Raw genomic sequence first — 52,609 nt, 5'->3', positions numbered from 1 at the left:
TTCGCGGAGTTCACCGTGAACTCCGCGACCGCCCGTACGGCGACGCTGGGGGTCCGGTTCGCCAATGGCGCCACCACCGGTGCGAGGCCCGCGAACCTTGTCGTCAACGGAGCCACGGCAGGGGCGCTCTCGTTCGAGTCCACCGGTGCGTGGACGACGTGGACGACCAAGACCGTGACGGTCCCGCTGAACGCCGGCAGCAACACCATCCGGCTGGATCCGACCACGGCAGCCGGACTGCCGAACGTCGACTACCTCGATGTCGGCTGACTGACATCCCGCGCTCTGCCGGTCTCTGCGACCGGCAGAGCGTAGGGAACAGCCCATGCCGCCCGTACGTGACATCGTCAGGAGAAGGACATGAGCAGAACGCGTCTGCCCCGCGCCATCGCGGTCACGGCGACGTTGGTCACCATGGTGTCCGCGAATCTACTCATGGTGCCCGAGCAGGCCCACGCGACCTTCGGAACCGCGGACATCAAGCCGATAGAGAGCAATATCGCTGCCAAGCCCTGGGCCTCGGCGATGGCCGCCTCCGGCTCGTCCAGCGCCCGTCTGGCGATCGACGGCGACCCGACGACGTCCTGGCAACCCGGTAGTGCCGGCGCCCGTCAGTGGCTCACCGTCGACCTCGGTGGAACCTACGACAACCTGCGCAAGGTCAAGGTGCTGTTCCCGGACCGTGGCGTGGCCCACCGGTACGTCGTCGAGGCCTCATCCGACGGTCGCCGGTGGAGGACCATCGCCGACAGGTCCCACAACCGAGCCGTGTCGCGAGGGGAAGTGCACCTGTTCACCCGGCCGGCAACGCGCTTCGTCCGGCTGACCTTCACAGGTGGGCCGGGCCGGGCCCGGGCAGGTGTCAGCGAGCTCCAGGTCTTCAACTACCTGCGGGACGACCTCACCCTCGGCGCCGATCTGTCCTGGATGGACGACGTCCAGGACCAGCAGTACTGGGTCGACCCCCTGGCCGAAGACCGCGGCGCCGGGCCACACCTGCTCGACGTGGCCAAGGACCGTGGCATCGAGTACAGCCGGCTGCGGGTATTCAACGAGCCGCGCAGCGAGAGCACCGGTCAACCGACGCCGATACCGCGCCAGGGCCCGGAGCGCTCACTGGTCTCAGCCAAGCAGATCAAGCAGCGGGGCATAGGCCTGGGGATCGACTTCCACTACGCGGACTCCTGGGCGGACCCGAGCAAGCAACCAAAGCCACGCGCCTGGGCCGAGCTGGAGTTCGCGGACCTGTCCAAGGCCGTGTACGGCTTCACCGCCGACTATCTGAAGCGGTTGATCCGGCAGGGCACCACGCCGGAGAAGGTTGCGGTCGGCAACGAGATCATCAATGGCTTCATGTACGGCAGTGAGGCGGCAGACATCGGCACGACGAATCCGCCGTATTTCGTCGACCAGGCCGACATCTACCAGTCCAAGCCCGGCGGGGGCCTGCTGTGGAAGTACTGGCGGTCGACCGACCCGGTGGAGCGGCAGCTCTACGACCAGTCGTGGGACCGGTTCACCACTCTGGCTGCGGCCGGGATCAAGGCCGTCCGCGACGCGTCACCGACGTCCAAGGTCGAGATACACGTGATCGTCGACAAGGACAAGCTCGCCAAAACCATGGAGTTCTGGCACCAGTTCCTCACCCGGGTGAAGGCAAAGGGCCAGAACCCCGATGTGCTGGCCATCTCGTACTACCCGGAATGGCACGGTACGCCCGAGGCGCTGGATCTCAACCTGAACACCATGGCCACCGCCTACCCCGGCTACGAAATCGACATCGCCGAAACCGCCTACCCCGCTTCGGGCGGCGACGGCTCGCCGTTGCCCAACTCGCCGTACCCGCGAACCGTTCAGGGGCAGGCGGACGCGATCCGGAGGGTGTTCGAGGCCGCCAACGACGTGGTCGACAACCGAGGTTCAGGGGCACTGGTGTGGGAGCCGGCCGGCTACCAGCCGATGTTCCGGGCCGTGCCCGGACTGGCGAACACGTGGGAGCCGCACGCGTCCATCAACGTCTTCAACGCCAGCCGCGCCAAGCACATCCTCCAGGACACCGTCTACACCAGCACCGTGGTGGGGGCCGCCCCGAAGCTGCCCTCCTCCATCCGCATGCTCACCACAGCCAACAACAAGATCACCACTGTCCCCGTCCGCTGGCAGCCGTTGCCACCTGGCGCTACCGACAGGCCGAGCGAGGTGACCGTCACCGGGACGACCGGCACAGGACCGGTCACGGCGGTCATCGACGTCATGCCCAGCCACGGCGAACACGACGTGACCACCTCATAGCCTGCCCGGGAGAACCAGGCCGTGTTCGACCGGGAACGGCCACCCTCACCCCGACATCCGGTGCGCCCGACCAACCGCACGCCGCTCCTGCCACCCCTCGCGGGTGGCAGCACCACCCACACCCGCTGTCGCGCCGTGCGCCCCGTCGACCCGTTGGCCTCTGTCGCCGACGGGACGCACCCGGCAACGGGACCAACCGAACACCAAACCCTCCCCCATCCCCGCACCCAAGGAGTCACCATGACCCTGCGACGACGGACCTTCCTCAGCATGAGCGCGGCCGGAGCGACGGGCGTGGGCCTGTCCCTGCTAGGAGTAGGACAGGCACCGGCCACCGCCGGGCCACTGGACACCGCACCGACCACGCCGTTCGCGGTCGGCGTGCGCCGGTACAACTGGACCCGCGGCAGCCGCCCGTGCACCACCTACGTCTACTACCCGGCCACCGGCAGCGCCGGCGGCAGCCCGGTGACGGACGCTCCGGTCGCAGGTGGGGTCTTCCCCGTCTACAACTTCACCCACGGCTACGGAAGCAGCCCGCAGAACTCCTTGTTCATCATCCGGGCCCTGGCCTCGGCGGGCTTCGTCGTCCCCGCCCCGCACTTCAATCACAACTTCACCGACGTCAACAACGGCAACACCTCCAAGGACGTCTCGCAGATCCTCACCAACACTCTCGCGCTCAACGCGAGCGGACCGCTGGCCGGGCACATCAACACCGGCATCGGCATCGGCGTCTCGGGGCACTCCCTGGGCGGCATGGTCACCCACGGTCTGCTGACCTCCTGGCCCGACAGCCGGATCATCTCCGCCAACCCGCAGTCCTGCGTGGACATGGGAAACCCCGCCGCCTCGGTCTCGGTCAAGGTCCTGTTCGTCCACGGTGACCGGGACTCGACCACGTCGTACTCCTCGGCCCGGCAGGCGTACTCGGAGATGACCTGGCCCAAGGCGTTCCTCACCTTCGTCGGCGGCAGCCACACCAGCTTCTGGAGCGACCAGCGCTTCCCGAGGACCGTCGTCGACTGGGCCCGCTGGACCATGTACGGCGACACCGCCGCACGGGACCGCCTCCCGGCTGACGCGTCCGGGTCGAACACCCGGTGGGAAGCGCAGCTGGGCGACTCCCCCGGCGGCCCGGGCCTCTACACCCTGCTGGCCCAGCACAGCGGCAAGGCCGCCGAGATCAACGGGGCCTCCACCGCCGCCGGCGCACTACTCGTCCAGCGGACCACCACCAGTCGCCCCACCCAGCAATTCGAGTTCGTGGACGCCGGCGACGGCCACGTCCGCGTCAAGGCACTGCACAGTCGCCTGTTCCTCCAACCCACGGGCACCGCGACCGGCGCGGACATCGTCCAGCAGGCCGGCACCAGCGCCACCAGCCAGCAGTGGCGCGTGGTCGATCACGGTGGTGGCGTGATCAGCCTCGTCAACCGGGAGTCCGGCCTGGCGATGGATGTCTGGGAGTACTCGACCGCCGACGGCGCCCGCATCGCCCAGTACACCTACAGCGGCAACCCCAACCAGCGCTTCACCCGCCGCCACGTCTGACCGGAACGTGTCGGGGCACCGCTCGGGCAACAGGGCGGGCGGTGTCCTGCTGTCGAGGCGCAGCTTGATCCCGGTGTCGCGGGGGCGAGCACCTCGGCGACGTTTCCGCTCGCGAGGGTGACGACGCGCGTCGCCGGGTCGAGGGACCCGGTGAGTGGCCAGACGACCGTCGTGCCGTCGCCGGCGTACACGATGAAGTCGAGTCCCGTGGTGTCCTGCTGCGCCGCGACAGTGGCGAGGATACGTCTCGTGGGCGTGTTCTGGGTGTCCCGGTCGACCTTCTGGCCCGTGGTGAGCAAGTCGATCCCGACGTCACGGACGATGCCGCCGAGAGCCGACTTCGAACCCCTCAATGACCTGCTGTGTCTGCTCTTCGAGGCGGATGACGGGTAGGCGCCCGAGGCTTCGGTGAAGGTCTCGATGAGTCCGGCGTGCCGCTCAGGCTCCGTACGCCACCGAATCTGCATCCGCGCGTCACATGAAGGGATCACGCGCACGACGGTCCTCGGGCCGACGGGAGCGCCGAAGGCCGCGTCTGCTGCGATCGCAGTAGGCCCAAGTGTCTGCGAACGGCCAATGACGAGAGGCCGGGGAGCTGCGAGCGTGAGGGTGGACCGTGATCACAGGCTCGGCCGCATGGCATTTTCTGGAAAGGCACGTCGATGTCCCCTCTCGCCCGCTGGTGTCATAGGCACCGGCTCGCCGTCGTCCTGGTCTGGGTGGGCCTGTTGCTCGCCCTGGGAGCCGGAGTCGGCGCCGCCGGCAGCGCCTTCGGCAACAGCCCGACCTCGCAGGACACCGACTCGGCCAAGGCCACGGCCCTGCTGCAGCAGGCCTCCGACAGTGCCGCGGGCAAGAGCGGCCGGGTGGTCTGGCAGCTGGACGGCGGCGAGGTCACCGAGCCGGCCGTCGAGAAGGCGATGACCGGCAGGCTCAACAGCATCGCCGACGCGCCGGGCGTCGCCGCGGTGACCAGCCCTTACACACCCGTCGGTAAGGGACAGATCAGCAAGGACGGCAGGACCGCCTACGCGACGGTTGCGTTCGACCAGGACGTCTCGGACGCCCAGATCGACCACGTGAAGGAACTCGCCACCGAACCGGACACGGGGAGCCTGCACATCGCCCTCAACGGGCAGGCGTTCACCGTCAACCCGGAGCCGAACGCGGCCGCCGACGCCATGGGCATCGTCCTCGCCTTCGTCGTGCTGCTGTTCGTCTTCCGGGCGGTCTGGGTGGCGGCGCTGCCCATCATCACGGCCGTCATCGGCGTCGGCACCTCCGCGGTCACGGTGATCCTGCTCAGCCACCTCATCACGCTCTCCGACACCACGCTGACCCTCGGCTCGCTGATCGGCCTGGGCGTGGGCATCGACTACGCCCTGTTCATCGTCAACCGCCACCGCGCCAACCTAATGGCCGGCATGAGCATCGCGGAGTCGGTCTCCAAGTCCCTCAACACCTCCGGCCGCGCCGTGGTCTTCGCCGGACTCACCGTCGTCGTCGCGCTGCTCGGCATGCTCACCCTGAACGTCGGCATCATCAACGGCATGGCCATCGGCGCCGCCGTCACCGTGGTGCTCACCGTCCTGGCCGCCATCACCCTGCTGCCGGCGCTGCTCGGCCTGATCGGTCCGCGCGTTCTCAGCCGCAAGGAGCGCCGTGAGACGGCCGACTGGACGCGGCCGCGTTCCTCGGGCCGCGCCGGGGTGTGGGGCCGGTGGGCCGAGCGGGTGCAGGCCAGGCCCAAGACCCTGGGTCTCGTCGCTCTGGCCGTGTTGACGGCGCTCGCGTTCCCGACGCTCTCCCTGCGCCTCGGCGCGTCCGACGACGGCAACCTGCCCACGTCCTCGACGAACCGTCAGGCATACGACATGATCGCCGACGGCTTCGGCCCCGGCTTCAACGGCCCGCTCGTCCTGGCCGTCCAGGCACCCACCGCCGCAGACAAGGCAGCCGAGGCGAAGTTGGTCACCGCTCTCGGAAAGGTCGACGGTGTCGCCAGTGCCAACCCCGCGCCCATGAAGGAGGGGCAGACCGTCGGAGTGGTCTCCGTCGTCCCGACGACCTCCCCGCAGTCCGAAGCCACCTCCGACCTGATCCACCACCTGCGTGACGACGTGATCCCGCAAGCCGAGCAGGGCACGTCGATGAAGGTGTACGTGGGCGGTGTCACCGCGAGCAACGACGACTTCGCGTCGGTCCTGATGGGCAAGCTGCCCGTCTTCGTGCTGGTGATCGCCGCGCTCGGCTTCCTCCTGCTGACCGTCGCCTTCCGCAGCCTGCTCATCCCCGCCGTCGGCGCCGTGCTCAACATCCTCAGCATCGGCGTGGCGTTCGGCGCGATCGTGGTCGTCTTCCAGTACGGCTTCGGCGCCGGACTGCTCGGACTCGGCGCCGGCGGACCGATCGAGTCGTTCGTGCCGATCCTGGTCGTCGGCATCATGTTCGGCCTGTCCATGGACTACCAGGTCTTCCTCGTCAGCCGGATGCGCGAGGAGTGGTCCCACACCGGTGACAGCCACCGCGCGGTCCGGGTCGGGCAGGCCGAGACCGGCAAGGTCATCGCCGTGGCCGCGACCATCATGGTCTGTGTCTTCGGCTCCTTCGTCTTCGGCGGCATGCGGGTGATCTCCGAGTTCGGCGTGAGCCTCGCGGTGGCGGTCGCCGCGGACGCCCTGTTGATCCGCATGGTCGTCGTTCCCGCCCTCATGCACCTGTGCGGGAAGGCGAACTGGTGGCTGCCCCGCAGTCTGGACAGGGCACTGCCCGACGTGTCCGTGGAAGGCCCTGCCGACCAGCCGGGGCAGCCGCACGCGGTGCCGGAACGGACGACCGCCGACCTGGCCAACTGACGGTCGGCACGACGGACCGGCTTCCCGCGCGCGGGCCGGCGGAAACGGGGTGACCCCGGGTTCCGCCGGCCCGCGCTCCTTACAGTGAGGGAATGGAACTGCCCATGGTGTGGCGACAGTGGCTGGCTCGTCATGACCGGATCAGAGACGCGCTGCCCGCCGTTCCGCTGATCGTGATCGCCGTGGCGGCGACCGCCGTCGGCCCGTCCCACTGGCACGAGCCGCGGTGGGACGAGGTGGTGTGGACGGCGCTGTCGTGCGTGCCCCTGGCCTTCCGGAGTCGCTGGCCCCTGGGCGTCGCCCTCTTCACCCTGGCCGGCGACCTCACACTGATGGCCCTCGCCTGGCACATCTCGCCGACACCGGGGGCGAGTCTCGTCGCCCTGTACACCCTCGCCCTCCTCGGCAGCCGGCGCACCGCGTGGATCGTCGGCTCCTTGGCGGCCGTGGCGATCACCGGTGTCTACGCCGCGACCCACGCGCAGTCCGTGGTGGGGGGTCCCGGCCTGCTGCGGTTCGACCTCGCGATCGCGGCCACCGCGCTCGGCCGCACCGTCCTCAACCGCCGCCAGAACCTCGCGGCGGCCAGGGAAAGCGTGGAACACGCCGAACGCACACGGGAGGAAGAAGCCCGGCGCCGGGTCACGGAGGAACGCGTGCGGATCGCGCGCGACCTGCACGACGTGGTCGCCCACCACATCACCCTGGTCAACGCCCAGGCGGGGGTGGCCCACCATCTCATGCGCGCCAACCCGGAACAGGCCTACGCGGCACTGGCCCACATCAAGGACAACAGCCGCGCCGCGCTCGACGAACTGCGAGCCACCGTCGGTCTGCTGCGTCAGCCCGACGACGCGCCCGGGTCGCGTGCCCCCATCGCGACCCTGGCCGATCTCGACGCCCTGGTCAGCGGGTTCCGGGCGAGCGGGATACCCGTGTCGGTGGCCCGCGCCGGCGATCCGTCGCCCGTGGCACCCGCGACCGAGCTGACCGCCTACCGGATCATCCAGGAAGCGCTCACCAACACGCACAAACACGCCCCCGCGGCCCGGGTCGCGGTGGTGCTGGACTACGGGGTGCACTCGCTCCGGATCACCGTCACCGACGACGGGCGGCCGGGCGCGCCCAAGGGCGCGGGAACCGGCCACGGGCTGATCGGGATGCGCGAACGGGCCACCGCGATCGGCGGTACCGTGACCGCTGGGCCGCGGCCCGAGGGGGGCTTCCAGGTCGTCGCCGACCTGCCGCTCTCGCTCGCCCCCGCCACTGTCTGACCCCACGTGAGAAAAGATCGCCCATGGCCATTCGCGTCCTGCTCGCCGACGACCAGGCCCTGCTCCGGGGCACGTTCCGGCTCCTCATCGACGCACAGCCGGACATGGAGGTCGTCGGGGAGGCCTCCAACGGGCGGGAGGCGGTACGGCTGGCCCGGTCCGAGCGTGCCGACGTCGTGGTCATGGACATCCGGATGCCCGAGCTGGACGGCATCGAGGCCACCCGGCTGATCGCCCAGGACGAGGACCTGGCCGGGGTCAAGGTCCTCGTCCTGACCACCTTCGAGGAGGACGACCTCGTCGTAGAGGCCCTCCGGGCCGGCGCGAGCGGCTTCCTGGGCAAGGGGGTCGAACCGGGGCAGCTTCTCGACGCCGTCCGGCTCGTGGCCGCCGGCGAGGCGTTGCTCTCTCCCGCAGCCACCAGGGGCCTCATCGCCCGCGTCCTGGCCCACCCTGCCCCCGGCGACCTCGTCGACCCCCGCAGGCTGGCTACTCTGACTCCCCGGGAACAGGAAGTGCTGACCCTGGTGGGCTCCGGTCTGGCCAACGACGAGATCGCCGAACGCCTCTTCGTCACCCCGGTCACCGTCAAGACCCACGCCAACCGGGCCATGGCCAAGCTCGGCGCCCGCGACCGGGCTCAGCTGGTCGTCATCGCGTACGAGACCGGCTTGGTGCGCGCGGGAGAACGCCGGGGCTGAGGTGCGGGCCGGGCACGGCCGACGGCCTGCCGGCACCGCGCGCACGCGGGCCGGTCCGCCGCCGACCACCCGCCCGCCGCTCGGCCTCGGCGTCGCGGAGGGGTCTGAGATAGGTGGCCTTGAGCAGTTCCCGGGCCGCGCCGTCGAGCGCAGGCCTCTTGCCGTCGAAACCGGTCCGCGTGGTGACCGACACTCGGCTCGGCCGCAGCGGATCCATCAACTGCGCCTTCAGGGTGACGTAGAGCGCCGTCTCCCCACTTTCCTCGGTGGTGACCAACTCCAGGAACGTTCCCTGCTCCTGCACAGTGAGACCCCGGAACGCGCACGTGATGGAGAACGTGTGTGCCCGTCCGTTGCCTCCCGCGTGGAAATCGTCCTTGGTGATGCGGTAGAAGTCAGCCGCCGTCGTCAGCAGGCACAGCCGGATCGCGTCGACGATCGCGGTCTTCCCGCTGTCGTTCTCCCCCACCAGCACGCTGATGCCCGGGCCGAAGTCGGTCCGCAGCGACTCGTCTTCGTCTCCCCGCCGCTGCGGCGCCGAGCCGAAGATCCGAAAATTCTCGGCCCGCACATGCGCCAGGTACACCGAAGCTTCCCCCGGACAAGCCCGCACCCCTGCACAGCACAGGCGACGACAGCCGCCTCAAGTGCCCCACCCATTGCGGCTCGTGGCGTAAGCATACGAGAGTCATGTACACCCCAAAAAAGAGGAAAACGCGCTCGCTGACGCGCGAGGGCGTTCTCGCGATCACGGGCGGGCGTCTCCGAGGGCCCAAGGGAGAGGTCCGGCAGGGTGGCCTGGTCAGATTCCGAGTCCCGCGTAGGCGTCACATGTTGCGGGAGTGCCGAGCGTGTTGAGGGTGGACTCGACGCGGATCTTGCCGGACGGGGGTACGAGGTCGGGGTATTCGGAGGATCCTCCGGTGACGTTGTGCTTCGCGTCGTAGCAGATGATCCCGACGCGTGCGTCTTTCAGCGGCGTCGTGGTCGGGTTGCTGACCTCGAAGGTGCCGGTCGTATCGCCGTACTCGCCCTTGCTGACGTGGACGGCGCTGGTCGGGATCTTGGGGAACGGCTTGGTGGAGAAGGTTCCCTCGTCATCGACGAGGAGCGTGGCCTTGACCTTCGCAGCCTTCTCATTCGGCTTGACGTCGACCTGGGTCCCGACGACGAGCAACTGGTCAGGCCGGCTGAAGTTTTCAACCTGGCTTTCACTACCGATGATCTTGTTGTTCGCGTCGAGGACGTTGAACTGTACGGTGACGGTCTGACCGACATGTGCGGAGGTGTTGCGGACGAGGGAAGTAACCCACACGTACTCGTCCTGCTGGCCGAAGCCGCTGGCGACGAGCTGACCGGACGGCTTGGCGGCAGGCGAGCTTGTCGTCTTTGCGGGGCCGCCCGTGGCCTGCTCAACCACGTCGGGGTCTTTACCGCTGGCACAGCCAGTCAGGGCCAGGGCGCTCGTCGCGGTGGCCAGGATCGCTGCGGTTGGGAAGTTCATGTGGCGCCTCGGTTGTCGGGAAGGCTGCTGTGCGCGGGCCGTTGGGGACGGGCGTTTCCATTGTCGGAGCCGCGCAGGCGGTGCCTTTGGGGACTCCCCCTCGCCTTGCGGCGGCAGAGTAAAGGTTGCCCGTCCTGTCAGGTCGTGCCATTCACTGCCAGCAGCGAATGGCACGGGACCCAGCTGTGAGCGCGCGGTCTGGGTGTACCTGTCACCCATCTGTGGAGCATGTCCTGCGACTTGTCGGTGATTTTCGGGGCGTCGGGATCGGCTCGGTCTCACTGCCGCTCGCGTCGTAGTCGACGGTGAGGGTGGTGCCGCCGGGCAGTGTCTCCTTAACGAGCTGCCCGTCGCCGTCGATATACCGGTGAAGCTCAGCCACGTCGGCCAGAAAGTGGACCTCTGGGTGAAGATCGTCGGCGTCAAGATCGCCTTCCCCGTCAAGGTGAAGAGCATCACCTCCAACGGCTGGAGATTCGAAACCCGTTGGGGCCACCCGGACTTGCAGGTGCCGATAAATCATCCGCCCAGGTGACGGTCTTGATCATCGATCTTGGAACGTGCAGACCGCTGGTCCCCCGGTCTTCACCCGGGCAGAGCACGGGCGGCATCATGACCTCTCGTGCTGCTGCGTCTGACCTACCTCGCAGTCACGAACACCTTCGCGCTCCTGCGCCTGCTGCCGATGAGCGATCGCGAGAAGGAAGTTGAGATTCTCGCGCTGCGGCACCAGTTGCCGGTCCTGCAACGCCAGGGCGGCAAGCCCGCGTTCACCGATACTGACCGCGTGATCCTTGCCGGCCTGCTCCACCATCTGCCGAGGCAGGGGTTGCGGCGGCTCCTGCTGCTGGTTCGTCCGGACACGATCTTGCGCCGAGTAGTGCGCTCATCGACACCCGCCAGATCCGCTTCAACTCCATCAGCTTTGGCAGGTCCACCCGGCCGGCGAAGGCGCCCCGGATGTCTGCGGCGGGCATCAGCAGCTCCGCGACAGTCCCGCTGCGGCGGCCAGAGACTCGAACCGGCCACGCGCCCAACGCTTGTGCTGCCAGACGATCAGGCGGGCCGCCTCGTGCTGCGGGCCCACGAGTCCGGGAGTGGCATTCAGGAACGCACGCCCTCTTCCTCACGGGATAGGAGACCGGTCGGCAGTACGACCCCGAGCCCTGGCAGTCGATGAATTCAGGCCTCGGACAACATAGTGAAGCGGTTCCTGGGACCTTGGTGACGGTCGCCCATGAAGTACCTGCAGCGGGCCTTGCGACCCTGCGGCACGGGGATTCATGCGGGCAATGCGTGACAACAGACAGGCGTGGCCGTTCGACACGGAAGCCCCCGAGGAACTGTTGGGACGCACCGGCTGGAAGTTCGTTGAGGTCCTCCGCGAGCTCTTCGACAAGCTGAAGGCCAAGCACGGCACCGTACTGGTGATCGTCGACCAGCCCGCCTCAATCGGCGCCCTGCCCTTGGCCGTCGCCCGCAACGTGGGCTGCCAGGTCGCCTACCTGCCCGGATTAACGATGCGGCGGAGCGCCGACCTCTACCCCGGCGAGGCCAAAACCGACGCCAGGGACGCCTTCATCATCGCGGACGCCGCCCGCACCATGCCCCACAACCTGCGCTCGCTGGAACTGACCGACGAGATCACCGCCGAGCTCACCGTCCTCGTCGGCTTCGACCAGGACCTGGCCGCCGAGGCCACCCGCACCAGCAACCGGATCCGCGGCCTGCTCACCCAGTTCCACCCGTCCCTGGAACGGGTCCTGGGCCCCCGTCTGGACCACCAGGCCCTCACCTGGCTGCTGGAACGCTACGGATCCCCGGCCGCGCTGCGAAAAGCCGGACGCCGCAGGCTGGTTGAGGTAATCCGGCCCAAGGCCCCGCGCATGGCGAAGCGACTGATCGACGACGTCTTCGAGGCGTTCGACGAGAAGACCGTCGTGGTCCCGGGCACCGGCAACCCGGGCCTGCCGAGTGACGCGAACAGGCCCGCGATCCAGGGCTCCGGAAGTTGCGGTTGGCCGACAGGTTCTTCGTAGGGATCCACTCCCTCTCCGCGTGCCGGCCCGGTGACGGATCGTAGGAGCGGCATCGCGGCGAGCGCAGCAGAACTCGAGAACACCCCCAGCCGCACGGCCAGACGATCTTGACGGAAGTCATCCGCCCGTGACCAGCCCGAGCATCCAGAACCCCACGCACACCAGACCCCTGACCTGCGGCTTCACGGCACAGGTGATTTCGGATCCGGTCACCGACCGCGGAAGTCCAGTTCGGGGCGCGGACTGTTCGGCGCCGTCAACCGCGTCGTCCCGAACGACGACCTGGGTCTGGAAGCGACTCGCCTCGCGCGCAAGCTGGCGAACGGCCCCACACGCGCCAATGCCGTACACAAGTGCAAACCAGGTGGCTGGGCTTCGTGGCCAGCGAGGGAGAGCACTGGAAAGTGCCATCTCCCACTGCTCTACCATTCGATCTTGAAGAGTGGTGGAAAACAGCAGGTCGCGGCGGCTCGGGACACGTCGACATAAGTTCGTTCATGAAGTTCATCTCGCACAAGAGTTTCATGCCGTTCGTCTGGTACCGGATCGCCCTCGGCATCGTGATCATCGCGCTGGTGGTGACGGGCGCGCTGAGCCCGCACGCCGCGGAGTCGGCGGGCTAACGCCCGTCCGGGGCCCCCAGGCCGCCTGGCAGCCCCTTCCCGTCCGGAGAGTCAGACCCGTCCAGGGCCTCCGGAAAGGGGGCCGCCCAGGGTTCCTGCTCGACCCGCACCCCGTTCGCGACGTATGCGATGGTGCGGTACCACCCGGCGAGGACCAGCAGTTCCAGGGCCTCGCGCTCGTCGAGATGAGCACGCAGGCCGTGCCACGCCGAGTCGCTCAGGTGCGACGTGGCGTGGAGTTCGTCCACGGCGCGTAGCAGGGCGGTCTGCCGAGGGGACCAGGCCGGGTCCTCGGGGCCGCCGGTCGCGGTGAGAGCGACCTGTTCCGGGGTGAGTCCGGCCGGTTCGGCGTACGTCGCGATGTGCACGCCCCACTCGTAGGCGCAGCCGCAGAGTGCGGTGACGCGGGCGATCACGAGTTCCCGGTCGGCATCGCCGAGCCGCCCGTGGACCAGGAGTCCCGCACCGAGTGCCCGCATGCGCGAGGCGAGTTCGGGGTGGCGTTCGAGGACCTTGAACAGCATCAGGGGTTCGCGGGTGACGCCCGGTGGCATCCAGCGGTGCAGCGCGCGGTCGGTCTCCGGCTCGTAGGGCGGCGCGACGCCGTCAATGCGCTGGTTCATGGCCGCGTTACCGGCTTCGTTGACTTCATCGGCTTCATCGGCTCCATGACCGTACCCTTGCGCTTCTGAAATCGAAGCGCAAGGGTACGGCTTGGACGACTTCGGTCGGCCTGAACAACTTCCGCGGAGAGGTACGCACTTGTCCACGACGCCCGTCCCGGCTGCGTCGCCCTCCGGGACGCCTGTACCCGCGGCGGGCCCCGATCGGCTTCCGGGACCGCTGCTGACGTGGTCCCACGCCTGGGCGGACCGGGAGTGAGGCACTGCGTCAAGTGCTCGCGATTCCGCCCGAACAGCCCGTCCAAGTCCTCGCTGATCCAGCCAAGTTGACCGACCCGGCACCCGCCGGCCGTGACCAACCACATACGTCATGAGTAGCCGACTGGTAGCGCAGTGTCAGTCCTTGCCCCTAGGCTTGTCGGCATGTCCCCCGATTCCATCTCCCCTGGTTCCGTGCGTTCCTCCGCCGCGTTAAACGAGCAGATCCGCGCGCTGTGGATACGCACCAGCGGCTCCTTGTCGGCTCAGGAGCGCGCGGAGTACGAACTGCTGGTCGTGGAATGGGCCGCGGCGATCCGCGGTGAGGTCGTCGAGGCGGCCTGAGACGGAAGGCTCCGGCGCGCACCACTGCACGGCGCCTGAGGAGTCCAGGCCTTGAGGGCGTGAGGACACACCGCCCCCGGCGACCCGAACAGGGCCTGGCGAGGAAGCTGCGGCCTGATCAGTGAGCGGCGAGCGCTTTGTCTATGCGCCGCAACGTTCCCTCGTGCGTGACCCACCTGCTCAGGCTCTCCAGCTCCGTCCGTGCCGCCCGGTCCCCGATCCGAGCCAGGGCAACGATGCCCGCCTCGGCCACTTCGGGAGAGCGGGGAGCGTCTCCTGACCGATGGTCCAAGGAGGTCTCGACGAGGCCGACGAGGGCGAGGACGGTGTCCGGTTGAGGCGGAAGGAAAGAGAGCATCCAGGCAAGCCCACGCAGAACATGGGCATTGTAGGGGTCGAAGCGCGCGTTCACATCGAACGCGAGGTGCGGATGGCCGACAAGCGGGATCGTCCGATCCAGGCAGGCCAGCTCGAACCACTCCAGCACAGCTCGCCGTACCGCCTCTGGGCCGGCGGCATCCAGCAGAGCCAGTGCGGTCTGTCTCCACTTCGCCGACGGTGCGGTGGCGGTCACCGGGGCGGCATGGGCCAGCAACCGCTGCCACGGCTCTCCCCCAGCGGTCACTTCCTTGAGCGCCTGGTCGGCCCACGGCTCCCCGGGATTGAGCACCGGACCAGGGAACTTGGCCAGCAGATTCCGCATTCCGGGTTCCGTGCCGTTCGCGGCCGCATGGGTGCGCCGGACACCTGGCAGGGTCGCCGCAGCGTTTGTCCGCCGGAAGGCGGCCAGGATCGCGGGATCGGGAGTACGCCCGGCTGCGAGTTCCGCATCGGCCAGTTCCCAGATCCGGTGGGACGACCAGATGACGTACTGGTCGCTCAACCTGAACAGCCGTTCCTGACGTTCGGCAGCAAGCAGGTCCCCATCCAGGCCGGAGGCAACTCCGGAAGCGACCGTGAGCAGTTCGGTATGGAGGTAGTCGACGTCCCGCCTGAATTCCTCGGCCGTCCCCTCGTTCTCCACATGGGCGTACCAACGCGCCCAGATACCCGCGAGCTCCAGCCGGTCATCGTCGGGCAGCCCCCGCAACACCTCCATGTTCTCGACCCCTACGCCCGTCATGGAACCGTTGTTGCAGGCGGCCCGCATGACGGCGCGGGACAGCTCCTGCAGATCACCGCGCCCGGCGAGGTCGCGGTACAGGACGGCCTGTTCCACCAGCAAGTGAGTGTTCCGCATCCATCTGCTCATGACCGGCAGCGTAGAAGAGGCCACTGACATCAAACATGCCCGGTCGGCTGAGGGACCGATGGGAAACCGGTGGGGGATTGATCGTTCGCCGGTGTCAGCGTGTGGCGCGGGAAGCGGCCGGGGCTGCCGAATATCACTGCACACCCCCTTGGCGTGGCACGTTCCGTGGCCAACACTGTGCCGATGACGCAGCGTGTGGAGCTTGCGACGGTGATGGACCGGCTTGCCGTCGACGAACTCGTCACCGAGTACGCGGTGGCGGTGGACGACGGTGACTGGGAGGCCTACCGAGGGCTGTTTACGCCGGACGGGCGTGCGGACTACCGCTCGGCCGGCGGCATCGAAGGAGACGCCACAGACGTTTCGGGGTGGCTCGCCCAGAGCATGCAGTTGTTTCCCATGCGCCAGCATCTGATCGTGAACCGGCGCGTGCGGTTCGGGATTCTGGACCAGGACACCGGTGACACGGCCCGCGTCCGGGCCGACTACGTCAATCCGATGCGGTTCGCGGGGCACGATGGGGGGTCCACCACACCCGACTTCGTGTGCGGCGGCCGCTACACGTTCGGGCTGCTGCGCACGGACGACGGCTGGCGGTTGCGCGCCGTGGTCGTCGAGGAGAAGTGGCGCCTCGCCCCGCAGCACCGCCCGGAGCCCGCCCCTTCCTGAACTCGCACCCTCCTGCAGCAGGCCCCCTGTCGGAGATCGTCTCCGACGCGCACACTGAAGGCACCCATGGGGTAGGGAGGCGCCGTATGAAGATGCCAAGCAGTTGGCTCGCCTCCCCGTGGCGGCGCGGAACGCTCGCCGCACTGGCCGGAGCCCTGCCCGTATTCGCCTTTCCTGCCCCGTCCTTGTGGTGGTTCGCGTACGTCGCCCTGGTCCCGTGGATCCTGCTCGTCCGCTCGGCGCCCACGGGCAAACGAGCCGCGTACGACGGATGGCTCGGCGGACTCGGGTTCATGCTGGCCGTGCACCACTGGCTGCTGCCGAGCCTGCATGTCTTCACGGTGCTGATCGCGGCGCTGCTCGGCGCGCTGTGGGCTCCGTGGGGCTGGCTCGTGCGCCGGTTCCTCGCAGGCGTGCCGTCGGGCGGGCAGGTCACCGCCGCGCTCGTGGTCGTGCCCTCGGGCTGGCTGATGGTCGAACTCGTCCGGTCCTGGCAGGGGTTGGGCGGGCCATGGGGTCTGCTCGGGTCCAGCCAGTGGCAGGTGGAGCCCGCGCTGCGGCTGGCCTCGGTCGGCGGGGTGTGGCTGCTCAGCTTCCTGGTGGTCGCGGTCAACGTCGCGCTCGCCGTACTCGTGTCGGTGCGGGAGTCCCGTATCCCCGCCGTGGCCATTCCCGCCGTCGCCGGGCTGGTCGCCACGGCCGCCGCGACGTCGGCGGCCTGGGTGTGGGCGCCGCGCCCCGAGGCGGACGGCAGGGTGCGGATCGCCGTCGTGCAACCCGGTGTCGTCGACGGCATCGACAGCGGTGACAAGCGGTTCGCGCGTGAGGAGCAGCTCACCCGTGCGCTGGCCGGCCAGGACGTGGACCTGATCGTGTGGGGCGAGAGCAGCATCGGCGTCGACCTCGCCGACCGCCCCGACCTAGCGAGTAGGATTTCCAAACTCTCTCGTGAACTGGACGCCGACATTCTCGTGAACGTGGACGCCCGACGCTCCGACCGGCCCGGCATCTACAAGAGTTCGGTCCTGGTGGGACCTCAGGGCCCGACCGGCGACCGCTACGACAAGATGCGGCTGGTCCCCTTCGGCGAGTACATCCCCGCGCGTTCCCTGCTGGGCTGGGCAACCTCGGTCGGCAAGGCGGCGGGCGAGGACCGCAGGCGCGGTAGCGAGCAAGTGGTGATGGACGTCGGGCACGGGCTGCGGGTGGGCCCGATGGTGTGCTTCGAGTCGGCGTTCCCCGACATGAGCCGGCATCTGGCCGAGGACGGCGCCGAGGTGCTCCTCGCGCAGTCGTCGACGTCCTCGTTCCAGCAGAGCTGGGCTCCCGAGCAGCACGCGTCACTGGCGGCGCTGCGGGCCGCCGAGACCGGCCGCTCGATGGTGCACGCGACACTGACCGGCGTCTCCGCCGTCTACGGTCCCAGCGGCGAGCGGATCGGCTCCTGGCTCGGCACGGGCGCGAGCACCTCGGCGGTGTACGACGTGCCGCTGGCGCGGGGCGTCACGCCGTACGTCCGGTTCGGCGACTGGCCGGTGCACGCGGCGCTGCTGGTGCTGGCCGCCCTGTGCGCCACGGAGGGCGCCCGCGCCCTCAGGCTGCGGCGGACCGCTCCTGGATCGTCCGTACCACCCGCTCGCACAGTTCGTGAGTCGCCAGCGCGTCCCGGGCGCTGAGCACCTTGCCCGCGCGGACGGCGTCGAGGAAGGCGAGCACCACCTGCTCGATGCCGCGCTGCCGGGCCACCGGCACCCAGTCCCCGCGCCGCCGTACGGTCGGCTGCCCCTTGTGGTCGACGACCTCGGCGAGATTGAGCACCTGGCGCTTGGTGTCCTGCCCGGAGACCTCAAGGATCTCCTCCGCGGAGCCGCTGAGCCGGTTCATCACACCGAGCGCGGTGAAGCCGTCGCCGGCGAGCTGCAGGACGACATGGTGCAGCAGCCCGTCCTCGACCCGGGCCCGCACAGTCACGTCGTCGACCGGGCCCGGCGCCAGGAACCGCAGCGTGTCCACGACGTGGATGAAGTCGTCGAGGATCATCGAGCGGGTCTCCTCGGGGAGCCCGATGCGGTTCTTCTGCATCAGGATCAGCTCACGCGGGTGGTCGGCGCACTGCGCGTACGCGGGTGCGTAGCGTCGGTTGAAGCCGACGGCGAGACTGACGTTGCGCTCCTCCGCGAGCCGCACCAGGCGCTCGGAGTCGGCGAGTTCGTACGCGAGCGGCTTGTCGACGTACGTCGGTACGCCCGCTTCCAGGAGCCGCGTCACGATCTCGGGGTGCACGGCGGTCGGCGCGTGCACGAACGCCGCGTCGAGGCCCTGGGCGAGCAGCCGGTCGAGGTCGGTGTGGCGCTGCGCGTCCGGGAGGTGGAGCGTGTCGGCGACCCGGGCGAGTGTCCCCGGCGTACGCGTCTGGAGGTGCAGCTCCACCCCGGGCTGCACGCCGAAGACCGGCAGGTAGGCCTTCTGCGCGATGTCGCCGAGTCCGATGCAGCCGACCTTCACAGGGGTCTCCTCAGGGGATGCTCGCCGGATTTCAGGGCCCCGGCTACCGGGTGCGGGCCTGGTTCTCGGCCTCCCCGGAAGCATACGGCGACCGGGGCGACCCCCAGTCGGCGATGTCGTCGAAGCCGCGCAGGAAGAGCGCGGGGTCCGTGGAACCCGCCCGACAGAAAACACCGCGCCCGCTCCCCCGGCGATCCGCAAAGATGTGGCCATGACCATCGACCGCACAGAACCCTCCACAGACGCCGACGAGCGCACCATGCTGGAGGGCTGGCTCGACTACCACCGCGGGATCCTCGCGACGAAGTGCGCGGGCCTGGACGACGCCCAGCTCAGAACCGCATCCGTGCCGCCCTCCGAGTTGTCCCTGCTCGGTCTCGTACGGCACATGGCCGAGGTGGAGCGAGGCTGGTTCCGCAAGGTCCTCGTGGACGACGACCCCGGGCCGATCTATTTCAGTGACGAGGACCCGGACGGCGAGTTCCACCTCACCGAGGCGGACACCTGGGACGAGGCGCACGCGACCTGGCAGGGCGAGATAGAGATCGCCCGGCACAACGCGGCGCGGTTCGCCCTGGACGACTTCTCCAAGGGCACGAGCAAGTCCACCGGCACCCCCTTCAACCTGCGCTGGATCTACACCCACATGATCGAGGAGTACGCGCGTCACAACGGTCACGCCGACCTGATCCGGGAGCGCATCGACGGCGCCACCGGCGACTAGGGGGTGTTTTAAAAGTCCCGCACAGCACCCACGGCGCCCGGCACGCACCCTCGCCGCACCGGCCGAAGCCCCAAGTACGTCCAGTACGAGGGCCTTCGTCCGGCACGCCGAGGGCACGCACCGAACACCGCGGGCACCGCACAGGACTTTCAAAACACCCCCCAGGGCCCCTCCGGCGTCACACCGGACGCGCCGACGCCCACCGGAGGAGCGGAAGGATCACCCGTGCGGGGCATCCTCCGCTTGTCCGCTCCCCCAAAGCGGTCCGGACCCAGCAGAGTTGCGCGGGTGCATCGAACGAGGACCACCGCAACGCTCCTGGTCACCGTGGCTGTCACGGCCCTCTCCGGCTGTGTGACCGTCCAGCGACCGCCCGTCCCCGGCCCGGCGGCCGCGCCGTCGCGGCCGTCGGCGCCCCGCCCTGACGGTAAGGCAGGGCCGCAGAGAACAGAGCCGCAGATCGTGCAGGCACCGGCCCGGGAGGCACTGGAGCTCATCGGGCCGTCCAGGAAGCCGTCACCGGACGCGCGGGCGACGCGACCGTCGGCCGGCCCCGCTCCCGAAGAGGCATCGGGGACCACTCCACGTCGTCGGCACACCCTCCCCCAGCCGAAGGAGCGGCGGGAGCCGCACCGTCCCGCGCCGCGCACCGTCACCCCGGCCGTGCCCAAGGGCGTACCGATGAACCAGCAGGATGTGTGTGCCCTCGGCCGAAAGTACGGCGGCTGGAAGGCGGACAGCCCGCAGGCGGTCATCTGCAGGCAAACGTACGGCCGTTGACGAACGGGCCGGACCCGTACACCTGATTTCAAGGACGGACGACGCTACGGCCGCTGTCGCGGCGGCCCGAGCGTCTCCCCTCCGGGACCGTCGAAGGGCCGTGACTCCTCCGCCGACATGCCGTCTCCCGCGAGCTGCAGCTCCAGGCGTCCGATCGCCGCTCGCACGCCGTCCCCGTAGGGATCGTCGCCGAGGGCGCCGTCGGCTCCGCGGGCCCGGCGCAGATGGCTGCGGGCGGCCTCGCCACGGCCGAGCTTCACATAGTCCGCGGCGAGATTCAGATGCAGCGACGGGTAGAACGCGCGCACCGCGAGGGAGCGGTGATGCGCGGCGACCCGCCCGTCGCTGAGCTCGTCGGCGGCCGACAACGCCCTCAGGTCCCAGGCGAGTTCGTCGCAGGGGTCGTCCTGGGTGTCCGCCATGTAGTGGGCGAGCGTGCAGCGGTGCAGGGGGTCTCCGTCCTCCCCGATCTCCGCCCACAGGTCCAGGAAGCGGCCCCGAGCCTCCTCGCGGTCGCCGCCGTGGTGCAACATGACGACCTGTCCGATCCGGGTCATCATGGCGTCCGGTGCCGCCTGCTCCTGTTGCTCCGCCACCGCGTCCTCCAGGCTCGTCACTGTCCCTCAGACGCTAACGGCAGCCGCTGACAATCACGCTCAGGCGGCTCCGTACGCCACTGGGCCAGGCCGGTGACGGTCCCGGCCCGGTGGCATGCCGGTCAGCCCAGGTTCGGGACGGTCCAGTCGATGGGGTCGTGGCCCTGCTTCGCGATCGCCTCGTTGATCTGTGTGAAGGGGCGCGAGCCGAAGAACTTCTTCGCGGACAGCGGCGAGGGGTGCGCGCCCTTGACCACGACGTGCCGCTCCTCGTCGATCAGCGGCAGCTTCTTCTGCGCGTAGTTGCCCCACAGGACGAAGACCGCCGGGTCGGGACGGTCGGCCACCGCGCGGATCACCGCGTCCGTGAAACGCTCCCAGCCCTTGGCCTTGTGCGAGTTGGCCTCGCCGCCGCGCACCGTGAGCACCGCGTTGAGCAGCAGGACTCCCTGCTGGGCCCACGGCATCAGGTAGCCGTTGTCGGGAACGGGGGTGCCCAGCTCCGCGTTCATCTCCTTGTAGATGTTGCGCAGCGACGGGGGGATCTTCACGCCGGGCCGGACGGAGAAGCAGAGGCCGTGCCCCTGGCCCTCGCCGTGATAGGGGTCCTGACCGAGGATCAGCACCTTCACCCGCTCGTACGGCGTCGCGTCGAGCGCGGCGAAGACCTCTTCCCGCGGAGGGTGGACGGGACCCTTCGCACGCTCCTCCTCGACGAACTCGGTGAGTTCCTTGAAGTAGGGCTGCTGCAGCTGCTCGCCCAGGACGCCTTGCCAGGACTCGGGCAGCATGGCGGTGTCGGTCACGTCAACTTCCTCCGTTGTGCGATCACTTCCAGGCAACAGAACCTACAGGCGACCACTGACAATCGGATCCGACCCCCGGGCTGCCGGGGCTACCAGCTGGTCTTGCGGTCCAGCTCCCACATCATCATGATCGTCGACGGGTCGAGGGCCTGCTCGGCTCCGGCGATCTCCTCGCTCACGGCGACGTACTGCTTGCCCTGCCACAGCGGCAGCAGCCGGGCGTCGTCGACGAGGATCTGCTGGGCCTCCTGGAACTCCTTGACCACGGCGCCCCGGTCGCTCTGGCGCCGCGACTCGGGCAGCAGGGTGTTGGTGATCTGCGGGGCCGGGTAGGGCGTCCCGAGCGCGTTCTGATCACCCACGAAGGGCGCGATGAAGTTGTCGGCATCCGGGAAGTCGGGGAACCAGCCGCGTCCGAACACCTGGTACTCGCCCTTGCGGTACCCCGCTTCGTACGTCTTCCAGGGGCGGCTCTTGAGGGTGACCTTGAACAGGCCGGAGTCCTCGAGCTGCTGCTTCAGTTCCTCGAACTCCGGGCGGGTCTCGGAGCCGTACCGGTCGGTGGTGTACCAGAGCGTGAGGGGGACGTGGCCGGTGATGCCGGCTTCCAGGAGGAGCTTGCGGGCCTTGGAGGAACTGGGTTCGCCGAAGTCGTCGAAGTAGGCGGTGCTGTGCCCGGCCAGTCCCGCCGGGACCATGGAGTACAGCGGGTCGACGGTGTCCTTGTAGACCTTGTGCGCGATGGCCGGCCGGTCGATGATCTGCGCGATCGCCTTGCGGACCGCGGGCTTCTTCGCCCACGGGTCCTTCGGGTTGAACACCAGGTAGCTGATCTCGATGCCCGCGTTCTCGACGAGTTCGAGACCCTCCTGCGACGCGTGCGCCTGGAGCGAGACGACGTCCGAGGCGGCGAGACCGCGGTAGGTGACGTCGATCTTCTTGTCCTTGAGCGCCTTGACCATCGGGGCCGAGCTCTGGAAGTAGCGGATGGTGACCGCGTCGTTCCTGCGCTGGGCGAAGCCCTTGTAGTGGTCGTTGGTGACGAGTTCGGCCTGCTTGCCGTCCTCGTAGGACTTCAGGCTGTACGGCCCGGACCCGAAGACCTTGCCGTCCTTGCGCAGGGAGTCGGCGGGATAGTCGTCGGGGTCGACGATCGACATGGCGGGCGTCGCGAGGACGAACGGGAAGGTCGCGTCGGACTTGTTGAGGTGGAAGACGAGCTCGCGGTCGCCCAGTGCCTGGACCCGGTCGAGGCTTCCCAGCAGGCCCGCAGGACCGCCCTTCACGTTGATCTTCCTGATGCGGTCGATGGAGTACTTGACGGCCCTCGCGTCGAGCGTGTCACCGTCGGAGAACTTCATGTCCGAGCGCAGGATGCAGCGGTAGGTGCGGTTCGCGGTGTCCGTGAACTTGCAGCTCTCGGCCGCGTCGGGCTGGGGCGTCGTCGCACCGGAGGGGTAGCTCAGCAGCGTCTGGTAGATGTTGCGGAACAACTCCCAGGAGCCGTCCCAGGAGGCGGCCGGATCCAGTGTGCTGGGGGCACTGGTCGTGCCCACGACGATCGGTCCCTTGTCGTCGGACGATCCCGAGGAGAGCACACCACATCCGGCCACCAGGGATATGGATGTGATCGCCGCCAGTTGCCGCAGACATTGGTTCCGGTTGAACACGCGCTCGCTCCTCGATCTGCCATACCAAGGGTCGGCAGACCATACCGCAGTGCCACGCCGGGTGAACCCCTTCCCAACGCGGGCACTTGATCAGCGCGCATATGACGACGTTGTCAGAGACCTGTGCGGTTGTTGTATGTCGAGCAGCACCTGTTGTACATCGGCACGGGCGCGCTTCTCGTCCGGCGCGCCCGCACCGACGTTCCCGCCGAGGTCAGCGGCCTCGGCGTCACTGTTCCCGCGGAGGTCAGCCGACCCCGGCGTTGAGGAAGATGCCACCGTCGACCACGAGCGTCTGGCCGGTGACCCAGTCCGACTGCTGCGAGGTGAGGAATGCGGCGGCGCCGCCGATGTCGGCGGGCACGCCGAGCCGGCCGAGCGGGTAGGCCGCGGCGGCCTCCTCCTCGCGTCCCTCGTAGAGGGCCTGCGCGAACTTGGTCTTCACGACGGCGGGGGCGATCGCGTTGACCCGCACCTTCGGCGCGAACTCGTGCGCCAGCTGCACGGTCAGGTTGATCATCGCGGCCTTGCTCATGCCGTACGCGCCGATGAACGGCGAGGGGGCCACGCCCGCCACGGAGGCGATGTTGACGATCGCGCCGCCGTTCTCGCTCTGCCAGGCCTTCCAGGTCAGCTGGGCGAAGCCGAGCGCCGAGATCACGTTCGTCTCGTAGACCTTGCGCGCCACGCCCAGGTCGAGGTCGGCCATCGGGCCGAACACCGGGTTCGTGCCGGCGTTGTTGACCAAGTAGTCGACGCGGCCGAAGGCCTCCATGGTGCGCTCGACGGCGGCGGCTTGGTGAGCCTCGTCGTGGGCCTTGCCCGCGATGCCGATGACGCGCTCGGCGCCGAGCGCCTCGACGGCCTCCTTGAGGGCGTCCTCGTTGCGTCCGGTGATGCAGACGCGGTCGCCGCGGGCGATCAGGGCCTCCGCGACGCCGTAGCCGATGCCGCGGCTGGCGCCCGTGATGAGGGCGACCTTGCCGGAGAGTACGGGAAGTGCAGTCATGTCGGTGTCCCCCGGCCCTAGTTGAGCGGTCCGCCGGCCACGTACAGCACCTGGCCCGAGACGAAGCCCGCGTCGTCGCCGGTGAAGAAGGCGATGGCGTTCGCGATGTCGTCGGGGAAGCCCACGCGCTGCACGGGGATCTGGGTCGCCGCGGCGGCCTGGAACTCCTCGAAGCCCATGCCGACCCGGGCGGCGGTGGCGGCTGTCATGTCGGTGACGATGAAGCCGGGTGCGACGGCGTTGGCGGTGACGCCGAACTTGCCGAGCTCGATCGCGAGGGTCTTGGTGAGGCCCTGCAGGCCCGCCTTCGCGGTGGAGTAGTTGGCCTGGCCGCGGTTGCCGAGCGCCGAGGACGACGACAGGTTCACGATCCGGCCGAACTTCGCGTCGACCATGTGCTTCTGGATGGCCTTGGCCATCAGGAAGGCGCCGCGCAGGTGCACGTTCATGACCGTGTCCCAGTCGGACGCGCTCATCTTGAACAGCAGGTTGTCGCGGAGCACACCCGCGTTGTTCACCAGGATCGTCGGCGCCCCGAGCTCCTCGGCGATGCGCGCGACGGCGGCCTCGACCTGGGCCTCGTCGGAGACGTCGCAGCCCACCGCGAGGGCCTTGCCGCCCGCCGCGGTGATCTTCTCCACGGTGTCCTTGCACGCGGCCTCGTCGAGGTCGATCACCGCGACGGCGCGGCCCTCGGCTGCCAGTCGTACGGCGGTCGCGGCGCCGATGCCGCGCGCGGCGCCGGTGACTACGGCGACGCGCTGCTCAGTGGTGGACATTGCTGGTTCTCCTCGCCCTTGGGAAAAGCCCTGCCTACGGCTCCCACGGTACGCCCGTCCGGTGAGCGACCGCTTAGTACCTTCAGTGGAGGTGACGCTAGAAGCCCTGGCACTCGGTGTCAACGGCCTGCGGCGCCGGTGTGATCCATTACCTGACCAGCAGGTCGAGCAGCCGCTCCAGCTCGGCCCGTGGATCGGCGGTGAGCCCGGTGTGCACCGGCCCCGGCTGCACGACCGTCGACCGGGGCGCGATCAACCAGCGGAAACGCCGGCCGGCGTCGTCGCGCGCCGCCTGTCCGGCTACCTCGCCTCCGGCGCAGACGCTCTCGACGGCACCGAGTGCGGCCCGGACGCCCGCGACGTCCGCCTCCGGGTCGAGGGCCCGCAGCTTGGTCTCGTCCAGATGGGTGCGGACCATGACGAAGGACCGGGCGCGGCAGTACACGAGCACGCCCGCGTTGAAGTACTCGCCGCGCTCGACCCGCGGCACCACCCGCAGCAGCGCGTACTCGAAGACGTCCCGCTCGCTCACTTCTCCCCCTTGACCGGTACGTCGACCTTCACGCGCGCGTGGATGTCGGCAGCCCGGGCGAGCAACGGCTCCGCGTAGGCGCGGCGGAGCGCGTCGGTCGACTCGAAGCCGGGCTCGTCCGCCAGCCACTCCTCCGGGATCTGGGCGGTCACCTCGGCGAGCAGGTCCTCCGTGACCAGCGGTGCCAGCTCGGCCGCGGCCGCGGCGACGTCCGGTGCGAAGGGCGCGAGCGCGTGGTCGGAGGCGTCGTACGGCTTGGCGGCGGAGGTCCGTGCGCCGGGCCAGTTGTGGTGCCAGATCATGGTGGCGCCGTGGTCGATGAGCCACAGGTCGCCGCGCCACATCAGCAGGTTGGGGTTGCGCCAGGAGCGGTCGACGTTGTTGACCAGTGCGTCGAACCAGACGATCCGGCCGGCCTCCTCGGGGCTCACCGTGAAGGCGAGGGGGTCGAAGCCGAGCGCGCGGGAGAGGAAGTCCATGCCGAGGTTGGTGCCACCGCTGGACTTGAGCAGCTCCTGCACCTCCTGGTCGGGTTCGCCGAGGCCCAGCACCGGGTCGAGGCCGATCGTCACCAGCCCGGGCACGCGCAGGCCCAGCCTGCGGGCGAGCTCACCGCAGACGACCTCCGCGACGAGCGTCTTGCGGCCCTGCCCAGCGCCGGTGAACTTCATGACGTACGTCCCGAGATCGTCGGCCTCGACGAGCCCCGGCAGCGAGCCGCCCTCACGCAGGGGCGTGATGTAGCGGGTCGCGACGACCTCTTTCAACACTTTCCTAGGCCACCTGTCTCTTCAGCCTTGAAATCCACTAACACTGCCAGGGAGGCGCCGCAGCGGGAATCGCCCGTCAACGGCCCTGGGGAGAATCTGGGGAGTTTCGACTGTCATGCAGTTCTCTCCGCTTCCCGAGGAGTCCGTCGATGGCGGTTCGCCCCTTACTTCCGGCCTCCGGCATGAAGTGAGCATAGTAACCAAGGGTGATCGCGGGCGAGGAGTGCCCGAGCCACCGCGCCAAGGTCACGACGGACTCTCCGGCCTCCAGCATGAGCGAGGCATAGGTGTGCCGCAGCACGTGGAAGCCGTCCTTCGGGGCCGCCGCCCACTGCCAGGGTTTCGCTCCCTTGGCACGTGGCGGGATGATGCCGGCCTCGGCCAACGCGGGCTTCCAGGTGTAGGTGTTCCACGTGTTCACCGCGACGGCATTGCCGAATCGCGTGGTGAGGAGCAGCGAGAACTTCCTCCCCGGCCCTTCCGGCTTCCCCCATGGAAGCTCCACCTCCACCGGCGGGAACGCTTCAACGTGGCGCTTCAACTCCTCGGCAACCGAGGAGGGCATGTCGACGACACGGGTCTTCTTCCCCTTCGGCAGGGTGAAGTACAACCTCCCCTTGATCGCCTGGACTTGGCGGCGGACATGAAGCACGCCTCTCGCGTAGTCGATGTCCTCCGGACTCAATCCGAACACCTCACCCTGACGGAGCCCGCACCCCAGACCGAGGACGACGGTTATCCGGTTACGCGGGTTGATGACGTCGCGGACTCGCAGCGCCGCCCCCAACAGCCAAGCCTCGCGGCGCTCCTGTGGCGCCTTGGGCCACCGCACGGACTTCGCATGCATGGGGTTCCCGGCGAGCCGCTTGTCATCGACCGCCGCCTCAAGAATGGAGGAGAGCTCGGAAAGGATGCCGCGCTGGTAGTCGACCGAGGAGACGGTTGATTCCAACTTGGCTATGTACGCGCGCAGATCCGCCGCCGTGATGTTCCTGAGGGGAATTTGCCCCAGGTGCGGAACGATGTGAAGGCGCGCTCTTCGCTCCTGGTTGTCCTGGGTCTTCGGAACACCGCCTCTGCCGGGCGCCCAGTGCGTCTCGATGTAATCGGCCAGCGTGATGGATCCGTCGCGCGGGTCCACGAACTCGCCCCGCTCTTCGTCCGTGGCTGCCCGACGAAGCCACGCCTTGGCGTCCTCCAGCGTATCGAAGGATCGGTCCCGGACCCCGGGTATGCCAGCGACCTTGTACCGCTTCCCCTTGCCGTAGCGAGCGGTTTTCTCCCGTTTCCCAGTGACCGGGTCCTTCTTCTTCTTGATCCAGCGGTCTTCTATGTAGCCGGCCAGGTGAGTCTCCTTATTCGAGGGGGGAAACGGCATTCAACGACATACAGCGCGTCAGGCGCTGGGGCCGCTAACGCGATGCTGCGGAGCTGCGCTCAGCGGATTGAGGGCCACATTGGACCGCGAATCTGCCTGCTCCTGCTCCCGGACCCAGGCGTCGAGGACTTCCAGCCTGTACATGACGCGGCCACGTGGACCCATGCGGAAGCTCGGTGGTCCCTGCCGCCGATGGCGCCAGACGTAGAGGGTGTGGGGTGAGAGACCGAGGTACTCGGCGGCCTCCTTCACGGTCAGGAACGCCGTACGTACGACGCCCAGGGAAGCGAGGGACGGGACAAGCAACGGCTGTGCGGGCATGCGAGGCTCTCGGTGAGGTGCGGACGGGGCGACAAAGCAGAACCAACAACGCCAAGGCCCCACGCCGAATCGGCGGAAGCATCGCCATCTTTCAACTAACAGGCGCTGCGGATTCAGGGCAGCAGGGGGCGGGGGCCGCTCATACCTCCTTTCGTCTTATGCGGCACTGCCTACTGCGTCCGCCACGGCTCCACCGCCAAGCACAGCCGGGTGCGAACACCATCAATGCTCTGCACGATCCCCGGTTTCGGTAACCGGCGATCGTCTGCTATACAGCGCCTTGCACGAAGAGAGCCTTCCCTAGACCAAGCAAATGCGGGTTCTCTGGACTGCCGTGGCGGCTGGCCGCCATGCCAGTCGGCCAGCAAGCCCACGCCTTTCACTGGCCAGAGGGTTTCTGGGTCGTTGTACGTTGACATGATCCCCCGTGGAGATTCCAGTCCGTTCGAACCCTTTCTCGTCTGCCGTGAGCTGAAGACCGGGATCCAGCCGGCGCTATCGAGAGCCCGTGAAGTGTCTTTGCGCGAGTGGCAGGGTGAGGATCGGGGCAGTGTCCGCCCATGAGGTCGGATCTAGCGGCGTATGACGCGGTCATCATGGACTGGGACGGCACGGTCGTGGACTCGCAGCCCATGAACTTCCGCTGCCTGGCTGAGGCACTGAAAGCGTATGGGGTGCGGTTACGGGAGGGTTGGTACCGCGAGCGATTAGGGACGTCGGTGGATGGGCTGCTGGCGGATCTCGGCATCTCGGTACCTCTCGGCGACGTTCTCGACCACTGTGGCGAACTGATCATCGAAGAGTTGCCGTCGTTGAAGGCATTCCCGATGGTGGTCGATTGGCTGGAGCGTGCTCGTGAGGATGGGCTGGTCTGTGCGGTGGCGTCCGGCGGCGGTAGCGCCGTGGTCCGTGCCGGCATCGAAGCCACGGGGCTGACGCACCTGTTCGATGTTGTAGTGACCCGCGAGGACGCAGTCCGGGGCAAGCCGGCGCCCGACCTGTTTCTCGAGGCTTCACGGCAGCTTCGAGTGCCGCCGCAACGGTGCCTCGTGGTTGAGGACGCGGAGGAAGGGCTGGCGGCAGCTCGAGCCGCAGGGATGGACGCGGTTGACGTGCGTCCATACGTGACATCCAGCTGGTGACCTGGTCGTCTCACACGGCAAGGAGAGCCTTGAGTTCCTCCGCAAACTCCATAACGGCGGGGTCCAGGGTGTAACGGCGCTGCAGGGTGCGACTTGCTTTCGTCGGGCGCCGCGGCAGGCGACGCAGGATGGTCAGGGCCACAGCCGGATACCGCGTTTGGGTCCATACCCAGATCAGCTTTCGAAGTTCACCGACAATCAGCGAGTGTCAGAGCCTGGGAGAGCCCGCACAGGTGAGTGCACCTACTTCGCCTGCGCGGGCTGACATCCGCCCAGCAGGGCATCGAACCAGAAGACGTCCCGGGACGTCCGGCCGACCACCGTCCGGCCCCCGCGCTCTACGTCATAGTCTGCCGAGCATGGATCTCACCATTTGGGCCCGTGACCTGGCCGGGTCCCTCCTCGTCGAGTCCCTGCCGCGGCGCTGGGCACACTCTCAGGGAGTCGCTGTAAAGGCGCAGTCCCTGGCGGGAATCCTGAGTGCCGATGCGGAACTCCTGTGGGCCGCAGCGATGCTGCACGATATCGGCTACGCGCCGTCACTGGCTACGACGGGATTCCATCCGCTGGACGGCGCCCGCTACCTGCGCGACCACTCAGCCGCCGACGAACGCCTGGTACGGCTGGTCGCCAACCACTCGTACGCGCTGTTGGAGGCGGATGAGCGCGGGCTGCAGGAGGCGCTGGAGGCCGAGTTTCCGATCCTTGACCACTCCGAGCTGGTGGATGCTCTCGCGTACTGCGATATGACCACCACCCCGGACGGCACCCCTACCACCGTGGATGCCCGGCTGGCGGAGATCCTCACTCGATACGATCGCGACAGCATCGTCGGCCGATTCATCCGCCGTGCCGACGCGGATCTCCGAGCTGCTGTGCGCAGAGTCGAAGCCCGGCTGCTCTTGGCAGAGCGGTAAGGGAGCGCATGGCGCTCAGTCGACGTGCGGGTACGTCCCGTCCAGATAGTGGGCGATCTGTCGGCGCATCGAGGGATGGATGTCGTACGAGTCCAGGTCGCCGGGTAGGACCCAGCGGACGTCGTCGGCTTCGTCGTTGATGGTCGGTTCGCCGCCGACGGGGCGCCCGATCACGGTCACCTCGTATGCCTGCCGGATCTCGCCGTCGGTGTAGGCGACTACGTGTTCGGGGAGCGAGTAGACGCCGAGTAGCCCGATGGGCACGACATCGACTCCGGTCTCCTCCCTGCACTCCCTCACCGAGCACTGGGCCGGGGATTCTCCGATGTCCATTGCTCCGCCGGGGAGCGCGTATTGACCGGTGTCGCGGCGGCGTTGCAGGAGGATCGCTCCGTCGGTCTCCCTGGCGGCGAGCATGTTGCACGCCGGGATCAGCGTGTTCGGCTTGGGTGCGTTCTCGTCGTACCAGTACTCCGTACGTCCCATCGCGGGCCGTGCTCCTCACGTGGACTCGGGTGACCAGGGCTTTGCAGTCTCCCAGACCGCGTCGAAACTGCCGACGTAGTGGTCGAACCAGCCGTCGTCGCCCAGGCGTCGCAGTTCGAACAGGGGGTTGGCGCTGGCTGGCTGCCCCCAGACGTGCGGGTTGACGAGGAGTGCGTCATCGAAGCGAAAGAGGCTGTTGTACAGGGTCGTGTCGTGAAGGCGCACCTCGCAGCCGGGGGTGCCGATCAGCTTGCGGTAGTAGGTGAGTGATGCTCTGATCTTCGCGGAGAGGGTGCCACCGATCCCTTCCTCCTTGTCTCGGACGGCGACCGCTTTGCCGGACGGGTCGCCGAAACAGAGGCGGACACGGACGCCGGCGTCGGCGCGCTCGGCGAGCATCGCCGCCACGCGCGGGTTGGTCTGAGCGAAGAACGTTCCGCTGAATACCAGGACGTCGATGTGCTCCTGCGCGGACTTCAGGAGGCGGACCCAGGTCTTCTGCGCGACGCTCGCGCGGTCAGGAAAGGCCGCGACCAGTTCCGTCTGCTCTGTCGGCTGTCTAGGGGTGTCGTCCTCCTCCGGCGGCCACAGATACGATTCGTCCACGCCGAGACTCTGCGCAACCGCCCAGCGGTGCCTCCGGAGTGGCTGTCGGCCCAGGCTGACCCAGCGCTCCACCGTCTTGACGTCGACTTCGCAGGAGGTCGCAAGGTCCTCCGGGGTCACCTTCCGCTGGATCATCACCGTACGCAGCCGCTCGTTCACATTCGCATCCTTCCAGGACGTCCTGGGACGCGGCAAGATCTTGCGGGACGCCAGGACGTCCCAAGAGGGCACTATTAACAGGCAGTTCACGCTGCATACCCTGGGCACGTGCAGCTCATCGTGCTCTGGGACGTGGACCATACCCTCGTAGACAACGCCGGCGTCAGCAAAGAGATCTACGCCGGCGCCTTCAAGGCCCTCGCCGGGCGGGATGCCGAGCTGCCTGCGCCGACGGAGGGGCGCACGGACCGGGCAATCATGCGCGAGATGTTCGTCCGGCACGGTCTGCCGGTTCCCGGATGGTCCTCAGTGCAGCGGGCGCTGGAAGAAGCCGGACGGGGCCGCGAGGAGGATCTGCGCCGCCGAGGTCGGGTTCTTCCCGGAGCGGAGGAGGCGTTGAAGGCTCTCACGGCGGAGCCGGGCATCTGCTCCTCCGTCCTAACGGGCAACATCTCAGCGAACGCGCGCGTCAAGCTGCGAGCCTTCGGTCTGGACGCGCTGCTCGACACGGCAGTTGGCGGGTACGGCGAGGACAGCGAAGACCGGGCACGCCTTGTCGGATCCGCGCGGGAGCGAATCCGCGCGGCCTACGATGTCCCGGCCGCAATATCCACGGTGCTGATCGGCGACACGCCACGCGACGTGTACGCCGCGCAAGAGGCCCATGCGCACTGCGTCGCGGTGGCCTCGGGCATCCACTCCACGGACCAACTCCGGGCCGCGGGGGCCAGGGCGGTGCTCCCAAACCTCACGGACACCGAGGGACTTGTTGCACGCCTATGGGGCCTGGCCCAGTAACCCGAGGCACGCCTGCAGCAGCCCTCGGCATTCCGGCAGCACGCCAGCGGACGCACGCCGGACGGTTTCAGTCGTGGGCGATTGCGTTTTGCCGGAGCCTGCGCAGCCTGGGCGCGGGCCGGTAGATTCCGCTCTATGGATGAGGCGACGAAGTCCCGGCGTTGGATTTGCCGCCCTCAAGGGCGACTGATCATCTGGCACGCTGACCGCAGTCAGCAACCCGCGGGAGCATGGACGTGACCGGATGGCCCCTCGGTATCGGGCTCATCGCGCTCGCCGTCGTCTTGCAGCAGACCGGCTGGCGGCACATGCGCCGTTACCAGCAAGTCAGGCGACAACTCCATACCGAGACCGGAAGGAACGAATCCCAGGCCCTCCAAGCGCTCCTGAGATCATCCCAACTTCCCACGAAGTTTCAGGAGATGTTCGTACTGATCACTATGGTCGCTTCCGGGATCATCGGTGCGTTCGGCCTCACGCGATTCTGACGACGTCATCGCGGCCCATGCACACACCATCCGGTCTCAGTTCAGTTCTCCTGCGCAGTTCCGCGCGGCAGCAGCACCCCGTAGCGGCCGTCGAATGACTGGATGAGCCACTGATACCTGCGCACCCATGGGAAGCCCCTGGTTAGGGTCGGGTACTCCGGCTTGAGAGGTAGTGGCATGATCGAGATCGTGATTGCGCAGACGACCATCGACGACGAGGACCAGGCGAAGGCGCTGGCTCGGGGCGCGGTCGAGAATAGGTTGGCAGCAGGCGCTCACATCGACGCGCCGTTCACCGCCGTCTACTGGTGGAAAAGTGAGATCGACACGGCGCGGGAGTGGCGGATCTCGTACATGACGACCGCGGGCCAGCTTCCGGAGCTGGAGGCGTGGGTGTCCGAGAAGCACTCCTACGAGGTGCCGCAGTGGGTCACCCTTCCTGTGACAGGCGGATCGGATGCTTACTTTTCCTGGGGCGTTGAGGAGACGACCCAGGGCTAAAGCGGCGACACGTTCGCGTCTTAGGCGAGCTCAGCGTGGGTGAGCGCGAGCCTCAAGACGCGAACTGCCTTACGTGATCGACGAGTTCTCACTCGTTGTCCGGAAGCCAGGCCGATCGCGACCAACACCATGACTTTGCCTTCGACCGGATGCCTTGTGGTGCGCGGGTCACGGCCCAGCAGCTCCTAGATTCGCTCGTCGTTCCCCACCGCGGCCTCCTCTGTGAGGAGCTGAAACAACCGCCACTCGGCTAACGCTTGATCGACTCCCCCGCCCCCCGTTCACGAGCTGCCTGGTGCTGATGCAGACCTTGGCAGCGAAGTCCTTGCCGTTCTGGGCAGCGTTTCGCGCAGCAGAGCGACTTCCCGGCCAGTCCGCCGTATGACCCCCATTGCCACGCTCGGCCGTACGGCTACAGGGTCTCGCCGGGGATGGACAGGTACGCCTCTCGGAGCTCACTCAGCACGGGGTGTTCAGTTGGGAGTTCCTTGTCGTCGATCGCCGACAGGACCCGAACCCCGATGCTGGTGTTCGTCGCGAAGACCGCCGCCATACGCTTGGCTTGGTCGAGGGTGACGGGGGCCGTGCGGTGCTCGACGCCATCGGCGTGCTTCTGGAGAAGGGCCATCGTCACACCGGGCAGGACGGGTGCCTGCGGCCACACCACCGTCCCGTTGCCGTCGATGAAGGCGACGTTCCAAGTGCCGCCCTCGCTCACGCGACCGTCGCGGCCGACGAACAGGGCGTCGCCGAACCCTGCGCGCTGCGCTGCCCCACGGGCGTGCAGGGCACCGAAGAGACCAACGTGCTTCACCTCAGGCAGGTCGCGCTCGTACGGCACGCTCATGGCGCGCAACGGCTCCGGGGGCAGGGCGCCGGCATCACGCACGGACACCATGATGTGCGGATCCTCAGCGTCGCCCGGGTGTCCCACCTCGACATTCGGGTCGTAGATCGTGACTCGGACGACGCACGAGCCGCTCTGCCCCTCCAGGCCCAGGCGGACGTACTCGCGAACGAACGTGGCATCCAGATCTGCGCCCCATACGGTCTTGCAGTCACGCACGAGTCGTTCCATGTGCAGCGTGAGGCCCCGGATGCTGCCATCGCCATCGACGCGCATGGACGTGAAGTGACCGAAGTTGGTCAGGGCCAGGGGGAGCAAGTCGTCTGCGGACACGGATTTTCCATCGAGAGTCACCATGCCGCTCAGCATGCCAGGACCGTCCGAACCTTCCCGTCCCTCACCGTCGGCTGAGTCGGCGAACTGCTGGAGGCCCCCTGCCGAGCACTGAGGGTCAGCCCTTCTCTGCCCAGTAGTTTTCCAGCATCTCGCCAGGCCACGCGGGCTCGTGAACCGGGCCGCGCGGCCCCATCTCAATGAAGAACGGCGACAGGTCGTAAATCTTCGTGCCGACCACGGCGTCCAGGTCGGTCACCCGCAGACGGAGGCCGTCGACTCCCAACAGGCGGGGGAAGGACTGCGCGAGCTGATTGGGGCGGCGGTGGTTGCGGTGCGCGAAGGTACCTGTTGCCGGCCACCGCGTGTTCCCGCGCGGGCTGCGGGCGTGGTACTCGACGTCGTTGCGGGACGCTTGATCGAAGTGCCACACGACCACCAGATGAGAGAACTCCTCCAGGCCCTGCACAGAGTCGAGTGGAAACTCATCCTCGTCAAGCTGAATTGCCGACTCCACGCCACCCCAGTAGTCATCGGCAACCTCCCTGCGGCCCGCGACAACTTCCCCGATCGGCTTGATCTCCAAGGTCATGGTCCAGCCTTTCGACTTCATCTCAGCGACACTTGTGATCAATCTACTTGGGCCAGATACGCCGCCGCGCGGGCATCGAGTACGCCCACCGCGGGGATGCCGCGCTTGCGGTAGGGCGACAGATGTTGTCGCATCTCGACGACCCTCTGACGCGCGCGGCCGGAGTAGATCCCGTCCTCCATCGCGTCCAGGACGCTGGTCCATGTCGCACAGGCTTCTTCGACACCGCCTTGTGCGATCTGCGTCGCGCCCATGTACCCGAGGGTCACCGCGTGCGTCCGTCGGAACGCAGTTCCACGCGTGCGCACGGAGCGCCGGAACTCCTTGATCGCCCGCTGATGATCACCGAGATCCCGCAGGGTGCATGCGGTTTCGTGTGCCAACGACGCCTCGCCGAAGAAAAACGTGCGGTCCGGCTCCCTGATGCCGTCGCGGGCACTCGACAGATCGTCCTCCGCTCGCAGCAGGGCTCGGACCGCCTCTTGGTTGTCGCAATTGGCGGCGAGAGTCCGCGCATGCACTACACCAAGGAGAGCGCGTTCCCGGGGCGTGGCAGCTGCGTACCGTTCGCCCTGCACCGAAGCCTGCGCGATCTGAAGGGCTTCGCGCCGGAAACCTAGGTCGAGTGCCTGGTGCGCCATGGCCCGCAGTATGTGTCCGATCAGGGGCGCATCGCCGGAGCGCGCTGCCATCTTCACCGCGGTGTTGAAGCGCTGGAGCGCGATCGCATGCTCGCTGTTGTCGAAGGCCATCCAGCCTGACAGGTATGCCAGTTCGGCGGAGGCCGCGAACATGGCGCGCCGGGTCTCATCGTCGGCGAATCTGCCCCGGAGGAAGTTGCGGGCCTCATGCCCCAGGTATTCGTCGACCGCGCGCCGGCCGTGCCCGCCGCCGCGCCGCTGGTCCATGCGTGAGAACGCCAGGGTCAGTTCCCGTACGGTCTCGACGTCTCCCAGGCCGACGCGCTTGCCCGTCGACGGCTCTTCGGCTGGTGGCCGCGACATAGCGTCCCACCATGTCTGGTCCGGTAGGATCAGGGCCGCTGCGGAGTACACTCCGCCCGCCAGTAGACGGCGCCGGTCCGGGTCCACGCCACTCCCTATGTCCTTCAGCGTGATCAACGGATCGACGCGCCAGTCCAGCGCCTCCTGCGCTGGTGAGGTGGAAGCTGTAAACCCGATCTCTTGTGGTGTGATCTCACGCTTCAAGCGACGGGACAGCGCCTGGCACAAGATATCGGGTGCGATTCCCGTCGGCTGGGTGCCTCCCACCCACATGCTCACGTGGGAGCGCCCGATCTTGGAGTTTTCCCTGATCTCGCCGTTCAGTGTCTCCTCGGCGACTCGGTTGTACGCCGCGGCGGCCTGAGCCCGTGACCAGCGAGCTTCCTCCAGCAGTGCGGCTAACTTCTCGTTCCGCTCGCGCGCCATCCTTGCGCCCTCACTAGTGAACCCGATCTTTGACCACGTTGACCGACCTGCGCTCGCTGGTAGTCCCAGGCTGGCCACAACTTCAACGCTATGCTCAACTAGCCTCCCGTGTTCGACAGGTGGCAGAAAGTTACCTCGCCAGGCAGCCTTCGGTCATCCAAGGCGGCCGGGCACCGGTCGTTGGGATGTCTCCTCCGGTCTTGATTGTCGCGTCCTGCGCGATCGAGGGATGAATCCAAGCTCGGTGGCCGGACGGCCCAATACCCGCTCCAGTCCGATCCGCTGTTTCTGGTGCGGCCACGCGGTCTCGCCGCGCAGGTAGCGCCGGATGTCCCGGTCAGTGACGCTCCCTTCCTTGCCGGTGAGCTGTTGAGTCTCCGCGTTCACGCGACGCGCTAACTCGGCCTGGCTCATGTCGAGTTCCTCCATGGCGGCGACAAGCTCGCGATTCTCTCCCACGTCCGCAAGGTATCCGTGCGGTCAGCCGGGGCGACACCCCAAAGGTAAAAATCACCGGGGCACGGCCATCGGTATCCGGCGCTTTCACCTGTCTGTTCCGCTGCCGTTCGCAGTGCACTGGATCCACGCCAAGCGCACAGCGTTGACGAGGCGGGGGCCACACGTACCCATCCAGCGCGCACAATGCCGCCCGCCTGCGTCGACACCGCAGTCGATCTTTGACCACCTTGACCGCCTCCGGGCCCCTGACCCCATTCCAGTCATCGCGATTAGGCGGTTCGCTCTTGTAGGCCGGCTACTCGACAAGCGGGAGCACCCCCACATGAAGTCCACTACTGGCAGATCCACCGTCTTGAGCGCCGCACTGCTTGGTGGCGTCGGCCCGCAGTCGCACGGTGGGACCGGCCCTCGATGAGCCCCGCCACAGCCGTCGCCATGGTCGCAGCAGAACTCGCGCACCAAAACGCCCTCGGTTTCGCGGTGGCCTTCACCCCGGACAAAGCCCGGGTCGGAGGCATGCGCCGGATCACCGCCGCCCACCTGCAGCTGTGGAAAGTATCCGGGCCGAGCGCGGAGAACATCGTTCTCGCCGTCTCCGAGCTTGTCGCCAATGCCATCGAACACGGGTGCGGAGATGTCGAGTTGACGGTCCTCTACGCCTGCGGAGAGGTACGGGTCGAAGTCACAGACGGCAACTCGGCGCCAGCCACGCTCACCGCTGCGGACGACGAAGACGTTTCTGGCCGCGGGCTGTTTCTCGTCGCTGTCCTCTCACGGGACTGGGGCGTCAGCGGCGACGGCAGGTCGACGTGGTGCGTCTTCCGCGTCCCTGCTAGGAGGTCGTGATGGTCCCAGTCACGCGAGAGGCAGCCGCAGAACTAAGTCGGCGACGCTCCACCGAGGCAGTGAGTCCATTACCTGCATCCCCGCCCCCTCCCGAGATTTCAAGGACGTCTGGGGGAGCGACGGAACGGCTCAGCCGCAACGGCTCACCGTTGTTGCGTCGCTCGGCCCTGATGGTTGTGCAACCAGTGGGACGTCCCAGGACGTCCCGACCGGGTCCCGTGGGGCGGTACCGGCGTCTCCGCCCCTCCTTGGACGATACCCCTGTAGCGCACTGCGTCGTGCCTGACCTGGACGAACCGCCCTTGTCGGCGAGTGGTGGCTCGAAATGCCTCGGCGGCTCCTCTTGGGGTGGGGCCGCGAGGTGGCACCCCGATCACCAACTTCGGATCTCACTAGTGGAGTTGCCTTGATGCCTCGCACCACGACCTCGGCCCCGACAGTCGGTGGGCAGGTGGAGGTCCTGTCCTGGCCTGGGGGCTCGTTCAGGGAACCGGGCCGTCACCTGAGGACCGTTGTATCGACCCTCGCACCCAGAGCGTCACCCCTCGCGGCAGTACAGGAGACCCTTCATCGCGAGGTGACCAGACTGGTCTTCGCCGAGACTGCCTCGGTCAGCGAGGACCCGGACGAGCGACACGCCCAACTGCTGCTCATGCGCGGCCACTTGATGCGACTGCTCGGAGCAGTCGTTCCCGTCGATGCCAGCGATCCTCCTCTGGACGACGATCGACTGGTCATACGCGTGCGTGCCCTGCTCGACGAAGAGATTCCCGGCGACGCCGTGCGCGCGGCGTCCCTGTACCAGCGGATGTCCAAGGTCGGGCGGGAGCTGATCGCCGTCCCTCCTGCTGTCGACACCTCTGACGACGTGGTCGACGGCTGGGGCAGGACTGTGTGCACTGGGTTCGATTCGACGCGTATCTGCGAAGCCATTCGTGCGGCGAAGTCCTGGGAGCAGGCAGGGGTGTACCCGCATCCGCAGACCCTCTCGGCGGTCACAAAAGCGCTCAGCGCCTACGTCACGACGCTCGTCCCCTACGTCTCGGTCCACTTGGAATCGCTCTCCGCCGGGAGTCGCGGGTGGTCCGCCTGTCGTGAGGCGATCGAGCGCTCACAGGAGGCCCGCGACGTTGCTCCGGGAGAGGGGCTCAAGGCGGCGAGGGAGCACGCATACCGTCTCGCGGTCCACACCGAGGCCCTGTTGCGCTACGCCGAACAGGACTGCGAGCGGGACGGTGAGTGATACGGCCGGGTCCTATCGAGCGGCGCACCCTCAGCGGATTCACCGTGCTCCGGGCTCCCCACCGAATTCGGGCTCACCCCCGAGGGACGAGCCGGCCCCAGGGCGCGTTCGATGTGGCTGTACACAGGCTCGCGCGCGCTGGGGCGCCGTTCTCCTCACGGCCGCTATCGGCCTGCCCGCCATCTGCATCCTCGCCGAACTCGCCCTGCAGCTCTACAGCGGTTCGTAGCTCCCCCCAACGAGCCGGCCAGCGAAGTGGGCCGACCCCGATATGACGACGACTGTGCCAGAACCCCGAAGGAGTAGGACCATGCCGGCCTCGGACGAGACCATCTCGCCGCCGCTTTCCCCACAGGAGCGGGAGGCTCTACTGGGCATCTCTCACGGAAGGACGACCACAGAGACGGCCTGCGACATGGGAGTGTCCGACAGCACGGTCAAGACCTACATTCTCCGGATCGGCGGAAAGCTCGGAACTTCCGAGCGGGCGGGCATGGTGGACCTCGCCTACCGCCACGGACACTTGAACGTCCCCGAGCCTGCGGACTTCGCCGTCGAACTGCCCAAGGAGCAGCGCACAGTCCTGGCAGGGCTCGCCGGCGGAATGGCCGTCGAGGAGATCGCGGTCGGCGCGAAGCGTCCGCTGGACGACGTGCGCAAGGACGCGCGCTGCCTGCTGCGGGCGCTGGGCGCTTCCTCGGCCGCGCACGCGGTCACGCGAGGATGGCAGTTCGGTCTCCTGGTCCCCGCGACCGGCCGTGACAACGCCGGAGACGTCGTCGCCATGGCAGGACAGGCATGAACACCCGCGTCGAGGCCGGCAGCCTGCGACCGGACAGTGGCCACGTTCACCAGCACGCGGGGGACGTGCTCACCTGCGATCGGCGACAGGACTTCGTGCCCCACGTGATCCGTACGCACCGAGGTGGTCGCTGGCGCAGGGTGGACCGCAGTAAGAACGCCGGCGAGTGGGCGAAGTTCGTCCATCGCTCCGAGATGCTCGTGTTCGACGTCGACGACGGTGGGGACGGCGGCCCCGGCCTCGTCACGGGAGTGATCCCGTCCAAAGAAGACACCGCGGCGCGCCTGGCCGCGCTCGCTCCCGTACCGGGGACGGACGTGGCCGAGATCGGCACAGACTGCGGCTGGACGGCAGCCTCTCTGGACCACCTACTCCAAGGCGGCCAGGTCGTGACGGTCGCGGACACAGAACGCCTCGCCGAGATCGCCCGGCAGCACCTGCACCCCTACCCGCGGGTTCGGGTGGTCAGCGGGTCTCAAGCCGGGGTCTTGGGACCGGCGGGTTCGTTCCACGGACTCCTGTCCCATCGCGCGGTACGCCGTGTGCCGTGGGAGTGGGTCACCCGGGTTCGTCCGGGTGGCCGGCTGTGCCTGCCCGTGCGTACCGCTCTGGGCGGATCCAGCAGGCTACTCGTCCTGACCGTGGCGCGGGACGGGGCGTCGGCCAGTGGACGTTTCCACGCCGGACCGGCTCCGCAGACCGTCTGGCTTCGCGAGCACCGCCCTGGCGAGGGCACCTCCGTCGAGTCGCAGGGCAGCCCGAGGACGTCGGAAGCCCTGGACGCGAGGGGGGCGCACGTACGGCTGGCGGCCCGGTTGTTCGCCGGCCTGCTTCGCCCTGACCTTCGAATGCAGGTCGTGCGCGGCGTTGCGCAGCTCGAAGGCGACGTCGCTGACCGCCTGCGTATTCATGACCACCAGGCGTCTCGGGCAGTGGTCTTCCTCCACTCCCCCCGCATCTACGAGTGGGGGCCGCGCGATCTCGGCTCCGGTCTGGTCGACGCGCTCGGTCAGTGGCACGCGGCCGGAGAACCAGAGGTTGAGCAGCTGGGCGTGACGATCACGGAGTCCGAACACACGCTGTGGCTCGGTGCACCGGACGGTCCGTCGTGGCGTCTGCCCGAACTCCACACGATCACCGGCGAGGTGGAGCGGTATGCGACCTGACCATCCGATGCTCCTCCACCCCTCCACAGCGATCGCCGAGTTGCAGGCACGGCCTTCGAGCGCCCGGATGCAGAACTACCTGCTCGGCGGGCGAGACCACTACATCGTCGACCGTGACGGGGCCCGCCGGGCGGCCGACCGCATGCCGTTCCTGGAGAGCACCGTCCGCCACGAGCGCCTGTACGTGCTCCGGATGGTGCAGGCCCTGGCCATCGCAGGCATCCGGCAGCTGGTCGATTTGGGCTGCGGCCTGCCGCACGGCCCGACGCCGGTGGATGTCCTGACCCGCATTCGTCCCGACGCCCGTGCCGTGTGCATCGACAATGACGTGCTGGTGCACACTCACGCCGATGCAATGATGGCGGGCAAATCGCCCGCTGTCGTCGAGAGCCTGTGTGCCGACATACGCGACCCCGAGTCGATCCTCGCTTCCAGAGAAATCCTGGAGACGATCAACTGGCGAGAACCGGTCATCCTTCTCCTTGGCAGCGTGCTCCACCACATCGAGGACACCGCGGCGCAGCCCCTGACCGTCCTCATTGACCAGTACAAACACGTCGCCGCCACCGGCAGCGCTCTCGTCATCACGCACGCCACCGCCGACCTCTCGGGCAAGCCGGTGCGCCGATTCGCCAAGACCATGGCAGCGGCCGGCTGCCCCGTCCACCTGCGGACGAAGGAGCAGATCGCCCGGCTCTTCGATGGCTGGCAACTGACTTCCCCGGGCCTGACCGCGCCCCAGACCCTGGCACTCGAATACCCGGTCCTGCCCCAGGCCGCGTCGTACGCCGGCACGGCCCGAAAGGAGTCCGCGCATGGCCGAACTGTGTGATCAGCAGACCGGCGCGATCAAGCCGGTGACCAGCCAACTCCCCATGGTGTCCCGGCTAGACTCCGTGGCGTCCGGAAACGGGCACCCGGGCGTCGCGGTCACTGACGCTGGACGTCACGTCTGCACCCCGGAGATCCGCATGCCCCACACCCGCGCGTTCTCGCGCGTTCCCGTAAACCCCTTCATGGGACGGTTAGCTCACGCCGCGCTCCGGTACCCGGAGGCGAGTCGGCGCAGGCCACACCCCCGTCGGGCAGGCCAGCGGTGAACGGACAGGGAGCTTCGCATCAAGGCGTGGACGACATGGCGCAGCGCCATCGGGAACCCGTCGACGTCCATCTCATCCTGCGGCGTGGCGGCGAGGTGCTGCTGAGCCGGCGGGCGGGAGACACCTACGCCTCGGGCTTGCTGCATATGCCCTCCGGGCGCCTCGGCGGAGACTTCGAGGACGCGGTCACCGGGCTGATCCGGGAAGCCGAGGAGGAGCTGGGCATCATCATCCAGCCTGCCGATGTCCGCGTCGCGCTGGTGATGCAGCACCGCAGCCCCGCGGGTCACAACCGCACCGGCTGGTTCTTCGAGGTCACTAGGTGGTTCGGCGTCCCGCGCATCGCCGAACCGGACCGCTGCTCACAGCTGGACTGGTTTGCCCTCCACGACCTGCCCGCCGACATGGTGGCCTACTGTCGCGCTGGCCTGGAGGCGTACCGGGACGGGCACTCCTTCGCGCTGCATCTCCAGGAGCCCGACGACCCAATCGCCTACGACGCGAACGGGCCAAACCGTCTCAACCCCTTGCCCACGCGGGCGCCGGACCCCTACGCCCTCCTGGGCGAGCAGCTCGGTATGTTCGCCGAGCACGCCATCGGCCCGCTGAAGGAGGCCACGGACGCCTCCTGGGCGCGGGAGGCGTCCCGCGTGTGGCGGCTGACCGGACGCGACAGCGGGAGCTGGTTCCTGAAGGTTCACCAGGGGCCAAAGTTGCACCAGTGTGAGGTGGGCGCCCTGCGGGAGTGGGCCCCGTCCCTCGGAGCCGGCCGCGCCCCGCAGCTCGTCGCCGCCGACCCGGAACAGCTCGCCGTGATCGTCGGTGCGCTTCCCGGCCGCGTGCTCCACGGCGCCGACCTGAGCATGACCGCCTGGCAGTCGGTCTACCGCCAACTCGGGCAGCTCTTGTGTGCCCTTCACCTCGGCGAGCCCCCAATGATGGCGCAGGCCCTGGGCGGGCTGGCCAAGCTGGATCAGCACTTGGCGGCAGCCGACGGGCTCCTCGATCCCGGGGAGAAGACTCTGGTGCGGTCTCTCGCCCTGCACCTGCCCCGTGTCCCGCCCGTCCCCCATGGCCGTCGCCATGGTGACGTACAGCGGCGCAACCTGCTGCTCGACGACTACGGGACCCTGGCCCTCATCGACTGGGAACGCGCGGAAATCGGGCCCCTCGTCAGCGACTTCGTGCGCATCGCCGACACCTGGATCGACGCGCCCGAGCTCGAAGCCGCCCTGTTCGACGGCTACGGCCGCCTGCTGTCTCCGGACGAGGCCCAAGCGCTCCAGGGTCTGTCAGCTCTCGACGCGCTCAGCGGCATCCAGTACGGCGCCACGCACGGCGACCCCGAACTCGTCGAGCGCGGGCACCGCACCCTGCACCGGCTCCGGGAGGAGGCGACATGACGACATCCGATCCCAAGGCACCGGAGCGGGTCAATGAGGATGCCTGGCGTGAGTACGGGCGCAGGCAGCTCAACCGCGGCTACCAACCCCCGGAGATCACCGAGATCGACTGGGGGTTCTGGGGCACCGGCCCCGGCACCCGCGTCCTCGGCGACGTCGCCGGCTACCGGGTGCTGGACCTCGGCTCCGGGGCCGGAGTCCACGCCGCGCATCTCAGCCGCGACCACGCGGCCTTCGTCGACGCCATCGACATCTCGCCCACCCAGCAGCAGCGAGCCGTGGACCGGTTCGCCTCCCTGCCAGGCGGGCGGTTCCTGACCGGTGACGCCGTGGCCCACCTGCGCGAGAGCGAACCCTACGACCTCGTCTACTCCGTGCACGGCCTGTCCTACATCGACCCGCACCGGCTGCTGCCCGTATTACGCGACGGGATTCGGCCGCATGGACGGCTGGTCTTCTCCACCCTGCACACCAACCTGAACGGGCTGGGCCCTTCCCCCGCTGTCACCGCCCGCCAAGAGGAAGTGCGACTGGCGAAGACCGCCCCGATCCCGGTGCAGATGTGGATTCTCGCCCCCGAGGTCTGGGAGCGGCTGCTGGCCGAGCACGGCTTCGCCGTCGAGTCCATCGACCTTCTGCACGCCCCGTGCGCCGACAACCCAGTGGTCTGCCAGCTCATCCAGGCCCGCCGTCTTCCACACGCCGACGTGCCCAGGGTGGTGGCTCAGGAGCGAAGCCTTCGGTCGCCGGTCGCCCAGGCGGCCCTGGGGGTCGGCATCATCGTCACCCATCCGGACGGCCACGTGCTGATGGGGCAACACCGCCTGGGCACCTACGAGTTACCCGGCGGCAAGGTGGACGCATTCGACGGTGCCGGTGAGTCCATCGAGGCCGCTGCGATCCGTGAACTCGCCGAGGAGACGGGCCTCGTGGCACACCCCGAGGACGTCCGGGTGCTCGCCGTGCTTCTGGACGCGCGGCACAACCTCAACCGCCTTACCGCCGCGGTCCTCATCCGCCGCTTCCAGGGCACACCGACCGCCAAGGAACCGAAGGTGGTCGCGCGCTGGCAGTGGCGCCGCCTGGACGATCTGCCCAGCCCGCTGTTCGTGCCCTCCGCCCAGGTCCTCAACTACTGGCGCCCCGACCTGCCCATCGACCATCCGCCCGCCCACCGCTATCCCGTGTATTTCTCCCCGTCCGCCTCGGCCGCGCGCTGACCACGACGCAGAAGGAGTCCCGCCGTGACACCGGCGCTGTTCCGATTCGGCACGTACAACCTATTCAACCTGCAGATTCCGACCACAACCGACGAGAAGCGGCGCTACGAGCTGATCGTGGGGAACATCCGCTCCGCCTTTCAGAACCGCACGGGCGTCCTAGGCGTCCAGGAACTCCTGGGCTCCACGAAGACCGAAGCCCGGCGGCTTCTGCGTCTGCTCGCCCAGGACACCGGCCTCATGTGCGAGGTCTTGCCGGTCCGTGGGAGGAGAGCGGTCCCCGCGCTGGCCAGTCAGGCACCCGGCGCGAGTGCCCACCGCTTCCACGTCGGCCTGCTGTGGACCTCCGACATCGAGCCGGTCCCGGGTACCTTCCGCGCCTACGAGGGCGGCAGCGACTTCTGGCACGGACTGGCCATGGCCGACTTCCGCGCCGGCGGCCCGGTGCCCACCCGCTGGTGCTCCTACCACGCCTACCCGTTCAGCCCCGAGCGTCGCCTTGAAGAGGCCCGCCGTGTGCTGTCGGTCTTCCAGGAGTCCGATGTGGCTGGCGGCGTCGCGGCCGACTGGAACTCCATCAGCGCTGACCGGCGGCCGAACGGCGACTTCTACGATCCCGAGCCCTACCTGGAGCAAGACCACCGCAAGCTGCGCTACCAGGTCACTTTCAACCCCGACAGCCCCGGCTCTCCCAAGCAAGCAAACCGTGAGGCCGGGGAGTTCCTGCGGCGCGACCCGGGAGGGCTGCGGGACAGCGCCGCTGTCTTGGGCGTGCCGTGGCAGTGGTCGTGCGGGCACTGGATCGACGCCAAGGGGCGAGCCGACGACTACGGCCGTCGGCGCATCGACACCCTGCGCGTCACGGAGAACGTCGCCGCGACCGCCCGCGCACACACCACCCACTACGGGCCTGACGCCGAGGCCGCCTCGGACCACCTGCTGGTCACCGCCGACTTCGCCCTGCACGAGCTGGAGGTGATAGCGGCATGAAGGCTTTCATGAGCGCTGGCCGACGGTGGCGTGCCGAAGGCGCTCCCACCGAGGACAGCGTCCGCCCGCATGTGCTGTGGCTGCCGCCGGCTGAGGTAATCGACTACTTCCGGCAGGTACGAGAAGTCCTCGCCCCGTACGAGGACATCGTGGCCCCCATCGCCGACGACGACCTGCACTGGACCATCCAAGGTGCCCTCTCGCACGACTACGCAGACGAACGCGTCGGCCCCCGGCACCTCAAGGACGCCGCCGCCGGGCTGCGCACGGAGCTCGCCGAACAGGAGCCGTTCACGGTCGACATCGGCCCGGTCGCACTCAGCCGCAGCGCGGTCCTCGCCCGTGTCTGGCCCCATGACGTGGCATCCGACCCGCCACTGAAGCTCAATTCGCGCGTACGGACGGGTCTGTCAGACGCCGGCCTGGTCCTGCCCCAGGCCACCGAGACGTACTTCCCTCACATGTCGGCCGCCTACGGGAAGACCGACACCCTCTATGTCTCCCAGATGAACCGCGCGGACTCGCTGGCCTCCACCCTCCTGCGCCAGGCCCGCCATCAGGTGAGCGTGCGGGTCGAGTCCGTATGGCTGGTGATGGAAACCCAGCACCCCGACCGCCACACCTACACGTTCGAACGTATCCAGGAACTGCCCTTGGGCGACAGTGCCAACCACTCCTGACCGGCCATCATCCGCTGGTCTGCACTTGGGGCGAGGAGCATCGCGGCGCTCCCGGCCCGCGCATCGCCGTCTATCCGGCGGACACCCGGATGACCGGATCACCGGATCACCGGCGACCGGATCACCGACAAGAAGCACAGCCGGATCTCAATCTCCTGGCATCCGGCGTAGGCGCTGGGTGCCAGGTCGTCCTGCACCACCCGACAAGCAACATCCCACTGAACAGGAGGACTTGCTGTGACACCTGCTGTGACGACATCTCGGCCCGCGCATGTGGCGGCCGGACCGGGAGACCCCTTCGATCTAGACGTCATCGTCGTCGTCCAGCCAACTCGTCGGCACGGTGGCCGCTTCTGATGGCGGCTGCCAGGCCACATGCGACAGCGGCGCCTGTACCTCCAGCGGCACCTGATCACCCCACCAGACCCCCGACACGGTGACCCAACCGTGCCGGAAGCCCGCCAGCAGGCGGCACACACAGCGGCTGTGACCGCACAGCCTCAGAAGGAGAACACGCACATGGAGAACGACGAGTTCGACCTCGACATCAGCGTCCTGGAGTCCGGCGACGCCTCGGCCACGCTGGTCAACCTCACGGATGACGGCTGTGGCAGCACCTGCTCCAGCCCGTGCGCCACCAACGTGGCCTGACCCGTCGCAGCAACCAGTGCCGGTCCGCACGATGTGCGTTCATCGTGCGGGCCAGCACCGCACGGACACGGAACAGGGAGGGTTCATGAGATCGAGGCACGAGGTGCTCTACCAGTGCGCGGACGTGGCACTCGTCAGGACCGCCCATCACACGCGGTTGCCGCTGCCTCCGTGGCCGGACGTCACTGGCGAGTCTCCGGGGCACGTGCAGCAGTGGCTTACGTGGCTCCGCGCAGTGTGGGCCCTCGACGAGGTCTCGGATGCCGTGGAGCATGCCAGTCCCTCGCTCGCACGGCATCTGGACGCACTGTGCGCGGCGACCGCCGTCCCGCAGGCCCGACAGGTCCGCCGGACGCTGGTGTCGGTGATCCGGTATGTGCAGCGGATGACCGGCCGCGCGACCCCGAACGGCCTGTTCGCCGGCATCGCGCTGGCCACATTCGGGGAACGACCGGACGTGCGCTGGGGCCAGTGGCACCGGGCCGTGGCCCGCGCGGACGCCGCCTGGGCCACCGAGGTGATCCGGCACCTGGAAGAGTGCCCCGAACTGCTCCGACGTCTCCCCGTGGTTGCCAGCAACACCTCGTTCGTCCGGGGGGACCGATTGATCGTCCCCTACCCTGCCCGGTCTCGAAGCACCGGCAAGCCGACGGTAGAGGTGTCCATCAGGTTCACCTCTGCGGTGCGGGCCGCCCTGGACGCTGCGCGATCCCCGATCAGGTGCGACCTCCTCGCGGACAAGGTGCACGCCGGGTTCTCTCAAGTTCCGGAGCCGCGGGTCAGGGAGCTGATCGAGAGCCTGATCCGGAACGGCGCTCTTGTCAGCAGCCTGCACGCCCCTTCCGGCGTACTCGATCCTCTCGACCACCTCGTACGGCAGCTGGAGGACGTGCAAGCCGTCGATGTACCGCCCGTGGCGGACCTGCTCTGTGACCTGCGAGCGGTTCGCGACACCGTGGCCCGGCACAACCAAGCCCTCACGCCAACGGACGGACGGCGCCTGCGCCGCGCGCTCCGCCACAAGATGACGGAGGTCGCCCCCGCAGATCACCCGGTGGCGCTTGACCTGCGCATGGACTTCTCGCTCGTATTGCCCACCCAGGTCGCACGCGAAGCGGAGCGGGCAGCCACCGTATTGACCCGCCTCACGCCAGCACCGTTCGGCACGCCTGGCTGGAAGGAGTACCACACCCGCTTCTTCGAGAAGTACGGCATCGGTTCCCTGGTGCCGCTGCGGGACGTGACAGACCCCGATGCCGGGCTTGGCTTCCCCGCCGGTTACATGGGCAGCGAGCCGAAGGCACGTGAGCCGCTGTCCAAACGAGAGCAGAGGCTTCTTGCGCTCGCCCAGGCCGCCGCTCTTGACGGCCGCGACGAAATCCTGCTGGACGAGGACCTGATCAGCAGCCTCCAGGTCGGGGACCAGGACGGCATGCAGGTACCGCCGCACATGGAGGTCTCCTTCCACATCGAGGCTGCTTCCACCGATGTCCTCGGCCGCGGCGACTTCACGCTCAGCGCGATCCACCCGTCACGCGGCATCGGCACCACGAGCGGCAGGTTCCTCCCGCTCTTGAACGCTGACAACCGAGCCCGCGCCGCCGACGTGCTGGAAGCGCTCCCGGTCAACGCACCCGGGGCGCTGCCCGCGCAGCTCTCCTTCGCCCCGCTTGACCGAGCCGACTCCAACGTCAGCCGCGTTCCCGAGATGCTGCCAGCCGTCATCAGCCTGGCTGAGCACCGGACCACGGACGAACGCACCATCGACCTTGACGACCTGGCCGTCGGCTGCGATCGGCGCAGGCTCTACCTCGCCTCCCTCTCACGCAAGTGCCTGGTGGAACCGCACGTGGTGCACGCTCTGGACCTACGGGCCCACACACCACCCCTCGTCCGATTCCTCGCCGAGATCAGCCGCTCCCAGTCCGCCGTCGTCACCGACTTCTCGTGGGGCGCCGCCGCATCCCTGCCCTATCTTCCACGCGTGCGCTACGGGCGCGCTGTCCTCGCGCCCGCCCGCTGGCTGCTGCACGCCTGCGACGTACCCGACCGAGCCGCGTCATGGGACGAGTGGCACACGGCAGTCGGTCAGTGGCGCACGCAACGCCGCGTGCCCGAGACCGTTGCCTTGACCGAAGGTGATCAGCTTCTCCCGCTGGACCTCTCCGAGAGCGCCCACCGCGCCGTACTGCGCGCCCACCTCGCGACGACCGAGACCGCCGTGCTGACGGAGACCTCCGACGGAGGCGGTTGGTTCGCCGGCCGCGCCCACGAGATCGTCGTCCCCATGACGGCCGCCCGCGCCCCGAAGTGGCCAACGGTTCCCCTCGTCACCGCGGACCGCCTACTCACCCGCGAGCACGGACATCTACCCGGCACCAGCCCCTGGCTCCTGGTCAAGCTCTACGGACACCCGGAACGACACGCCGCGATCCTGTCCCAGCACCTGTCCGGCCTCCTCGCCCAGTGGGAGACCTCACCGGCATGGTGGTTCTTGCGCTACCAAGACCCCCGTCCGCACCTGCGGCTGCGGATCGCCATCCCCGAACCCACGCATGTGGGGCAGACCGTCACACGAATCAGTGACTGGACCGCACATCTACGCCGCGCCGGCCTCGTGAACGACATGCAGTTCGCTACCACCTACCCCGAAACCGGGCGCTGGGGCGCGGGGCCGCTGATGAGCCTCGCCGAAGATGTCTTCGCCGCCGACTCCCGCGCCCTCGCTGTGCAGTTCGCCCAGCCGAGCCGCCCTCACCCACGAGTCCTCGCCACAGTGAACTTCGTGTCCCTCGCCACCGCCTTCACCGGCAGCGCGGACGAAGCGATGGAGTGGCTGTCCAGATACGGGAAGATCCCAGATCCGCGCCCCCTCGACCGGCAGGTCCTTTTCGACGCGGTCCACCTGGCTGACCCGACCGACGGCTGGGCGGCCTTGCGGGCCCGCGCCGGCGGGGAGACCATCACCGCGGCCTGGGCACAACGAGACGAAGCGATCGCGCGGTACCGGTCCCGGCTGCGCGAATCCGACCTCGATCCCCACCTCGTGCTCGATTCGCTCCTGCACGCCCACCACATCCGGGCCACTGGCATCGACAAGGTCGACGAGCGCATGTGCGTCCGGCTGGCCCGCGCCGCAGCCCTGGCCTGGACGGCACGGAGGGGGAACAACCATGGACCTGCGTGAGACCGCCCGCCGCGCAGCCGGGGCCATCGCCGACCGGCTCGCCTCCCCGGGCGACGTGCGCGACCTCGACCTCAAGCAGGGCTGGTGGCCACAATCCCTCGCGCACGGCGCCGTTGGCGTAGCTCTGCTGCACATCGAGCGCGCCCGCGCCGAGCAGGGCCCTTGGCAGCGCGTACACGACTGGCTCGCGTGCGCAGTCGACGGCGGAGCCGTCGGCGGAGTGGACGCCCACCTCTATTACGGAGCGCCCGCGCTCGCCTTCGCCCTCCATAGCGCCGCCGACCGCCCCGGACGGTATGCCCGGGCCCTGAGCACGCTCGATACACACGTCACGAACCTCGTGTGCACGCGACTTCGCGCCGCCCACGACCGCATGGACCACGGCGAGTTCCCCGAGCTGGCGGAGTACGACACGATCCGCGGTCTCAGCGGCCTGGGCGCGCTGCTGCTGCATCGCGGCACCAAGCCCGATCTGCTGCGGGACGTCCTCATCTACCTGGTGCGGCTCACCGAGCCGGTCAAATACGACGGAGAACTCCTCCCCGGCTGGTGGAGCCATCTTGCCCCCTCTGGCAAGCGTTCCCCTGACTACCCGGAGGGTCACGCCAACAACGGCGTGGCCCACGGCATCGGCGGCCCCCTGGCGCTCTTGGCCCTCACCGCTCGCCAGGGCATCACCGTGCCCGACCAGAACGAGGCGATCACGCGCATCCTCAGCTGGCTGGACCGATGGCAGCAGGACGGCCCAGCCGGACCGTGGTGGCCGTACTGGATCACTCGCGACCAATTACGCAACGGCAAACTCGGCCCCGGTCCCTCTCGCCCATCCTGGTGCTACGGCGCCGCAGGCTCCGCACGTGCACAGCAGCTCGCCGCCCGCGCCACCGGCGACACTCACCGCCAGCACCTTGCCGAAACCGCCCTCCAGCAGGCCATGGCCGATCCAGGCCAACGCAGCGCCACCGTCGACCTATCCCTGTGTCACGGCTTCGCCGGGCTTGCGCATATCACGCAGCTCGCCGCCGCCGATTCGATCACCCCCGGTCTCACCGACTGCCTGCCCAGCCTGTTCGCGCCGATCACCGACACCGCCCCCGAGACCCTCGTCCACACGCTGTGCAGCTCGGCCGACGGCGGAGACGTCGGCCTCCTCGAAGGGGCCGCAGGCACGGCGCTCGCGCTCCACGCCTTCTCCGTCGAAGGCCCCTCCCTGTCCGGCTGGGACACCTGCTTTCTGATCAGCTGACTTGGAGAGACATATGGCTCCGGAAGAATGGCCGCAGCGCGTCCTGATCTTCACGGCATGGGACCAGGCGGAGACAACGGCCGCACAGCACCTGCTGCCCCTGCTAGCCGCCAACAACGCCGAGCTGGCCCTCTGGTCGTTCGTGCGGAAGTTCCCTACCTGGCGGCTGCGATACCGCCCCGCCGGTCCGGGCGCGGTCAAGCATCTGGACCTCGCGCTGGATGAGCTGGTCTCGGCCAGCGCCCTCGCCACCTGGAAGCCGCAGATCTACGAGCCGGAGGAAACTGTCTTCGGAGGGCCTGCCGCCATGGCCGCCGCACATCTCCACTTCCACGAGGACAGCCGCCACATCCTCGAACATCTCGCCCACCAGCAGGCTGGACGGCCCGGTCCACTCGGCCGCCGGGAGCTGGCCGTCTTGATGCTCAGCGTGGCGATGCGCGCTGCCGGCCTCGACTGGTACGAGCAGGGCGACGTGTGGGCGAAGGTCGCGGCTGAGCGAGCCGGCGGCACAACAGCATCCGACCGGGTGAGAACCGCCGTGCAGCGACTCATGACCGTCGACGTCAGCCCGTCCAGCAGCCTCGCCCGCGACGGCCGACTGGAGACACTGCCCGACTGGATCAACGCGTTCGACGCCCTCGGCCGCCGACTCGCCGCCCTCCACCACGGTGGGGAACTCGAACGCGGCCTGCGGGCCGTACTCGCCCACCACGCCATCTTCCACTTCAACCGACTGGGCCTCCCCCGGGAGGACCAGCACACCTTGTCAACACTCGCGAAAGAGGTAGTCATGGGAACGAGCGACAGCCCCGCGTCCACCCCCAGCACGACGTCACCGAGCACTACGGTCAGCGACGTGAACAGTGACACCATCGAAGTCAGCGCCGCCGGCCACCTGCGTACTCAGCTCATCGACCGGTTGGTCACACAGGGCTCGGTTCGCACGCCCCGCGTCGAGGAGGCGATGCGGACGGTACCCCGCCACCTCTTCGTCCCCGATGCCCCGCTGGAGGCGGCGTACAGCAACGCGCCCGTCAACATCAAGTCCGACGACAGCGGCGCATCCATCAGCTGCGCCTCCCAGCCCAACATCGTGGCGATCATGCTCGAACAGATGGAGGCGGAGCCGGGGCACAAGGTGCTGGAGCTGGGCGCTGGCACCGGCTTCAACGCGGGACTCCTCGGCTACCTGGTCGGTGAGAAGGGCCACGTCACCACCGTCGATGTAGACGACGACCTGGTCGAAGGCGCCCGCGCCGGACTCGTTGCTGCGGGCATCGACAACGTCGAGGTCATCCTCGGTGACGGCGCACTCGGTTACGCGCCGAACGCTCCCTACGACCGCATCGTCGCCACGGTCGGCGCCCACGGAGTCCCGCACGCCTGGCTCGACCAGCTCGCCCCCGACGGACGACTCCTCACCCCGCTGCGCCTTCGCGGCAGCGTCTCGCGCTC

Annotated in this window: 50 protein-coding genes and 2 pseudogenes; 30 read left to right on the top strand and 22 right to left on the bottom strand. The window is 68.4% G+C overall.

Annotation, left to right across the window (positions count from 1 at the left end; translation table 11 throughout):
* The 3 genes from ACN6LB_RS34975 to ACN6LB_RS34965 form a co-directional block, all read left to right on the top strand.
* Positions 1 to 270 (top strand): carbohydrate-binding protein (locus ACN6LB_RS34975; RefSeq protein WP_445029349.1); only part of this gene is annotated, 270 nt, incomplete at its 5' end.
* Between the two features lie 90 nt (positions 271 to 360).
* The gene (locus ACN6LB_RS34970; protein WP_445029348.1) at positions 361 to 2,292 is read left to right on the top strand and encodes a glycosyl hydrolase 53 family protein; all 1,932 of its coding nucleotides are present in this window, start codon (positions 361 to 363) and stop codon (positions 2,290 to 2,292) included.
* A 240-nt stretch (positions 2,293 to 2,532) separates the two neighbouring features.
* A complete protein-coding gene (locus ACN6LB_RS34965; protein WP_445029347.1) occupies positions 2,533 to 3,846 on the top strand; it encodes an RICIN domain-containing protein in 1,314 nt (437 codons plus the stop codon).
* On the opposite strand, the gene ACN6LB_RS34960 is transcribed toward ACN6LB_RS34965, so the two are convergent.
* Complete coding sequence (locus ACN6LB_RS34960; protein WP_445029346.1) at positions 3,801 to 4,313, bottom strand: hypothetical protein; 513 nt, start codon at positions 4,311 to 4,313, stop codon at positions 3,801 to 3,803. The two genes, ACN6LB_RS34965 and ACN6LB_RS34960, sit on opposite strands and share 46 nt — an antisense overlap.
* A gap of 195 nt (positions 4,314 to 4,508) precedes the next feature.
* Between ACN6LB_RS34960 and ACN6LB_RS34955 the strand changes: the two genes are divergently transcribed.
* The 3 genes from ACN6LB_RS34955 to ACN6LB_RS34945 all read left to right on the top strand — a co-directional run bounded on the left by ACN6LB_RS34955 (position 4,509) and on the right by ACN6LB_RS34945 (position 8,676).
* Positions 4,509 to 6,701, top strand: coding sequence for an MMPL family transporter (locus ACN6LB_RS34955; protein ID WP_445029345.1), 2,193 nt, complete (start codon positions 4,509 to 4,511; stop codon positions 6,699 to 6,701).
* A gap of 92 nt (positions 6,702 to 6,793) precedes the next feature.
* Positions 6,794 to 7,975 (top strand): sensor histidine kinase, encoded by a 1,182-nt coding sequence (locus tag ACN6LB_RS34950; protein WP_445029344.1) that lies wholly within the window; start codon positions 6,794 to 6,796, stop codon positions 7,973 to 7,975.
* 23 nt (positions 7,976 to 7,998) lie between these two features.
* A complete protein-coding gene (locus ACN6LB_RS34945; protein WP_445029343.1) occupies positions 7,999 to 8,676 on the top strand; it encodes a response regulator in 678 nt (225 codons plus the stop codon).
* Here ACN6LB_RS34945 and ACN6LB_RS34940 read toward each other — a convergent pair.
* Together ACN6LB_RS34940 and ACN6LB_RS34935 are read right to left on the bottom strand one after the other, a co-directional pair.
* Positions 8,627 to 9,262, bottom strand: a complete 636-nt coding sequence (locus ACN6LB_RS34940) for an ATP-dependent nuclease (RefSeq protein WP_445029342.1) — start codon at positions 9,260 to 9,262, stop codon at positions 8,627 to 8,629. The two genes, ACN6LB_RS34945 and ACN6LB_RS34940, sit on opposite strands and share 50 nt — an antisense overlap.
* A 216-nt stretch (positions 9,263 to 9,478) precedes the next feature.
* Complete coding sequence (locus tag ACN6LB_RS34935; RefSeq protein ID WP_445029341.1) at positions 9,479 to 10,180, bottom strand: hypothetical protein; 702 nt, start codon at positions 10,178 to 10,180, stop codon at positions 9,479 to 9,481.
* A 367-nt stretch (positions 10,181 to 10,547) separates the two neighbouring features.
* Between ACN6LB_RS34935 and ACN6LB_RS34930 the strand changes: the two genes are divergently transcribed.
* The gene (locus ACN6LB_RS34930; RefSeq protein ID WP_445029340.1) at positions 10,548 to 10,715 is read left to right on the top strand and encodes a hypothetical protein; all 168 of its coding nucleotides are present in this window, start codon (positions 10,548 to 10,550) and stop codon (positions 10,713 to 10,715) included.
* Between the two features lie 75 nt (positions 10,716 to 10,790).
* Here the strand turns inward: ACN6LB_RS34930 and ACN6LB_RS34925 are convergent, their stop codons facing one another.
* Complete coding sequence (locus ACN6LB_RS34925; RefSeq protein ID WP_445029339.1) at positions 10,791 to 10,994, bottom strand: hypothetical protein; 204 nt, start codon at positions 10,992 to 10,994, stop codon at positions 10,791 to 10,793.
* A gap of 565 nt (positions 10,995 to 11,559) precedes the next feature.
* On the opposite strand from ACN6LB_RS34925, the pseudogene ACN6LB_RS34920 reads away from it, so the two are divergent.
* Positions 11,560 to 12,138: pseudogene (locus tag ACN6LB_RS34920) on the top strand (IS110 family transposase); the annotation flags it as partial.
* Between the two features lie 566 nt (positions 12,139 to 12,704).
* Positions 12,705 to 12,842 (top strand): annotated as a pseudogene (locus ACN6LB_RS34915) (undecaprenyl-diphosphatase); the annotation flags it as partial.
* Here ACN6LB_RS34915 and ACN6LB_RS34910 read toward each other — a convergent pair.
* Positions 12,839 to 13,465, bottom strand: a complete 627-nt coding sequence (locus ACN6LB_RS34910) for a carboxymuconolactone decarboxylase family protein (RefSeq protein WP_445029338.1) — start codon at positions 13,463 to 13,465, stop codon at positions 12,839 to 12,841. The pseudogene ACN6LB_RS34915 and the gene ACN6LB_RS34910 overlap by 4 nt on opposite strands.
* A 423-nt stretch (positions 13,466 to 13,888) precedes the next feature.
* Here ACN6LB_RS34910 and ACN6LB_RS34905 point away from each other — a divergent pair, with 423 nt between their 5' ends.
* Complete coding sequence (locus ACN6LB_RS34905; RefSeq protein WP_356138740.1) at positions 13,889 to 14,068, top strand: hypothetical protein; 180 nt, start codon at positions 13,889 to 13,891, stop codon at positions 14,066 to 14,068.
* Positions 14,069 to 14,186: 118 nt separating this feature from the next.
* On the opposite strand, the gene ACN6LB_RS34900 is transcribed toward ACN6LB_RS34905, so the two are convergent.
* Positions 14,187 to 15,287 carry a hypothetical protein gene (locus ACN6LB_RS34900; RefSeq protein WP_445029337.1) on the bottom strand — a complete coding sequence of 367 codons (1,101 nt, stop codon included), beginning with the start codon at positions 15,285 to 15,287 and terminating at the stop codon, positions 14,187 to 14,189.
* A gap of 216 nt (positions 15,288 to 15,503) precedes the next feature.
* Here ACN6LB_RS34900 and ACN6LB_RS34895 point away from each other — a divergent pair, with 216 nt between their 5' ends.
* On the top strand, positions 15,504 to 15,989 hold the full coding sequence (locus ACN6LB_RS34895; protein WP_356138744.1) for a nuclear transport factor 2 family protein: 486 nt from the start codon (positions 15,504 to 15,506) through the stop codon (positions 15,987 to 15,989).
* A gap of 86 nt (positions 15,990 to 16,075) precedes the next feature.
* A complete protein-coding gene (gene lnt / locus ACN6LB_RS34890) occupies positions 16,076 to 17,665 on the top strand; it encodes an apolipoprotein N-acyltransferase (RefSeq protein WP_445029336.1) in 1,590 nt (529 codons plus the stop codon).
* Here lnt and ACN6LB_RS34885 read toward each other — a convergent pair.
* Positions 17,583 to 18,494 carry a Gfo/Idh/MocA family protein gene (locus ACN6LB_RS34885; RefSeq protein ID WP_445029335.1) on the bottom strand — a complete coding sequence of 304 codons (912 nt, stop codon included), beginning with the start codon at positions 18,492 to 18,494 and terminating at the stop codon, positions 17,583 to 17,585. The two genes, lnt and ACN6LB_RS34885, sit on opposite strands and share 83 nt — an antisense overlap.
* Before the next feature lie 211 nt (positions 18,495 to 18,705).
* On the opposite strand from ACN6LB_RS34885, the gene ACN6LB_RS34880 reads away from it, so the two are divergent.
* Positions 18,706 to 19,218, top strand: coding sequence for a DinB family protein (locus ACN6LB_RS34880; RefSeq protein ID WP_445029334.1), 513 nt, complete (start codon positions 18,706 to 18,708; stop codon positions 19,216 to 19,218).
* 824 nt (positions 19,219 to 20,042) lie between these two features.
* On the opposite strand, the gene ACN6LB_RS34875 is transcribed toward ACN6LB_RS34880, so the two are convergent.
* From ACN6LB_RS34875 to ACN6LB_RS34835, 9 genes are all read right to left on the bottom strand, one after another.
* Positions 20,043 to 20,594, bottom strand: coding sequence for a hypothetical protein (locus tag ACN6LB_RS34875; protein WP_445029351.1), 552 nt, complete (start codon positions 20,592 to 20,594; stop codon positions 20,043 to 20,045).
* A gap of 122 nt (positions 20,595 to 20,716) precedes the next feature.
* Positions 20,717 to 21,400: a uracil-DNA glycosylase gene (gene ung, locus ACN6LB_RS34870; RefSeq protein ID WP_445029333.1), complete on the bottom strand. Its 684-nt coding sequence runs from the start codon at positions 21,398 to 21,400 to the stop codon at positions 20,717 to 20,719.
* A gap of 89 nt (positions 21,401 to 21,489) precedes the next feature.
* A complete protein-coding gene (locus ACN6LB_RS34865; RefSeq protein ID WP_445029332.1) occupies positions 21,490 to 23,070 on the bottom strand; it encodes an ABC transporter substrate-binding protein in 1,581 nt (526 codons plus the stop codon).
* A 247-nt stretch (positions 23,071 to 23,317) separates the two neighbouring features.
* Positions 23,318 to 24,079 (bottom strand): SDR family oxidoreductase, encoded by a 762-nt coding sequence (locus ACN6LB_RS34860; RefSeq protein WP_445029331.1) that lies wholly within the window; start codon positions 24,077 to 24,079, stop codon positions 23,318 to 23,320.
* 17 nt (positions 24,080 to 24,096) lie between these two features.
* Complete coding sequence (fabG, locus tag ACN6LB_RS34855) at positions 24,097 to 24,858, bottom strand: 3-oxoacyl-ACP reductase FabG (protein ID WP_356138759.1); 762 nt, start codon at positions 24,856 to 24,858, stop codon at positions 24,097 to 24,099.
* 148 nt (positions 24,859 to 25,006) lie between these two features.
* A complete protein-coding gene (locus ACN6LB_RS34850) occupies positions 25,007 to 25,390 on the bottom strand; it encodes a DUF3037 domain-containing protein (protein WP_356138761.1) in 384 nt (127 codons plus the stop codon).
* A complete protein-coding gene (locus ACN6LB_RS34845; protein ID WP_445029330.1) occupies positions 25,387 to 26,160 on the bottom strand; it encodes a HipA family kinase in 774 nt (257 codons plus the stop codon). Before ACN6LB_RS34845 ends, ACN6LB_RS34850 begins: the two co-directional genes overlap by 4 nt.
* A gap of 76 nt (positions 26,161 to 26,236) precedes the next feature.
* Positions 26,237 to 27,538 carry a tyrosine-type recombinase/integrase gene (locus ACN6LB_RS34840; RefSeq protein ID WP_445029329.1) on the bottom strand — a complete coding sequence of 434 codons (1,302 nt, stop codon included), beginning with the start codon at positions 27,536 to 27,538 and terminating at the stop codon, positions 26,237 to 26,239.
* A gap of 18 nt (positions 27,539 to 27,556) precedes the next feature.
* Entirely contained in the window at positions 27,557 to 27,859 is a 303-nt protein-coding gene (locus tag ACN6LB_RS34835; RefSeq protein WP_445029328.1) for a helix-turn-helix transcriptional regulator, read from the bottom strand.
* Between the two features lie 560 nt (positions 27,860 to 28,419).
* Here ACN6LB_RS34835 and ACN6LB_RS34830 point away from each other — a divergent pair.
* Both ACN6LB_RS34830 and ACN6LB_RS34825 read left to right on the top strand, forming a co-directional pair.
* Positions 28,420 to 29,001 carry an HAD family hydrolase gene (locus ACN6LB_RS34830; RefSeq protein WP_445029327.1) on the top strand — a complete coding sequence of 194 codons (582 nt, stop codon included), beginning with the start codon at positions 28,420 to 28,422 and terminating at the stop codon, positions 28,999 to 29,001.
* Between the two features lie 359 nt (positions 29,002 to 29,360).
* Positions 29,361 to 29,918 carry an HD domain-containing protein gene (locus tag ACN6LB_RS34825; protein WP_445029326.1) on the top strand — a complete coding sequence of 186 codons (558 nt, stop codon included), beginning with the start codon at positions 29,361 to 29,363 and terminating at the stop codon, positions 29,916 to 29,918.
* Positions 29,919 to 29,933: 15 nt separating this feature from the next.
* Here the strand turns inward: ACN6LB_RS34825 and ACN6LB_RS34820 are convergent, their stop codons facing one another.
* Both ACN6LB_RS34820 and ACN6LB_RS34815 read right to left on the bottom strand, forming a co-directional pair.
* On the bottom strand, positions 29,934 to 30,404 hold the full coding sequence (locus tag ACN6LB_RS34820) for an NUDIX hydrolase (protein ID WP_445029325.1): 471 nt from the start codon (positions 30,402 to 30,404) through the stop codon (positions 29,934 to 29,936).
* A gap of 15 nt (positions 30,405 to 30,419) precedes the next feature.
* On the bottom strand, positions 30,420 to 31,169 hold the full coding sequence (locus tag ACN6LB_RS34815; RefSeq protein WP_445029324.1) for an XRE family transcriptional regulator: 750 nt from the start codon (positions 31,167 to 31,169) through the stop codon (positions 30,420 to 30,422).
* 108 nt (positions 31,170 to 31,277) lie between these two features.
* Between ACN6LB_RS34815 and ACN6LB_RS34810 the strand changes: the two genes are divergently transcribed.
* Both ACN6LB_RS34810 and cutA read left to right on the top strand, forming a co-directional pair.
* Complete coding sequence (locus ACN6LB_RS34810) at positions 31,278 to 31,967, top strand: HAD family hydrolase (RefSeq protein WP_445029323.1); 690 nt, start codon at positions 31,278 to 31,280, stop codon at positions 31,965 to 31,967.
* A 665-nt stretch (positions 31,968 to 32,632) separates the two neighbouring features.
* Entirely contained in the window at positions 32,633 to 32,956 is a 324-nt protein-coding gene (cutA, locus tag ACN6LB_RS34805; RefSeq protein WP_445029322.1) for a divalent-cation tolerance protein CutA, read from the top strand.
* 412 nt (positions 32,957 to 33,368) lie between these two features.
* Here the strand turns inward: cutA and ACN6LB_RS34800 are convergent, their stop codons facing one another.
* From ACN6LB_RS34800 to ACN6LB_RS34785, 4 genes are all read right to left on the bottom strand, one after another.
* Positions 33,369 to 34,172 carry an aminotransferase class IV family protein gene (locus ACN6LB_RS34800; protein WP_445029321.1) on the bottom strand — a complete coding sequence of 268 codons (804 nt, stop codon included), beginning with the start codon at positions 34,170 to 34,172 and terminating at the stop codon, positions 33,369 to 33,371.
* Between the two features lie 82 nt (positions 34,173 to 34,254).
* A complete protein-coding gene (locus tag ACN6LB_RS34795) occupies positions 34,255 to 34,749 on the bottom strand; it encodes a TrmO family methyltransferase domain-containing protein (RefSeq protein WP_445029320.1) in 495 nt (164 codons plus the stop codon).
* A gap of 17 nt (positions 34,750 to 34,766) precedes the next feature.
* Entirely contained in the window at positions 34,767 to 36,158 is a 1,392-nt protein-coding gene (locus tag ACN6LB_RS34790; protein WP_445029319.1) for a Tat pathway signal protein, read from the bottom strand.
* 153 nt (positions 36,159 to 36,311) lie between these two features.
* Positions 36,312 to 36,617: a hypothetical protein gene (locus tag ACN6LB_RS34785; protein WP_445029318.1), complete on the bottom strand. Its 306-nt coding sequence runs from the start codon at positions 36,615 to 36,617 to the stop codon at positions 36,312 to 36,314.
* 480 nt (positions 36,618 to 37,097) lie between these two features.
* Between ACN6LB_RS34785 and ACN6LB_RS34780 the strand changes: the two genes are divergently transcribed.
* The 13 genes from ACN6LB_RS34780 to ACN6LB_RS34720 form a co-directional block, all read left to right on the top strand.
* Complete coding sequence (locus ACN6LB_RS34780; RefSeq protein ID WP_445029317.1) at positions 37,098 to 37,463, top strand: ATP-binding protein; 366 nt, start codon at positions 37,098 to 37,100, stop codon at positions 37,461 to 37,463.
* A gap of 577 nt (positions 37,464 to 38,040) precedes the next feature.
* The gene (locus ACN6LB_RS34775; RefSeq protein WP_445029316.1) at positions 38,041 to 38,706 is read left to right on the top strand and encodes a DUF6415 family natural product biosynthesis protein; all 666 of its coding nucleotides are present in this window, start codon (positions 38,041 to 38,043) and stop codon (positions 38,704 to 38,706) included.
* A 310-nt stretch (positions 38,707 to 39,016) separates the two neighbouring features.
* On the top strand, positions 39,017 to 39,508 hold the full coding sequence (locus ACN6LB_RS34770) for a response regulator transcription factor (protein WP_445029315.1): 492 nt from the start codon (positions 39,017 to 39,019) through the stop codon (positions 39,506 to 39,508).
* Positions 39,505 to 40,674 (top strand): protein-L-isoaspartate O-methyltransferase family protein, encoded by a 1,170-nt coding sequence (locus ACN6LB_RS34765; RefSeq protein ID WP_445029314.1) that lies wholly within the window; start codon positions 39,505 to 39,507, stop codon positions 40,672 to 40,674. Before ACN6LB_RS34770 ends, ACN6LB_RS34765 begins: the two co-directional genes overlap by 4 nt.
* Positions 40,664 to 41,506: an SAM-dependent methyltransferase gene (locus tag ACN6LB_RS34760; protein ID WP_445029313.1), complete on the top strand. Its 843-nt coding sequence runs from the start codon at positions 40,664 to 40,666 to the stop codon at positions 41,504 to 41,506. The genes ACN6LB_RS34765 and ACN6LB_RS34760 overlap by 11 nt, the downstream gene beginning before the upstream one ends.
* Before the next feature lie 303 nt (positions 41,507 to 41,809).
* Positions 41,810 to 43,177 carry a phosphotransferase gene (locus tag ACN6LB_RS34755; protein WP_445029312.1) on the top strand — a complete coding sequence of 456 codons (1,368 nt, stop codon included), beginning with the start codon at positions 41,810 to 41,812 and terminating at the stop codon, positions 43,175 to 43,177.
* A complete protein-coding gene (locus ACN6LB_RS34750; RefSeq protein ID WP_445029311.1) occupies positions 43,174 to 44,397 on the top strand; it encodes a bifunctional class I SAM-dependent methyltransferase/NUDIX hydrolase in 1,224 nt (407 codons plus the stop codon). The genes ACN6LB_RS34755 and ACN6LB_RS34750 overlap by 4 nt, the downstream gene beginning before the upstream one ends.
* A gap of 24 nt (positions 44,398 to 44,421) precedes the next feature.
* A complete protein-coding gene (locus ACN6LB_RS34745; protein ID WP_445029310.1) occupies positions 44,422 to 45,387 on the top strand; it encodes an endonuclease/exonuclease/phosphatase family protein in 966 nt (321 codons plus the stop codon).
* An 8-nt stretch (positions 45,388 to 45,395) separates the two neighbouring features.
* Positions 45,396 to 46,067: a 2'-5' RNA ligase family protein gene (locus tag ACN6LB_RS34740; RefSeq protein WP_445029309.1), complete on the top strand. Its 672-nt coding sequence runs from the start codon at positions 45,396 to 45,398 to the stop codon at positions 46,065 to 46,067.
* Between the two features lie 519 nt (positions 46,068 to 46,586).
* Entirely contained in the window at positions 46,587 to 46,718 is a 132-nt protein-coding gene (locus ACN6LB_RS34735; protein WP_445029350.1) for an FxLD family lanthipeptide, read from the top strand.
* Positions 46,719 to 46,803: 85 nt separating this feature from the next.
* Entirely contained in the window at positions 46,804 to 49,905 is a 3,102-nt protein-coding gene (locus ACN6LB_RS34730) for a lantibiotic dehydratase (RefSeq protein WP_445029308.1), read from the top strand.
* Positions 49,892 to 51,151, top strand: a complete 1,260-nt coding sequence (locus ACN6LB_RS34725; RefSeq protein ID WP_445029307.1) for a lanthionine synthetase C family protein — start codon at positions 49,892 to 49,894, stop codon at positions 51,149 to 51,151. The genes ACN6LB_RS34730 and ACN6LB_RS34725 overlap by 14 nt, the downstream gene beginning before the upstream one ends.
* A 13-nt stretch (positions 51,152 to 51,164) precedes the next feature.
* On the top strand, positions 51,165 to 52,609 hold a 1,445-nt coding region (locus ACN6LB_RS34720; RefSeq protein ID WP_445029306.1), incomplete at its 3' end, for a methyltransferase, FxLD system.

The sequence above is a fragment of the Streptomyces sp. SAS_270 genome, from assembly GCF_052543295.1.
The sequence above is the reverse complement of the archived record's forward strand: the minus strand, read 5'-3'. Positions and strand labels throughout refer to the sequence as shown.

Excerpts from the sequence above, each read along its gene's own strand:
- ACN6LB_RS34770 (WP_445029315.1), top strand. The coding sequence starts at position 39,017 with ATGCCGGCCTCGGACGAGACCATCTCGCCGCCGCTTTCCCCACAGGAG.
- ACN6LB_RS34925 (WP_445029339.1), bottom strand. The coding sequence starts at position 10,994 with ATGGTGGAGCAGGCCGGCAAGGATCACGCGGTCAGTATCGGTGAACGC.
- ACN6LB_RS34835 (WP_445029328.1), bottom strand. The coding sequence starts at position 27,859 with ATGCCCGCACAGCCGTTGCTTGTCCCGTCCCTCGCTTCCCTGGGCGTC.
- cutA (WP_445029322.1), top strand. The coding sequence starts at position 32,633 with ATGATCGAGATCGTGATTGCGCAGACGACCATCGACGACGAGGACCAG.
- ACN6LB_RS34960 (WP_445029346.1), bottom strand. The coding sequence starts at position 4,313 with ATGCAGATTCGGTGGCGTACGGAGCCTGAGCGGCACGCCGGACTCATC.
- ACN6LB_RS34860 (WP_445029331.1), bottom strand. The coding sequence starts at position 24,079 with ATGACTGCACTTCCCGTACTCTCCGGCAAGGTCGCCCTCATCACGGGC.
- ACN6LB_RS34955 (WP_445029345.1), top strand. The coding sequence starts at position 4,509 with ATGTCCCCTCTCGCCCGCTGGTGTCATAGGCACCGGCTCGCCGTCGTC.
- ACN6LB_RS34820 (WP_445029325.1), bottom strand. The coding sequence starts at position 30,404 with ATGGGACGTACGGAGTACTGGTACGACGAGAACGCACCCAAGCCGAAC.
- ACN6LB_RS34760 (WP_445029313.1), top strand. The coding sequence starts at position 40,664 with ATGCGACCTGACCATCCGATGCTCCTCCACCCCTCCACAGCGATCGCC.
- ACN6LB_RS34740 (WP_445029309.1), top strand. The coding sequence starts at position 45,396 with ATGAGCGCTGGCCGACGGTGGCGTGCCGAAGGCGCTCCCACCGAGGAC.
- ACN6LB_RS34735 (WP_445029350.1), top strand. The coding sequence starts at position 46,587 with ATGGAGAACGACGAGTTCGACCTCGACATCAGCGTCCTGGAGTCCGGC.
- ACN6LB_RS34750 (WP_445029311.1), top strand. The coding sequence starts at position 43,174 with ATGACGACATCCGATCCCAAGGCACCGGAGCGGGTCAATGAGGATGCC.
- lnt (WP_445029336.1), top strand. The coding sequence starts at position 16,076 with ATGAAGATGCCAAGCAGTTGGCTCGCCTCCCCGTGGCGGCGCGGAACG.
- ACN6LB_RS34950 (WP_445029344.1), top strand. The coding sequence starts at position 6,794 with ATGGAACTGCCCATGGTGTGGCGACAGTGGCTGGCTCGTCATGACCGG.
- ACN6LB_RS34725 (WP_445029307.1), top strand. The coding sequence starts at position 49,892 with ATGGACCTGCGTGAGACCGCCCGCCGCGCAGCCGGGGCCATCGCCGAC.
- ACN6LB_RS34790 (WP_445029319.1), bottom strand. The coding sequence starts at position 36,158 with ATGGCGCGCGAGCGGAACGAGAAGTTAGCCGCACTGCTGGAGGAAGCT.
- ACN6LB_RS34910 (WP_445029338.1), bottom strand. The coding sequence starts at position 13,465 with ATGAACCAGCGCATTGACGGCGTCGCGCCGCCCTACGAGCCGGAGACC.
- ACN6LB_RS34830 (WP_445029327.1), top strand. The coding sequence starts at position 28,420 with ATGAGGTCGGATCTAGCGGCGTATGACGCGGTCATCATGGACTGGGAC.
- ACN6LB_RS34765 (WP_445029314.1), top strand. The coding sequence starts at position 39,505 with ATGAACACCCGCGTCGAGGCCGGCAGCCTGCGACCGGACAGTGGCCAC.
- ACN6LB_RS34945 (WP_445029343.1), top strand. The coding sequence starts at position 7,999 with ATGGCCATTCGCGTCCTGCTCGCCGACGACCAGGCCCTGCTCCGGGGC.
- ACN6LB_RS34895 (WP_356138744.1), top strand. The coding sequence starts at position 15,504 with ATGACGCAGCGTGTGGAGCTTGCGACGGTGATGGACCGGCTTGCCGTC.
- fabG (WP_356138759.1), bottom strand. The coding sequence starts at position 24,858 with ATGTCCACCACTGAGCAGCGCGTCGCCGTAGTCACCGGCGCCGCGCGC.
- ACN6LB_RS34825 (WP_445029326.1), top strand. The coding sequence starts at position 29,361 with ATGGATCTCACCATTTGGGCCCGTGACCTGGCCGGGTCCCTCCTCGTC.
- ACN6LB_RS34905 (WP_356138740.1), top strand. The coding sequence starts at position 13,889 with ATGTCCCCCGATTCCATCTCCCCTGGTTCCGTGCGTTCCTCCGCCGCG.
- ACN6LB_RS34965 (WP_445029347.1), top strand. The coding sequence starts at position 2,533 with ATGACCCTGCGACGACGGACCTTCCTCAGCATGAGCGCGGCCGGAGCG.
- ACN6LB_RS34935 (WP_445029341.1), bottom strand. The coding sequence starts at position 10,180 with ATGAACTTCCCAACCGCAGCGATCCTGGCCACCGCGACGAGCGCCCTG.
- ACN6LB_RS34800 (WP_445029321.1), bottom strand. The coding sequence starts at position 34,172 with ATGCTGAGCGGCATGGTGACTCTCGATGGAAAATCCGTGTCCGCAGAC.
- ACN6LB_RS34970 (WP_445029348.1), top strand. The coding sequence starts at position 361 with ATGAGCAGAACGCGTCTGCCCCGCGCCATCGCGGTCACGGCGACGTTG.
- ACN6LB_RS34730 (WP_445029308.1), top strand. The coding sequence starts at position 46,804 with ATGAGATCGAGGCACGAGGTGCTCTACCAGTGCGCGGACGTGGCACTC.
- ACN6LB_RS34840 (WP_445029329.1), bottom strand. The coding sequence starts at position 27,538 with ATGCCGTTTCCCCCCTCGAATAAGGAGACTCACCTGGCCGGCTACATA.
- ACN6LB_RS34795 (WP_445029320.1), bottom strand. The coding sequence starts at position 34,749 with ATGAAGTCGAAAGGCTGGACCATGACCTTGGAGATCAAGCCGATCGGG.
- ACN6LB_RS34880 (WP_445029334.1), top strand. The coding sequence starts at position 18,706 with ATGACCATCGACCGCACAGAACCCTCCACAGACGCCGACGAGCGCACC.
- ACN6LB_RS34755 (WP_445029312.1), top strand. The coding sequence starts at position 41,810 with ATGGCGCAGCGCCATCGGGAACCCGTCGACGTCCATCTCATCCTGCGG.